Raw genomic sequence first — 47795 nt, 5'->3', positions numbered from 1 at the left:
GGCCTCATCAACAATCAAATCAGCGACATCAAACCACTAGCATCCTTGACTAACCTGACGGAGCTCAACCTTCAAAAAAATCAAATCGGGGACATCAAACCGCTAGCATCCTTGACTAACCTGACTGTACTTGACCTCGACAGCAATCAGATCGGGGACATCAAACCGCTAGCATCCTTGACTAACCTGACTGTACTCGACCTCGACAGCAATCAGATCGGGGACATCAAACCGCTAGCATCCTTGACTAACCTGACTGTACTCTTCCTCAGCGACAATCGAATCAGCGATATCAAACCGCTAGCATCCTTGACTAACCTGACTGTACTCTTCCTCAGCGGAAATCAGATCGGGGACATCAAACCGCTAGCATCCTTGACTAACCTGACTATGCTCTTTTTCAACGGAAATCGAATCAGCGATATCAAACCGCTAGCATCCTTGACTAATCTGACGGAGCTCTTCCTCTACAACAATCGAATCGGCGATATCAAACCGCTAGCATCCTTGACTAACCTGACTGAACTCGACCTCAGCGACAATCGAATCGGCGATATCAAACCGCTAGCATCCTTGACTAACCTGACTGAACTCGACCTCAGCGACAATCAAATCGGCGATATCAAACCGCTAGCATCCTTGACTAACCTGACTAAACTCGACCTCAGCAGAAATCCGATCGCACCCAAGACTTGTCCTCTTTCGCCAGACTCTATCTGTAAGTGGGAACCACCAAACACTTAGGCGATTTGTTACAATCGAGATACCCAGAAATCTCAAATACAATTGTTTACTTATCATGCCCACTGTTAAAATTGAAGCCCAAATCTCAGCCTTAGATTTACTTCAAGCCGTTCAGCAATTAAGTCAACATGAATTAGAGCAATTTATCGAGCAAGTCCTTCAATTACGTGCTAAAAGTATTGCTCCTAGTTTGCCAACACAAGAGTCTGAATTATTGCTAAAAATTAATCAAGGTTTGCCTGAAGAATTGCAACATTTATATCAAGCATTAATTGACAAGCGCGATCGAGAAACTTTAACAGAATCAGAGTATCAACAACTCTTAGAATCAACTGAGCAAGTAGAAAAATATCAAGCTCAACGCTTAGAATATTTAACTCAGTTAGCTCAAACACGTCAAGTTTCTCTTGCCAATTTAATTACACAAATGGGGCTCAAACCAATTAATAATGACTGATAGCAAACTTACTCTTCAACTCAAACAAGAAGTTAGATCAAGAGCAAAAAATTGCTGTGAATATTGCTATTCTCAGGAAAAATTTGCTACCCACAGTTTTTCTATCGAGCATATTCAACCTTTAAGTAAAGGTGGTGACAGCAAGCTTGATAATTTAGCATTATCCTGTCAAGGATGTAACAACTATAAATATAACAAAACTGAAGGTAAAGATCCCATGACTGGATCTACGGTCGATATTTATCATCCCCGACAACAAAATTGGCAAGAACATTTGAGTTGGAATCAAGATTATACTCTAATTATTGGTTTGACAACCATAGGAAGGGTTACTGTTGAAATTTTACGCTTAAATCGAGCAGGTTTAGTTAATCTACGACGTATTCTCTATGCAATGGGAGAACATCCTCCTGTATGAACTTGTCAGTCATTTATGCCATCCCAGAGTTCAGAAATAGGATGAACTTTGCCTTCTTTAACTTGCTGCATGGAGTTGCGGAGGCTGGCTAGTATGAGTTCGGCAGGTTCGTCATCGGGATCTGCTGGCCGGGTGACGATATGGCGGCTAATTAATAGTTGGTAGAAGTCGTCCACTGAAACTTTAGCGAGTTGAGCGGCTTTATCTAAACTGAGGCTGTGTTGTTGATAAAGTACGATCGCGAGTTCGAGTCGCACATCGGCTTCAGTCAGGGGCAGATTGTCGGGAAGGTCGATCGTAATTTGCATGATTTAAGGTACTTTTTAATTTCTAGTTTATCTTTAAGTTTCACAATTTGACAATCCTACCAGAGCGCAATTATTAGCTAAATCTGCCAAATCTTGCCAAGTGTGAAAGGAAAAGTAGCGTTTGTTTGCTGCCTGATTCCATTCACCCTTTGGAACACTCCTCTCATGGCCGATCTGGCGGTTAAAGTGGCGCTACTGGATCGCGTTCAACCTCCTCGCGAGGAGCCGTTTTCCCGTCCAAATTTGTGTCATCATGGGGCGGATTTTGCGGGCGATCGCGTTTCGTAAAGCGATCGCGAGCCGAGACAACCACCACATACAGCACCGGCACCATAAACAAACTCAAGAACGTAGAAACAACCATCCCGCCCGCGATCGCATTCCCCAGCGATCGGCGACTTGCCGCCCCCGCACCTTCCGGGTTAATTAGGGGAGCAATCCCCAAAATAAATGATAAAGAAGTCATCAAAATCGGTCGCAAACGCTCTTGAGCCGCCTCAACTGCCGCCTTAGCAATTGGATATCCCCGCTCCCGCAACTGATTAGCAAACTCCACGATTAAAATCGCGTTTTTACTAGCCAACCCAATCAACATCACCAAACCAATCTGGCAATAAACATCATTCGCCAAACCCCGCAACGACTGAGCTAAAAGTGCACCTAAAATCGCCAGAGGAACCGCCAGCAAAATAATGAAAGGATCGACATAATTCTCGTACTGAGCCGCCAAAACCAAGAACACAAAAACCAGCCCCAAACCAAAAATAATCGGCGCTTGACCCCCAGACTCAATTTCTTCTAAAGAACTCCCCGACCATTCATACCCAAAACCCGACGGCAAAACTTGAGCCGACACCTTTTCCATCGATTTTAGCGCCTGTCCAGAACTCGATCCCGGAGCCGGAGAGCCACTAATTTCAATTGACCTATATAAATTGTAGTGGTTAACAGTTTGCGCTCCCACCACCGGAGTTATCTTCACCAAATTGCTCAAAGAAATCATTTCATTCTTTCCAGAGCGGACATACAACTTACTAATATCTTCAGGGTTATCACGAAACTGTTTATCCGCCTGAACATACACCCGATAATTGCGCTGCTGTAGATTAAAATCATTCACATACTGAGAGCCCAGAGCCGTTTGTAACGTACTGAAAACATCATTAATGGGAATATCTAGAGCCTTAGCTCGATTGCGGTCAACTTCCACAATTAACTGAGGCGTATTCGCAGCAAACGTACTAAATACCGCTTGCAATCCCGGCGTCTGATTCGCCTGCTTTAAAATTCCACCCATCGCCTCAACCAGAGAATCTAAACCGCTGTTACCTTTGCGGTCTTGCAATTGAAATTGGAAACCTCCAAATTGACCTAAACCTTGAATAGCCGGCGGATTCACAGGGAAAATTCTAGCTTCTGGAATCGCGAAAAACTTACCCCGCAATTGACCAATAATCGCCTGTACAGTTTGCTCTTCTCCGTGACGTTCTTTCCAGGGTTTAAGGGTAGTAAATATAATCCCCTGATTGGAACTGTTACCACTAAAACCAAAGCCACCTACAGAAAAAGTCCCCACAACTTCAGGAACTTTGAGGATTTCTTTTTCAACTTCGTCCATCACCTGCTGAGTGTATTGCAGCGAAACGCCTTGAGGCCCTTGAATAATTGTCAGAAAATAGCCCTGGTCTTCCTCTGGGATAAATGCAGTCGGTACTGATAAATAAAGCCAAGCTGTGAATCCCAGAGAAGCAATAAACAACAGGGTGACAACGGTTTTAAATCGTGTTAAGAATATTAAGGAATCTCTATATTTCTTTTGCATCCAATCCAGAAAAATATTAATCCGGTTAAACACCCAACCCAACGGGCCGCCAAACTTCTTACCTGGGCGCAGTAATATAGCGGCAAGTGAGGGAGTAAGAGTAACCGCCATAAAGGTAGAAAGCAGAACGGAAAAAGCAATTGTTAAGGCAAATTGTTTATAGAGTGCTCCCGTTGTCCCAGGGAAAAATGCCACGGGTACAAACACGGCCATCAATACTAAGGAAGTGGCAATTACAGCACTAAAAAGTTCCCGCATTGACTCGGAAGCTGCTTGGCGGGCATTCATACCTTGGCGGACTAGGCGGTCAATATTTTCGACTACGATGATCGCGTCATCAACCACTAAACCTGTTGCTAAGGTAAGACCAAATAGAGACAAACTGTTAATCGTAAAGCCGAATGCTTTGATAAAGGCAAATGTCCCAATCAAGGAAATGGGAATTGTGATGGTGGGAATAATCGTAGTGCGCCAATCTTGCAGGAAAACAAAAATTACTATTACCACTAGCAAGACTGCTTCAAACAGAGTTTTGATTACTTCTGCCATTGACTCTTGGACAAATTGAGTCGTATCTAGTGCGGTTCTATGTATCACCCCTGGAGGGAAGTTTTTAGCTAATCTTGCCATTTCTGTTTTGACGGAATTGGCAACATTTAGAGCATTACTTCCGGGCAATTGGTAAATTCCTAAACCCACCGCGTCCTTACCTCGAAATCGCAGAAAAGAGTTATAATTTTCTGCTCCTAATTCGGCTCTACCAACATCTTTTAACTTAACTAAAGTTCCATTTGTTTCGTTTTTAATAACAATTTCTTCAAATTCTGTGGGGCTTTTGAGACGGCTTTCTGCACTTAAATCAATCTGATACATTTGCCCTTCTGGGGCGGGTTCTTGACCAATTCTTCCTACACCAACTTGCAAGTTTTGTTCGTTAATTGCTCTTGTTACATCTTGCATTGTTAGATTACGAGCCGCTAATTTATTGGGGTCGATCCACAGGCGCATAGCATAGCGTCTTTCCCCAAAAATTCGCACGTCGCCCACGCCTTTTACTCTTTTTAAAGTATCTGCTAAATAGAGGTCGGCGTAGTTGCTTAAAAATATGGTGTCGTATTCTTTGTTTTCGGTGAATAATCCTATAGCCAGCAGCAGGCTGTTAGATTGTTTTGTAACTGTAACTCCTGTGCGTTGTACGGCATCTGGCAGTTGTGGTTGAGCGACTGCAACTCGATTTTGCACATCGACGGCGGCGATATCTTTGTCGCGGGAACTATCAAAGGTGGCTGTAATGGTGCTAGTTCCACTGTTGGTGCTACTGGAAGTTAGATATTTCAGTCCTTCAATGCCGTTGATTTGCCTTTCTAGGATGTTTGTTACCGCATTTTCGACAACTTCAGCATTGGCACCGCTATAGTTGGCTGTGACGTTGATTTGGGTGGGGCTAATGTCGGGGAAGCGCTCGATCGGCAATGTGGGAATGCTGATTGCGCCTACCAAAACAATAATTAAGGCGCATACGCTAGCAAAGACTGGTCGTTTAATAAAGAAATCTGCAAACATTATTTGGGTAATTGGTAATTGGTAATTGGTAATTGGTAATTGGTAATTGGTAATTGGTAAGTAGGTGGGTACAAATAAACATTAAATGGGTCGGGCGGGTTTTGCCTTCATCTTCGGGCTGATCTCATATATCCTACGCTAAACCCGCCCCTACGAGCGATCGGAATTTAAGGATTAAAGGATGAACAGGATTAATTTTAGTCATCTTCAATTCAATCCTATTAATCTTCAAAATTCTGTAAATCCTGATGCAGAAATTAATTTTTCCCTCCCACTGGTAATTTTTCCCCTTCCCCAACAGCTTGCTCTTGAGCAGTAACTGGAGCGCCGTCAGTCAAGTTGAGAATGCCTGCGACAATCACTTTTTCTCCGGCTTGCAAACCTTCAATAACTTGATAATTATTTCCCTGAATGGTTCCCAATTTCACTGGCTTTTGCCGCGCGATTAAAGGTGGCATTCCAGGTTTTGGCTGTTCCGGTTTTTGAGCTGTGAAGACAAACGTTTGCCCGCCCAAGCGAGTGACTGCGATGACGGGAACTAAAATTCCCGGCTTTTCTTGCCAAATGACTTTGGCTTTGACAAATTGCAGGTTGAGCAGTTCGCCGCTGGGATTGGGAAAGGTGGCTTTAGCTAAGATTGTTTGGGAATTGGCGCTGACGTTTGGGGAGATGAAACTGATTTGACCGCTCGCGATCGCCTTGCCTTGATTATCCAGCATTTCTACGGGCAGCCCCAAGCGTAATTGAGGCTGACGCTCTAAAGGAATTGATAACCGCAAGTCGAGCAATTTGTTCTCTGTCAAAGTGGCGATCGGGTCACCTGTTTTCAAGTAATCACCCACTTTCACAGGTATGTCGCCGATGACTCCGGCGAAGGGCGCGGTGACAGCAGTTTCTTGCAGTTGTATTTCAAAGCCGCGCACTTGGGCTTGAGCTTGGGCAACTTGCGCTTCGGCTTGATCTATCTGCTCTTGGCGAGTGCCGTTGGCTAACTGGGCTAATTTGCTCTTGGCTTGTGCGACTTCGGCTTCGGCTTTGGCTATTTCTTCTGGGCGCGCACCGTTTTGCAATTGCCGCAAGGCTTGCTGCTGCTGTTGCAAGGCTGCTGTGCGCTGCTGGATCTGGGTTTGCCTGTTTTTTTGGCGCTGATCCAACCGCCTTTGAGCTTCTCGGAGGTTGGCTTGGGCGCTGGTTTGTTTTTGGATGTATTGCTGGAGGGTGTTTTGTGACTCTGCGCCTTCTTTTGCCAATGCTTGATATCTGGCCAACTGCTGGCTGGCTAACTGTGCTTCGGCTTTGCTTGCCTCTATTTGGGCTCTGGCTTGGGCGATGTCTTCTAACAGAGTTCCGCTTTGGGCATCGGCTAGGTTGGCTTGGGCTTGGGCGACGCGGGCTTGGCCTTGGCCAACTTCTTCTGGGCGATTGCCCGATCGCAGTTGAGCTAGGTTGGCTTGGGCTTGGGCTACCTGGGCTTGAGCTTGGGCGATTTCTTCTGGCCTGGTTCCGGCTTGCAATTCGGCTAAGCGTGATCGAGCGGCGAGCAGGCTGGCTTGGGATTGTCTTAATTGAGCTTGGGCGCTGTCGCTTTTGATCCGGGCGATGGCTTGTCCTGTTTCGATCGAGTCCCCGGATTTGACAAAAATCTGCGTGACTAGCCCTTCTGTTTGGGGTTTGATTTGTACAGAACGCTTGGCTTCTAGGCTGCTGACAAATTCCGAAGCATCTTGGACTGAGCTGGTTTTAACGGCTGCCAGCTTGACTGGTATGCCTTTGGGTTGATTTGCTGCTGCCTGTGGTGGGCGATTATGGCTAGATTGCCATGAGTACAAGCCGTAACCTGCGCCTGCTGTGCCGATCGCGAGCGCGGCAATTAGGGGCCAGCGCGATCGCGGTTTAGCAACAGGGAGGGGGCGATCGTCAACAATTTCAAAATCCTGCGGTTGATAGCTGTCTGCATCGATTGGGTGCAGTTCCGGTGTAGTAGATTTTTGGTCTTCAGTTTCAACGACGGATTCAGGGGATTTAGGATAACTCATTATCAACACCACTAATTTTTTTTATCAGAAAGAATTGGTTTAAAGCCCCTCTCTTGTAGGGAGAAATTAAAAGAAGACTATTCATTACTCCAATCCTCTTGCTTCCAGGTAGAGGTAGCTGTCAACTGTCAACTGTCAACTGTCAACTGTCAACTGACTTACCTAGAGTTTGGCGGCATCTTTGCTCCACCTAGCTTAGGGAATAAGGACAAGCCATCTTAAACAGAATGGAATAAGGACAAGTCGTCTTTTTAATCGGGGGATGTGCTTGGCTTTAGTCCGATCGCAGTTAGCCAAGCCGGGCCGCGATTATTTTTAGGAAAGTTGTTTGTTATCTCTCAAAAGTTATGATGTGCCACTGAGATTAGACATCCTCCTTATGACTCACTTGAGTGGGTGAGTGGGAGGGATTTTCTCACTTGAGTCGCCGGATTCAGGGGAGGTTGGGGAGTCAGTCACGCACAAGCCGAGATCGCGCGTTGTTCTTGGGCTAGTTGCTCTGTCAACCACTCGATTTCTAACTGGAGGGTAGCCGTACACCTTTCCCAGGATGCTGCTTGATACGAGTCAACGGGATTGTCATGTTCAGTTTGTTGGCCCTCTAGGTCGTCTTGGCGCAGGTAGCAAACTCTCAAGCGGTGTTCGAGCAACTTGATTCTTTCTGGGCTTTCTAAGTCACCAAAAAAGAAAAATTTGATTTGGAAGCGCGATCGACTGTTGACCCAGCTTTCTTGATGGTGTTCGAGCATTTTTTGTCGCCAGAGATCGCGCCCTTGGGCTGTAATGCCGTAGATTTTGCGCGGATTGCCGCCGTCTCCGGCGACTTCGGAAACTACCGAAATCTCGCCTCGCTCTTCCAACCGCTTCAGCAGCGGGTAAATCGCTCCGTAGTTGACGCTGATGCAACTGCTCATAAATAGCTCCAGTTGTTGCTTTAGCCGATAGCCGTGCAGGGGTTCCCGCTGTAGCAGACCAAGGGCTGATAATTCAAGCATTTATATCACTTTGATATTATAGTCTGGACTGTACAACTCTACCTGATTGAATGGCGATCGGCAAATAGCTAGTTTCACAAAAATTTGAGAGTTAAATACACATTTTATAAAGTTTGTCAATATCCTGAAGATGTATTGTTTGATAGTCAAGAGAGGGCGATCGCTCGATCGACTAGCAAGGGGTTTGTGGGCGATCGGTGCGATCGCGTGACATTTTAGTAAAAAACCCGGTTTTGCGTCGGCGCTGAGCAAAATTGAGGATTTAGATTATATTGAGTTCTACATATAGAGGTTCTGCCTAAGTCCTGTAATTGTTGCCGTTTAATCTTACAATCTGGATTTAACTATATTGCAAAAATCGACAAAATCACGAAAAGTAGTCAATTGCCCTGGCTTCTCTTCAATTCTTTTCAATAGCTGTTCCAAATAAAATGGCTTTAGCACATCTCCAGGTCTTTTTTTAGAATATGTGGTGTTTTTAGCTTCAAATAACACTTTCAAATAAGCTCCATGAAACTGAGCATGGGTATTAAAATCTAAATATTTTCCCATTTTTTCAGGACAGTCAACTGAAACATTATAATATTTAGTATAATCTAATAAAAGTTTGGTTTTAGGATGTATTAACTTTTGAGAATGTGTTGCATAAATATTGCGATTGCCCAGCAGCCAAGTTTCCAAGCAGCGATTCTGAACAATTAGCACAAGTTCTGCATTTTTTAATTCTAGTTTTTCCTGATTGAAAAAATCATAAATTTCTGCGTGTCGTTCCGCAACAGTATTTTCCTCGGCATCAAGGCATACTACAAAATAGTTGTATTTTCCGCTTAAATTGATTTCCTCAATCGAAGGAGGAATGAAATCATATAATGATGGATATCCTTCGCCACTAATCAGGTAATAATTTTTGTCTTTCACCTCATCGTAACTCTGAACTTGTGTGAATTCAGGCAATAGATGACTTAACCAAGCTGGATAAACTTTTCTCTCCGATTGCATCCCTTCGACTAAAAAATATAGATTCATTCAACAAAGATTCCTTCGCTATATTCTTCAAGATTAATCAGTTGCGTAAACGCCTGATGCCTAGATTTTCCCAAGTTCAAATCTTTCGCATCCTTGACGGTGACAACGCCTCCTGTGCGGGTTACTATTTTCCAGTATTCCATGCTGATATTATTGATAATGTACGGGTGATGACTGGTGAGGATAAATTGAATATTTCTATTTTCCATGAGCAAATCGGTAACAAAATCGATACAGTTAATCCCTAAAGCATTTTCAAATTCATCTATCAGAATTACAGTTCCTTCTGGCGACAAGTAGATTTCGCTAATCAGAATTAGCGTTTTCAGCATTCCAGAGGAAATGTTATTTTGAGAAATCCAATTATTGACACCTTTTTCTCTGATTTTCACGGGATAACCTGAAAATGATAGACTATCATTTTCTTTTACTGCTTCTATTTTAACATCTTCAACTTGAGGAAATACCTCTCTAAATATGCGTTTAATGTTATCAAACACATCTGGATAATCGGTGGCTATTAAAGCCATTTTTAGAAGTATTGGTAAATTACTTCCTTTAATACTATCCAATGAAATGTTAATTTTTAATGAAACTTTACTTGATGTAAATATTGACATTAACCTGTGATGTATCGCTAATCCTCCATTGAAAGAGCTATAGTTATCACTGTAAATAACTTTATTAAAACCCTGCTGAACAGGGAAGATATCTTCTTCTTGATTTAAAATTTGCACTGCGCTTTGAAACGGTGATAATTTTGGCGTTGTCTTTCCTTTAAACTTGATTTCGGTAGAGTTTCTTTCGATAATTGTATCCCCATTTCTAGATAAATGCTCGCGAAGAATCCTAAAGTTACTGGCTTCGTCTTCCTCATCTGGAATTAGGACAGGAACTTTTTTTGTTTCAAACTCGCCTTGCCATTGGTACTCCACATCGTTGATTGTCGAAAATGTGATATCCCACGCTAAACCGTTTGACGAAGCACCATTCGCTATCTCTTTTAAACGCAAAATTCCTTTAAGTATTTGAGTTTTGCCAACCCCAGATACCCCAACTAGCAATGCAAGATTAGAAAAATAGATGGGTTCAAAACGCCACTCTAATACATGATCCCAAAAAGCTACTTGTTTAATTCTCATTTCCCCTTCCTATCTATCAATAATCTGCGTCCATCAGCGTTTATCCGCTGACATCTGCGGTTAAAAACTAACATAATTTTGCCGCCACCAAGCGCGGACAAACTTAATCTCATCAAACGTATAACGTTCTTGCAAAAACTCATAAATTGCTCTCAATCTTTCATCTCCAATAACTTCAATTGCGTTGACGATAGCCTGCTGGCTTTCCGATTCCACCAACAAATTTATATCAACTTCCCGGCCCATATCCATCAATTCTACCAAATGCCCAGAAATAGTATTAGGACTCATCCCCCGCGCATTTGCTATGGCTTGAACTGTCAAACCTTTTCGGTATAATTCCCAGGTTTGCATCTGGGAATAAGATGGAGAATTTGCTAGATTAACGACATCAGGAGATACAGGGCTAGTTGGCAATCCTTGTTCTTTGCAAAAAGTACGAATTGCTTCTAAGAAAACTTTGCCGTACTTATCGCGCTTGTTGCTGCCAACGCCGTAAACTTCCTCGAATTCGGTGAGAGTTTGCGGACGTTTTTCTGCCATGTCTCGCAAGCTTCTATCAGCAAAAACTACGTAAGGTGGCACAAATTGTTCGTCGGCAATTTGTTTGCGGAGACTTCGTAATATGGAAAATAAGCCTTCTACTTCTACGGCTAAAGACCGCACTCTTCCCTGTACTTCCCGCGGCGCTTCGATGGCGATTTCAACTGTGCGCTGGCGTTTCATGATTTCCCAACTTTTTTCGTTGAGTTTCAAAATGGGAAAGCCGTCTGTTTTTTCGTCTAAGAAGCCTTGATTTATCAGCGAACGACTTAACCTTTTCCACTCGTCTGGACTTCTATCTTTGCCAATGCCGTAAGTAGAAAGTTGGTTGTGCTGGTATTGCAATATTTTTTGATTTTTTGAGCCGCGTAGCACGTCAATAATATGATTCATGCCGAATTTTTCTTGGCATCTGGCGATGCAGGAAAGAAATTTCATGGCTTCAAGTGTCCAGTCTTCTACTGGTTTTTTGTTGCAACAGTTGTCGCAATTTCCGCAATTTCCGGGAAATGAATCGCCGAAATAACTTAACTGGACTGTGCGGCGGCAATCGCTGGATTCTGCATAGTTGATTACTCGCCGTAATTGTTGGCGGGCTATTCTTTGTTCTTGTTCGTCGGGTTTTTGTTCGATGATGTATTCGATGGTTTTGACATCGCCGAATCCGAAAAATAAGGTGCAGTGAGATGGTTCGTTGTCTCTGCCGGCGCGACCTGATTCTTGATAGTATCCTTCTAGGTTTTTGGGTAAGTCGTGGTGAATTACAAATCGCACGTCTGGTTTGTTGATTCCCATGCCGAAGGCGACTGTTGCTACCATTACTTGTACGTCGTCGCGGATGAATCGGGTTTGATTCGTCGATCGATCTACATCGTTCATTCCGGCATGGTATGGTAGGGCTTGGATGCCGCTTTGCTGCAATTTGTAGGCAACTTCGTCAACTTTTTTGCGGCTGAGACAGTAAATGATTCCTGAACCGCCTTTTTTTTGGATGATTTGCACAACTTCGGCAAAACTGTGCTTGGTTTTGGGGCGGACTTCGTAGTATAAATTTGGCCGGTTGAAGCTGGCGACGTGGATGTAGGGATTTCGCAGGGTTAACTGCTGGATGATGTCTTGGCGGACGCGCTCGGTGGCGGTGGCGGTTAGTCCCATAATTGGTATGTCGGGATATCGATCGCGCACTCGCTCCATTTGTCTGTATTCTGGTCGAAAGTCGTGTCCCCATTCCGAAACGCAGTGGGCTTCGTCGATCGCAAATGCCGAAATTCCTAACTTAGAAGCTACTATATCTAAAAACGGTAAAAATCTCTCACCCAGTAAGCGTTCGGGCGCAACGTACAGCAGTTTAATTTTACCTTCGAGAATTGCTGTTTCGCGCGATCGGGTTTCCATCGCGCTCAAAGTGCTGTTGAGAAAAGTCGCCCCAATGCCATTATCCTGCAAAGCTTCCACCTGGTCTTGCATTAGAGCAATCAGCGGCGAAACCACCACCGTCAATCCCGGTTTCAACAGCGCCGGTAATTGAAAGCACAAAGACTTGCCACCGCCAGTCGGCATGACAATCATCATATCCCGTTGTTGTAAAGCAGCTTCGACAATTTCCCGCTGCCCCGGGCGGAAAGAGTCATAGCCAAAGAAATGTTTGAGGGATTGTTCGAGGGATGAGGGCGCGAGAGATGTTGGCGGATTCGACCCTGACATTTGCAGTAGTTGGTTGTTGACTTCTACCCTATTCTAGGTCTTTTGAGCACAAATACAGTTACAATATTTGAGAATCTCAATTTAAGCAGAGAAACCGATGCCGAAAGCAATTTGGAATGGTGCCGTTTTGGCCGAGAGCGACAAGTGCGAAATGGTAGACAATAACTATTATTTCCCGGCGGATGCAATCAACCGCGAGTATTTCAAGGACAGCAGCACTCACACTACTTGCGGTTGGAAAGGTGTTGCTAGTTATTACAGTGTTGAAGTTGGCGGACAAGTTAATAAGGATGCTGCTTGGTACTATCCTACTCCAAAAGATGCTGCTAAAAATATTGCAGGATATATTGCTTTTTGGAAAGGAGTTAAGGTAGAGGCTTAGGTTTTGTCCGCAGGTTTGTTGTTTGCGATTCTGACAGATCATCGTGGAAAATAGAGGACACAACAATGTTCATTTGTGTCCAATTTAGCTGCGAACGTACTCATAAACTTCTGTTTACCGCCGAGGCCAGATCCCCCCTAGCCCCCCTTAAGAATGGGGGGACAAGAGTATTCTCAAAGTCCCCCTTTTTAAGGGGGATTTAGGGGGATCTAGACTTGGATACTAACCAGAGATACAAAGGTTTGAGGCAATTGTTGACATGAATGAACATTGTTGTGTCCCTACAGTTTATCGCAATAGCCTACAAATTTTAATCTTGTTCCCAAGCAGCGGCGGCTTCCCATCCCAAACCGCGACGAACCACAATCGGCTCGCTTTCTGTCAAATCAAGAATGGTAGAAACTTGATATCCCGGATCGGAATCATCATCGACAATGATATCTACTAACTTTAAAAAAGAGTCAAATAATTCAGCTTTGCCAAAGCTTTCTTCTTGTTCAGACGGCACGGGTGCTGCACCTTCATCATCAGTGGTAATATGAGCAGATGTGGAAATAATCGGATTGCCCAAAGCTTCCACAAGTGTAAAACAAAGTGGGTGGTCGGGAACGCGAATACCGGTGGTTTTGCGTTTTGGACTCATTACCAATTTGGGCACTAACTTGGTAGCTGGTAGCACAAATGTGTAGGGCCCGGGGATTAACCGCTTGATAATTCTGTATGCTTGATCGCTGACGGCAGCATATTCGGTGATATTTGACAATGAGGAACACAGGAATGTTAAAGGCTTATCATTGGATAGTTGCTTGATCCGCCTGACTCGTTCTACGGCAGACTTGGAGTTTAGATCGCAGCCGATCGCGTAAACTGTATCTGTGGGATAAAGCATCACTGCCCCATCTTTGAGAGCTTTTGCAATCTTCTCGATTCTGTCTTTTTGGGGTGCAACTGGATGCAGTCCGTAAATAATTGCCATGTTAAGATTTTGTAGGCTAAGTGGGCGATCGAGAAATGTGCTAAAACAATCAATGTTGAAAATTAATTGCTAATAATGAATAAAATAGCGTATTTTGACTGTCCAACCGGCATTGCTGGCGATATGTGTATCGGATCTCTCCTCCACGCTGGTGTTCCTTTAGACTACCTAATTGACAAACTAAATTTACTAGGCATTTCGACTGAGTACCAATTGCGGGAGGAATTAGTCCACCGCAATACTCAACAAGCAACTAAATTTTATGTCGATTTAGCAGCCGATTTGCCTTTAAAGTCAAACAATCCGGCTGCTGACTCCGCCCTCGATCCCTCGGAAACGGAATCCCCGACTTTCGACAATCGGCACCACCACCACCACCATCATCACGGGGAAGAACATTCTCACAGTCACGGCGAAGAAAAGGCAGAAATTAGCCACACTCATCATCGCAACTTGCCAGAAATTGAGCAAATTATTGTCTCTGCAAAGTTGCCTCCGCGGGTGGAAGCGTGGAGTTTGGAGATATTTCGCAAATTAGCAGATGCAGAAGGTTCTGTGCATGGTATTCCAGCAAATGAGGTTCATTTTCATGAGGTGGGGGCTACGGATGCACTTGTTGATATTGTCGGTACTTGTTTGGGTTTGGATTGGTTGGATATTGATGAGTTTTACTTTTCGCCGATGCCGACTGGTGGGGGTACGGTGAAGGCTGCACATGGTAGGTTGGCGGTGCCCACGCCTGCGGTGATGCGGTTGTGGGAAACTCACCGAGTGCCTGTTTATAGCAATGGGATCGATCGCGAATTGTGCACTCCTACGGGTACTGCGATCGCTTGTACTCTCGCCTCTGCTTTTGGCCCGCCGCCGCTGATGCAGGTTCTGACTATTGGTTTGGGTGCAGGTTCTCGTAATCTGGCAATTCCTAATATTTTGCGCCTCTGGATTGGTAGGAAGGAAGAAGGAAGAGGGAAGAAGGAAGAAGGAAGAGGGAAGAAGGAAGAAGGAAGAGAGGAGAATTCAACTAATGATCAATTAGCCATTACCAATTTGCAAGAAACAGTCTGTGTTTTGGAAACGCAAATTGATGATTTGAGTCCGCAGGCGATCGGCTATGTTTTTGATGCTTTGTTTGCGGCCGGATCTCTGGATGTTTTTACTACGCCTATTGTGATGAAAAAATCGCGGTTGGGTGTGCTGTTAACTGTGATTTGTCATCCCGAATTTCAGGATGCTTGCGAAGCTGTGATGTTTCGGGAGACTACTACTTTGGGTATTAGGCGATCGACTCAACAACGAACTATTTTACATCGAGAATTCGAGACTGTTCAAACTGAATACGGCGAAGTACAAATAAAAGTTGCGAAGTCTGGAGAAACGATTGTTAATGTGCAGCCGGAATATGAAGATTGTGCGGAAATTGCCCGACTTAAAAATGTTAGTTGGCGCGAGGTTCATCGGTTGGCGCTGCAAAGTTGGTACGATCGCACTTAATACACTATTCTGAAGAACAGGCAAGATGCCTGTTCCACAAAAAATTAATTTTCTTGTGGGGTGGGCATCCTGCCCGCCAATGAAGGCTAAATCCAGAAGAAGCGGCGGTTGAAACCGCGTCTATACAGACAAAACCTGCCTCCGCAGGTTGAAGATTAAAGTCGTCGGCGCGTGTCTAAAATTTGTTGTTGCAATTCCTCGAAAGCGGGCATTTTTGAGTTATCATTTTTCTCAAATATCGCCTTTATTTGGTCGATTAGCTCGATCGCCAGCGGTACGCCAAGCTGCAATTGTTCCAAGACATCCCGCTGAGCAAAAACGGTTTCCGGTGTTCCTTCTAGAATCAATTTTCCGCGATCCATCACAAACACCCAATCAGCCCAGCGGTAGATGAAATCGAGGTCGTGACTTGCTAAAAGGATGGTAGTTCCGGCTGCGTGGATTTGTTGCAGCAAACCGATGAGTTGTTTGGTGTGGCGCGGATCGAGATAGGCGGTAGGTTCGTCTAACAGCAGGAGTTTGGGTTTGAGAATCATGATATCTGCGATGGAAACGCGCTTTTTTTGTCCTAAACTGAGGTTATGGATTGGTTCGCGGGCGAGTTCGCTTAAGTTGAATTGCTCGATCGCCTTTTCCACTTTTTCAGCAATATCAGATTCCGGCAATCCTAGATTGTACAATCCGTAGGAGATATCTTCTTCTACTGTGGAAGCGACTAATTGATGTTCGGGATTTTGAAAGACGAGTCCGATTTGTTGGCGCAGTTGCGTGAGATATTTGCGATCGTAGCGGAAGGGTTCGCCTTCCCAGCTAATCATGCCATGTTGCGGTTGGTACAAGCCATTTGCTAGCAGAAACAAGGTGGTTTTGCCGCAGCCGTTTTGACCGATGAGTCCGCAGCGCTTCCCAGCGGGGATTTTGAGGCTTAAATCTTGAATTGCTACTCGCGAACCGCAGGGATATGAGTAGGAAGTGCGATCGAATTCGAGAATTGATTGAGACATATAGCCTTTCTCAGAAAGATGAGGTACAACTGGGCATAGGGCATAGGGCATAGGGCATAGGGCATAGGGCATAGGGCATAGGGCATACCTCACTTTTTTGAGAACCGCTATATATTGATAATTAGATAAGACGGCGGTTGAAACCGCGTCTAGACAAAGCAAGTCTGCCTCCGCGGACTGAAGAAGATAACGTAATTTTAAGGGCTTTTCTTCAACCCGCGGAGGCGGGTTTTGTCTGTATAGACGCGGTTTCAACCGCCGATTCTTCTATTAACCGCGTTTATCTTTTTCTATCAACTGCCAAAGTTGAATCTCATAACAAAGATGCTGTTCAAAAAGTTGACTCGCCTCCAATCCTTCAACCACCAATTTTTTAAACCAGCGACGAAATATCCAACGCAGGAATTTATGAATTGGCGGAACTGCGATCGAAATTAAATCCGCAACATAAATCATTGTGTTCAGTCCATACCTGCGGAAAGTATCGACATATAGGTCAATTGTTGGTAAAATATGAGTGGAAATATCCTCAGCTTTTACTAAATTAAACCCCGCTTGCATTAATGCAGTTTCCAGCTCTTTGACAACATGACAATTAGAAAACATTCCTTCTGTATAATTAGGATTAGATCGCATCATATCCGCAAGCAGTACGTAGCCTCCAGGATTGAGTACAGTCGCCGCACCTTTAGCTATATCGACAGCAGACATATATTGGCTACTTTCGCTAAAGAGAACCAAATCGTAGGAGTGGGTGGCTTGGAAGTCTTCAAATTTGGTGAGGTGGAAGATGGCGCGATCGCCTGTACACTTGAGAAAGCGCTGTTGTTGGAACGGATCGGGCGCGAGTCCTTCCACTGCAAAAGCGCGATCGAGCAAATAAGCCGCATTTCCACCAATCCCGCATCCTACATCCAGCACAGTCTTGACTTCTTTGGGGATAAAATCTAACAATTTATCTGTGTAAGCTTGCTGAGCGTTGCGCAGGCGTGCGATCGTGAGTTCATCAGCAGGAACCGGCAGAGTCTTCCAATAGCCGTAATGAAGATAGGGCGAATCTGTCAGCCCCAAATAGTAATTCAGCGCTGCATTTTGGTAGCGAGTTACTTTGGAAATAGAAATTGATGTTTGCTTCGACATGGAGAGAATCGGGTAAATTTTAAGATTTCCGGGAGGGTTGAAATTCTTCCCAGCGCTTGCATATATGTTAATAGCACTGAATGGCAGAAATTTCCAACTTTTGCCACAAAATCCAAAATTCCCTTGTCATTCGCGATCGACAAACCGACAACAACAGCAGATTAATTCTAAAAATACTGAACTAACCATCATCTATACCTCGCAGATGAAAACAACAGGTAAACAAATCGGCGGGCATCCTGACTCGGAGATTTAACTATCCTAGTATCATCTCATTACAGTTGCGGGACAGCGCCGGATTTTCACCGAACTTTCCCCCTTGCGTCTGATGGCTGTTCTCCATCAGAGCCGATCGATCTGCCGAGATATTAGCACTATTTTAGATATTTCACAAAATACTGATTCTGTTGGGCGATCGCCCATTTACCACATTTTTCATAATTCTTTCATTTTTAGGGGTTCTGTGATAAATTCAAAAAATGAAAAGATTATGAAAATCAGCGATCGTCGATCGGGCTGTCTGCCGTAATCTGTGGCAAATTTAGCTAGCATTTTGAAATATATGCCCAAAAATCCTCAAATTTTCACTCCATCTCGCCCTTTCCCCCTATCCCTCCTCTCCTCTCCCGTTTGGAAACAGTATCAGATAATTGGGTTGGGGCTGCTGCTGGGAGTGTGCGTCAGCGGGTGCAACACTCAGACGACGGTTGAGCCTCCAACCAATCAAAATCGAGCTTCTAGCCCAACCGCCACCGATTCGACCCGAAAAGACAAAAAAGTTATTCTCACCACCTTCACGGTGCTAGCAGACATGGCGGAGAACGTCGCCGGTGACAAGGCAACTGTTCAATCCATTACCAAGCCAGGGGCGGAAATTCACGGCTATGAAGTCACTCCCAGCGACTTAACACGAGGGCAAAAAGCCGATTTAATTTTAGACAATGGCTTGAGCTTAGAACGCTGGGCAACTCGATTTTATAACAGTTTTCCCAAGGTTCCTCACATTACTTTGAGCGAGGGAGTCCAACCCGTTAATATTGCTGGCGATGCCTATCAAGGTAAACCAAATCCCCATGCTTGGATGTCGCCCAAAAATGCTTTGATTTATGTTGATAATATTCGCAAGGCTTTAGGAAATATCGATCCGGCTAATGCTGCAACCTATGACGCAAATGCCGCCAAATACAGTGAACAAATTCGGGCGATCGACGAAAAACTCAAACAAGCTATTTCAGCCATTCCCCCGGACAAACGCTACATAGTAAGTTGTGAAGGCGCTTTTTCTTACCTTGCCAACGATTACGGTTTGAAAGAAGTTTATATTTGGCCTGTCAACGCCGAACAGCAATCCACACCGAAACAAGTCGAACGGGTGATTAATACAGTCAAAGCAAACCAAATACCTGCTGTATTCTGCGAGAGTACCGTCAGCAACCAAGGACAGCTTCAGGTAGCCAAGGAAACAGGCGCAAAATTTGCCGGGGTGTTTTATGTCGATTCCCTCTCTCCAGCGGAAGGCCCAGCATCAACCTATCTTAAGTTACTTGAATACAATGTCAATACTTTGATAAAAGGGTTACAGGATAGTTGACAGTTGACAGTTGACAGTTGACAGTTGACAGTTGACAGCGCAGCTAAAAAAATGACGGTTGATGGTTGACGGCGAGGCTGAACAAACGGGGATTTAAACCTGGTTTATAACACCGCGTGCAAGTTCTGTAGGTAATTCATAATATGGAGAAAATTAGATGGATGAAATCAGTATCGATATTGAAAATGTCACTGTTGCTTATCACGGTAAAGTAGCCTTGCACAGCGCCTCGCTGCAACTCAAAGCAGGGACAATTTGCGGTTTGGTGGGGATGAATGGTGCGGGCAAATCCACGTTGTTTAAAGCCATTATGGGGTTTGTGAAACCAAACACTGGACGAGTTTTAATTAATGGGTTGCCCATTCGTCAAGTACAAAAACGCAATTTGGTTGCCTATGTGCCTCAGTCGGAAGAGGTAGATTGGAATTTTCCGGTGAATGTTCGCGATGTGGTGATGATGGGGCGCTATGGGTACATGAATCTGTTGCGGATTCCTAGATCGATCGACAAACAAGTGGTGCGAGAAAGCTTGGAAAGGGTGGAAATGTGGCAAATGCGCGATCGGCAAATCGGAGAGTTATCCGGCGGACAAAAGAAACGTACCTTTTTTGCGCGGGCGCTGGCGCAACAGGCAACGGTTTTGCTGCTGGATGAACCCTTCGCCGGAGTTGATATCAAAACTGAGAAAATGATGATTGATTTGTTGATGGATCTGCGTCAAACAGGACATACAATTCTCGTTTCTACCCATGATTTAGAGTCTATTACTACTTTTTGCGACCAAGTAGTGTTAATTAATCGCAGCATTCTGGCCTATGGGAATACTTCTGATGTGTTTACAGAGGAAAATCTTTCGCTAACTTTTGGCGGTTCCGTTGGCGATTTTTCGTCTGCCAAAAGTCGGTCAACCTGAGATATTGCAGCAATGTCAACAAAGGGTTATTGGGTGGGTTTGCACGTTTAATACCCGATCGCGAACCCGCCCCTATAGGATTATTGATTGTGGTGTCCGATCTCAGTTAACTAAAGTCGATTTGGAGAAAAAATAATGGATTTAATTCAGTGGTTTGCCGCACCGTTGCAGCATGAATTTATGCTAAAAGCGATTTTAATCAGCGCTTTAGTCGGGCTTGTTTGTTCGGCGCTTTCGTGCTACATGACTTTGAAAGGATGGGCATTGATGGGTGACGCGGTTTCCCATGCGGTGATGCCGGGGGTTGTGATTGCTTATGTGCTGAATATTCCTTTGGCGGTGGGGGCGTTTGTGTTTGGTGTGGGCTCCGTAATTGCGATCGGCTTTATCAAAGCGAAAACTCGCATCAAAGAAGACACGGTAATCGGTTTAGTGTTTACTGGATTTTTTGCCTTTGGTTTGGTGTTAATTTCTAAAGTCAGAAGTTCGATTGACTTGACGCATATCTTATTTGGCAATGTCTTAGGCATTTCTGATTCAGATATTGTTCAAACTGTAATTATTAGTGTCATAACCTTAGTGACGCTGGCAGTTTTACGCAAAGATTTAATTTTGTTTTGTTTTGATTCTACTCACGCGCGATCGATCGGTTTAAATATCACCTTTCTTTATTACGTTTTGCTGTCTTTGCTATCACTGACAGCAGTAGCCGGACTTCAGACAGTCGGCATTATTTTAGTAGTAGCAATGTTAGTAACTCCGGGAGCAACCGCCTATTTATTGAGCGATAATTTTGACCAGATGATGCTAATTGCGATGGCTTCGGGCGTATTTTCTAGCGTCATGGGAACTTATATCAGCTATCACATTGATGGTTCGACGGGCGGATGTATTGTTGTGCTGCAAACGCTGCTGTTTGTGTTGGCGATGGTTTTTGCCCCGAAATATGGTTTGTTGGTGAGAACTAGGGAATCAGGGGCGATCGATTAGCAAATAAATAAGGTATGCTTTTTTTGACAAGATTTACGGACTCCCGAAAAAGAAACCAGGTTTTTTAGTTAATCTGTCGGTGACAACGAAGGATTTTTGTGAAAAAACCCGGTTTCTGGCCACCCGTGCGTAAGTCCTATTTGAACCTCAAATCTCAAATCTCAAATCTCAACTTTTGAGCTTTCTCAAGAAATCTGCAAGCAAAGCTTTGTTCTGAAAAGTTGCTCGAATTGTATCCTTGTTATTGTAATCAACAATAACTTCAAACCTTTCAAAATCACCACTTGAACGATCGATGTCAAGTGTGTCTAGCTCTATTAGTGCATCATCAATGCTCTTAAACTCGTATTTTGTACCAAAAAGCGGGATAAGAATTATTTTGGCAATGTAACGCTCAAGGCTATTTTTCAGCGTATCCATAAATTTATCAACCTCTTGTTTTGAAGCTTTGAGCAAAGCCTCTGCAAGCTTTTTTCTATCTGAACTACTGAGAACAGCTAACTGTTTTGAAGCTGTAGTATAGGCTTGGTCTGGGGTCTTTTCATCAAATGCAATATCCAAATGAATTGCTTTAAATGCCGCTACCACATCTTGATAAGGGATATAAATAATGGCAAATCCATTATTTATAAGTTGATTCAAAGCTGGTTTTGTGAATTCTCCAGCCAATACCGCACCATAAAAGGGCGCTGACAAATTATGAAGCTCAATGATAGGTAGTATAGCGCCTTGGATTTCTTGAGCTTTATTTTTTGAGTGTTTTGTATATCTACGCCATGCACACTCGATAAATGCAACAGGTGTACCAAGCTGATGATCATTACCATCGATTTCAATTACAAAATCTAGATCGTGTTTGTTCTTATATTTGTCCTCCCAAGTAACTTTTTGACCACTTCTAGCTGGACGAGTCCGCTGCCAATCGAGGTAATATTTTTTGGTTTGTACAAACTGTTGTAGCCTGGGTTTGAGAATATCGTTAAGTACGATATCTTCAATAAGTTTGCCTAGTTCCTGCCCAAATTTGTGTGATGAGGATGCCGCCATAAATTCACCTTCTACCCTAACCTTCTATCCAAAGTCTTCCTTCATGTAGTGGAACACTATGTTTTCTATTTTTCCACTTGATATTTCGCTGTCTAATATGCTCAAAAGACCAGGAATTAAATCCTGCTGAAATAGCCAGTTTTCCCAGCCATTGCTCAACGGGAACATACACTCCATAGGGAGCAGAATCTCCGATTACAACGCAAATTTTGGCATCTGATGTCGCAACTCGGCGAAGCGCATTGAATACAAATCCCATATCTGTAAAATAAGCAGCAATCATTGTGTGATATGCCTTATTGCCACTCTTGGTTCCGCGAATCGTTTCTATTTCTTGACAAATAGGGAGCAACTCATCTCGAATGGGAGAAATAATCGATTCAGCCATCAAAGTATCCAAGCTAAGTCGTTCTTTGGAAACGTGCTGTGAACTTGAACGGATTAGAAATTTACGAACTGTCTCATGTAAGTCACTCCAAGAATTCACCTCGCCCCAGAATGTCATTTCAAGACGTGTAGCATCTGCATAGTCATAGTTGTTTGCATAAGGGGGAGAAGTAATCACTAAATCAATTGAATTATCGGGAATACTTGTTAAATGTCTGGCATCTTCTTTAATAAAAATGGCTTGACTGGATCTACTAACAAATTGCATTTGATACATATCTTCTTGCATCATAGCAACCTGATTTTCTAAGGCAATGAATGGTTCACAAGTCTTAGCTTTGCGTTTGTTAGGGAGAATATATTGCCACTGTGCAGTACCTACATGACTTGATGGACGTAGAATTGCACAAATGGCGAGAAAAATGATAGACTGCAATTCTTCAGATAGAGAAGGTGCTATTTCAAGATAAGCTTGTTTAATTTTGAAAAGGTCTACTAAAGCTTCATTTGTGTAGCATTTAGTTAGCAATACTGGAATGTTGTCTGGAATTTCTTGCTGAAGACTTACAGCCAAAGATTTAATTTCATTAACGGCTGCCAAAAATTCATGAATCTGTACACTCCATGCAAATTTTCCTTGGGCTAGCCTATAAACGAAAGGATGCGCTTCAATACCGTAAGAATTTATCCCAAGCTTATCTGCTGCGACACAAACAGTACCAGATCCTGCAAAGGGATCGAGGATAGTTTGAGGTTTTAACTCTGTAATAACTTTTTCTACCCAAGCTGCTGAGAATCCCGCAGAATAGCGAAACCACCGATGGATAGGCAATTTCATATTGTCGGTAAAGGTTCCTGCCCTCTCCTCAATCGTCTTTGATTGAGTATTTTGGATGGATTCAGGTATTGAATTGAAAAGATGAAGTTGAACCGGCTTATTCATTGAAATTCATGAGTCTAATACTCTCGTAGATAACTACTATATCTTACCGCGATCGCACTGTTCGCCTATTCACTAAACTCAATATTTTCATACAAATCTCCCACCGAAAATTCCACAGAAATAGAAGTTAATGAAACTAGATCGCCCGCGCAGCTATATTCTGAAAAAATCCACTTATTCGCTTCAGTTTTAGAATATTGCTGCACTTGTAGCCGATATTGGTCGATTAATAAATACTCCTGAAAACTCGGAATACTGCGATAAGCCGCAAACTTTTCATCGCGATCATAAGCTTTGGTACTTTTAGAAAGCACTTCCGCAATCAGCACAGGATTAGTAATTGTGTCCGTCCGTCCAGATTGCAATTCGATCGGGCGTGGTACTGCCATCACATCAGGGTAAGTATAGTTGTTAAACTGCGGAACCCAAAGCCGTTGATCTGATGCAAAAATACTGTAAGGTTTACCCTTGAGACTTACTCTCAATACAGAATTTAAGATGCTCGTAATTTCGCTATGATTTGGTGTGCCACCAGCTATCAGAATTATCTCCCCATTGATAAATTCATGTCGCTCTTCAGAATTGATTTCCAATTCTAGATATTCCTCAGCCTGGTAGGTTTTCGTTTGAACTTGCGCGATCATACACAACTCTCTCCTTTAATCGACTGATTCCAGTTTATCATATTCTTCTATGAGGACTGTCAAGGAAACATCAGCTAATTTTGACGACGGTTTTAGTAATATTTGAGTATTCATAAGAATAAATTCAACTAACAATTATGCCCTTAATTATAACGGGCTTGCTCGCTCTTTAGGGCGATCGCACTTCCACACCTAGAAACCGGGTTTTTACCAATTCTATGGGCTACAACCAAGGATTTTCGTGAAAAAACCCGGTTTCTGGCCACCCGTGCGTCCAAGATCGGGACGATCGCACGCGCGATCGCCCTCCTCACACAAACTACGAATCGCGATCGAGCTTCAGCACAGCCATAAAAGCCTCCTGCGGCACATCCACAGTACCAACAGACTTCATCCGCTTCTTACCCTTCGCCTGCTTTTGCAGCAACTTCTTCTTCCGCGAAATATCACCACCGTAACACTTTGCCAACACATCCTTCCGCAAAGCCGGAATATGTTCCGAAGCAATCACTTTCGCGCCAATAGTCGCTTGAATCGGCACCTTAAACTGATGGCGAGGAATCAACTCCTTGAGTTTCTCCGTCAAGCCCCGGCCAACATTGTAAGCCTTATCCCGGTGTACGATCATCGCCAAAGCATCAACCGGATCGCCATTAATTAAAATGTCCAATTTCACCAACGGATTTTCGCGATAACCGATCAGGTGATACTCCATACTCGCATAACCGCGCGATCGCGATTTCATCTGATCGAAAAAGTCCGTCACCACCTCCGCCAAAGGCAACTCATAAACCAGCGTAGTCCGCCCCTGACTCAGATACTTCATATCCATAAAAATGCCCCGCCGATTTTGAGACAATTCCATCAGCGCGCCCACATAACTTTCCGGCGACAGCATTTCTACCCGCACATAAGGTTCCTCAATCTTCTCCCGATACTGAGGATCTGGCAAGTGACTCGGATTGTCAATTGTTAACACTTCTCCCTTAATTGTTGTGACTTGATAAACCACAGAAGGAGCCGTAACAATCAAATCCAAATTGTATTCTCTCTCAAGTCTTTCTTGCACAATTTCCATGTGCAGCAAACCCAAGAAACCGCAGCGGAAACCAAATCCCATTGCGCTCGAAGTTTCCGGTTCGTAGGAAAGCGCCGCATCGTTGAGTTCCAGTTTTTCTAGAGCTTCCCGCAAGTCTGGAAATTGGTCAGCATCGATCGGGAACAAGCCACAAAAAACCATCGGTTTAGCCTCTGTATAACCCGGCCAAGGCTCAGATGCAGGCTTTTTGACCAAAGTAATCGTATCGCCGACGCGAGCATCAGCTACCGCCTTAATTGCCGCGCCCAGATAACCAACTTCCCCCGCGTGCAGTTCATCTACTTGCACTTGCGTCGGTGAAAGGATGCCCAATTCATCGATGACATATTCCTTCCCCGAAACCATCAACAACACCCGATCGCCCTTTTTGACACTTCCGTCCATCACCCGGAAGTACACAATTACCCCACGGTAAGCATCATAATAACTATCAAAAATTAGCGCCCTTAGCGGTTTATCAACAGTATCCTGCGGCGGCGGCACCAATTCGACGATCGCCTCCAAAATCTCATCAATACCAATTCCTTCCTTAGCAGAAGCCTCAATCGCCCCGCTACAGTCCAGACCGATAATCTCTTCAATTTCCCCTTTAACCCGTTCCGGTTCCGCCCCCGGTAGGTCAATTTTATTTAGAACCGGAATAATTTCCAAATTATTTCCCAAGGCAAGGTAGACATTTGCCAAGGTTTGTGCTTCCACGCCTTGAGATGCGTCTACCACCAGCAGCGCCCCTTCGCAAGCGGCCAGCGATCGCGAAACCTCGTAGGAGAAGTCAACGTGTCCGGGAGTGTCGATCAGGTTCAGCACGTAATCCTGACCGTCCTTGGCAGTGTAATTCATCCGAGCCGCTTGCAGCTTGATCGTAATGCCACGTTCACGTTCGATATCCATATTGTCTAAAAACTGCTCCTTCATCTCCCGTGCTTGGACAGTCCCAGTTTGCTGCAACAGGCGATCGGCCAAGGTGGATTTTCCGTGGTCGATGTGAGCAATAATCGAAAAATTACGAATGCGAGATACAGGAACGTTTGTCATAAAACCTATCGGCAAAAGATTGACTTTTGTTGTATTATAAAACTTCATTCAATCTACAGTCATTTATAGTCATTTAGAGACTTAGATCCAATTTAATTTTTTATCGGCGGTGGGTTGACAGATCCATTATATTTATGCTATGTTCATCAACCACACTTCAGTCAAAACGCCCTGCTGAGAAAAAAAATTGATCTCTGTGATTGTACAAAAAGCTGTTGAACGGTTGGGAATATCGCCGATCGCCAACATTCGCCCTCAAACCTCCAGTCCAGTCAGGTTATTCTATAAAAGGCGATCGTCAACTTAAAAATATTACTGAGAAGTTGCTGGCGCTTGACAATAAGCAAATAATTTGGTCAAATAACGGAAGCGGGACGGTAAGGATCTAAAAAGTATAGGTTTTGATCCGCTGTGCATCTCTACCAGGGATCGGGCATCACTTCCTTCACAACAAAAAAGCGTAAATTCCTAGAAGGAATTGAAACTTAAGAATTAAAACTAGGACTTTTTAACTATGAGCGAGTCAAGGATACCATCCCACAGTTCGTCAGAAAAAGTGGAACTATCTATCCATATAGATTCTGAACTGCTAGACCAAATTAAGCACCTGACGAATGACCCCAGCAAAGTCATTGAAACAGCAATCAAGCAGTGGCTCAGAGGCGAGCGCCGCGAAGACGATCAGGCTATGAGCTTGCGTCGCAACCCTCCAGTCCCGCCCCGTGGCGAGTGGAACGACTGAGGTTCTGTCCTCTCTCGCCCGATACAGCGCGTGCAAATCTGCTGGGTGCAAATCTGCTGGGTGTGAAATTCGCCCGCGCGAACTCTGGCTGCGATCTCCGGCAGATTTCAGGGCGAAATACAGGTTGTTCGGAGCAATCTGGGGCAAACTCACAACCTGGGAACTTTTCTCTTGTGACGGCAAAAAAACGCCAGCCAGTCCCCGACTTGAGTTACCCGCAGCCTAAAATTTTGGTGGAATTTTCAAACTAGATCGTTAATCAGTGCAGACTACTAATTCCTAAATCTTAATTTGTATTTTTTGATTCCCCAAAATAGCTGACAATAAATAGTTGTGAGTTTTGAGTTGAGTTCTGAATTAAATAATTAATATTGTTTGAGTTCATTAATAACTCAAAACTCAATGGTATCAGTCTAAAATAGTTGTGAAGTGTGAGTGTTGAGCTGTGAATTATCAATTAAAAAGCCAACAACTTTTTAATTAATTAATATAGCAACCGCGCCAGACGGTGAGGAAGTTCTTAATTGCTGAAACATAAACGGTCAATTCCTTCTATCCGTGACATCCGTTAAATCCGTTAAAAAATCCGTTGCCGAACTTCCTCCTATCCGTTAAATCCCGTACATTGCTCGTTGCCGAACTTTCTTCTGCCATAACTCACAACTTAACCGTCGAAGCCCAAAACAATTTTGAGTATTGATTTTTGCATTTAAATTTCAAAACTCAAAAATCTGAACTACTTTCATCCCCAACTCTGATGGACTCTAACACCGATTTCCGGCGATCGAGCCTCGCCTCTACAGCATTTTTTCAAGAGTTAGGGGCAGAATTAGTATTTACCCAAGACGCAAGGGGTCGATATCTATCTTTTTACTGGGAAAAAGCCGATCAGTACAACCTCATAGCAGACCAAATTGTCGATCGCCCCCTCAGCGAAACCCTACAACCCATCGCCCCTGTACCTTATCTAGATCGCCTGCGCAGGGTGCTAGAAACCCTCGTCCCGCAAAGGTTCAGCTATCCATTTTGCCACGCCGGACAATATTTTCTGTTAGATTTGACAGTCACTCCCGCGATCGACTCCAACGGCAAAGCTACAAAAGTCTTAGTTATGGGAAGACTGCTGTCTGACAAACCCACAGACAGGCCACCAGATTCCGCAGAATTCATGCTCTATCGAGCTGTGCCATCCCCCTCCGACGCGCGCCAACAAATGCTGCTTCCCGCAAGCCGCAACCGCAGTCGATCGCTCCCTCCCTACTCAAAAATCGATCGCACAATCATCTCCCAAATTGCTCAAAACCTGCACAGAACCCTCGATCTAGAGACAATTTGGCAACAAACAGCTAACAGTTTGGGTCAAGTCTTGAACGCGAGCCGCTGCATCATCTGTTCCTCCAAAAAAGACAGCGAAAACCTCGAATATTCCGACTTTCTTCCCTCAGAAAATCCCCAAAATTATCCAGTCCCAACAGCCGAATTACAACAATCAATTACCAGCGATCGATCGCCCCCGCTGTCTGCCGATCAAATCGAAAATCTCCAATCCAAAACCTTTAAAATAGTAGCTGAGTACCGCCAAGAATCTTACTCTTCGATGCTGGGACTAGAACTGCGCGCAGCCGAACAGGCGGGATGGATTCAAACTTTAGCCACCTTAAAACCCGTAGCAGTCGATTACGCATCCCCCATTGTCGATCGCTTCGATCGCCATTCCGTGCTCGTAGCAGCTACCTCCTATGAAGGCCAACCCAATGCCCTCATCTGCTTGCACCGCTGCGGCAGTTCCCCAAAATGGAGTCCAGTCGAACTCGAATTTGCCCGCGAATTAGTCGCCCAAGTCGGCAGCGCGATCGCCCACGCTACACTTTACCAAGAATTAGAACAAGCCCGCGCCGAAGCCGTAGCTCTTTCCCAACTGAAAAGTCAATTTCTTGCCAATACTTCCCACGAACTCCGCACCCCCCTCAACGGCATTCTCGGCTTCCTGAAACTGGTGATGGATGGCATGGCAGATGACCCCGAAGAAGCGCACCAATTTATCACAGAAGCTTATCAATCGGCATTACACTTGTTCAATGTGATTAACGATATTTTGGATATCGCTAAAATCGAAGCTGGCAAAATGGAGTTAGATCTCGCTCCAGTCAAACTAGGCGAACTGTTGCAGCAAGTAGAGAATTTTACAATGGTTCAAGTGCAGCAAAAGCGATTGCAATTTCAAATCCAAACATCTACCGCCGAGGACGAGATTATTTTGTACGCCAACTACCAACGCCTGCTTCAGGTAATCTTGAACCTCACTGGAAACGCGATTAAATTTACCAAGGAAGGGGGAATTCGCATCAGTGCCGAAGTTATTCAGAAAAAAGTGACTGTTAACAACCAGGAGTTCCCCGGAATCGTGAAAATCCGAGTCGCTGATACTGGCATTGGGGTTTCTCTGGACAAGCAATATAAATTATTTGAGTCGTTTTTTCAGGTGGACGGCGATCGTACCAGGCAATATGGCGGCACCGGTTTGGGATTGGCTATTTCTCAAAAGCTGGTAGAAGCAATGGGCGGTACAGTAAATTTTTACAGTATGGGGGAAGGACTCGGATCAACTGTTACTTTTACCGTCCCGCTTTATCAAGAACCGCTCTTTAAAAATTAATCATCGGTAATCTGGACGTTGCAAGAAGAAGAAGCAAGAAGCAACAAGGGAGTTAGCTGCTATCAGGAGCAAGGAGGAATCTGGGCACCAGTAAAGATTTAAGTCCCGTATTCAAAAAGTCGAATATTTACCGTGCAGACAAGTCTTCTGCCTGGAAAATATGACACTTGCATCTATATATTCCTTAACAGTTGACAGTTAACAGTTGACAGTTGACAGCGAAGTTTTCAGGCAGGGGATTTAAGCCCCAGCCTAAAAACAATCCACCTAAAGGTGGGGGCTTAAATCCCCTGTGCTTTGGTTAATAAATTCGGTGGCTGGTTACTCAATTATTTTTAGGTAATGAGGGTTTTGTGCAGCACAGCATACCAACTACCAAACGTAGCATCTGGTATACTTATCCTATAGCGGTTCTCAAAAAAGTGAGGTAGGCTCTATGCCCTATGCCCTATGCCCCATGCCCTATGCCCGAAGCGTACCTGATCTTTCTGAGAAAGGCTATATGATGTGCGATCGAATTAACCCCATCAAATAGGTTATTTTATCGGAAATGATATTTGCCAGCATAAGATGGCAGTTTCGCACTTTTAATGTTTTTAACTTGTGCTTGACGAAATTACCGATCGCCCTATTTTTTCTTGGTTGGTGGAGGGCTGACATAGCGCGCCCAAAAAGGTTCTTCCATATTTTTCACTGCTGCTAGTTTTTGGCGTTCCTCCTGTATGCGCTGGCGTTCTGAAAGGTTAGAAAATATGTTGATACTGCCGAAAATCTCGCCAACCGCATCTTGCACGGGTGCAGCCCAAACCCAAATATCGATCGAACTACCGTCCTTTTTCAACAAAGACACTTCCAAACCGCTTTCCGCTTTTCCATTACCCGCAGACTTCAGCAGCGCGTAAAAATCTTGCTTTTGCCCTTCAGGAATATTCGGCAATGGTTGCCCTAAAACCTCAGCCGCAGTCCAGCCAAAAAGTTGTTCGGCGGCGCGGTTCCAGACAAGAGTACGGCCGTCATTGCTGGTACAATTAATCGCTAGTGGCGCTGATCCAATTTGTGCTTGCAAAACTCCGCCCGCGAGTTGCAGTTTCAATTCTACTTGCTTGCGATCGGTAATTTCCTGACAAGCACCCCACAAACGAACAACCCGCCCTTCAGTTTTGTCCCACACCGCTTGCCAGCAGTCCCGCACCCAGCGCACACCACCATTTTTGTTAACAATGCGATACTCATTGACCCCCATACTTCTAGAAATACAGCCTTCTAATTGTTTAATTAACATTTCCCTGTCATCAGGGTGAACGATATTTGAACTCCACCAGCCCGACGCAATTAATTCTTCAGGAAGATGACCACTCACGCGCGCCAAAGCTTCCGTTACCCACTCACAAACAAAGTTACCGTTGGGAAGTGCCTGAAAAGAATAGGCAAAATCCGAAGTAATTTGTGACATAATTTTGTAGTGCCGTTGCGAATCTTGGATGGCAATTTCTGCTTGCTTGCGTTCCCCAATTTCGCGATAATTAATCAAAATTCCCTGCACACTAGAATCGTAAAGCAAATTGTTGCCGATCGCCTCCATGTACCTCCAAGAACCGTCAGCGTGGCGTTTCCGATATTCGATCGGCCCCGCAATTCCTGGCTTTTCTAGCAACTTGCCAAAATATGCCTGCCAAGTCAGCAAATCGTCTGGATGAATCAACTCGCCATGAAACTTGCCAATTCTCTCTTCGGGCTTGTAACCAAAAATTCGCTCTAGGGCTCCGCTGTGGTATCGGACTCGCCCGTCGGAGGCGATAATACTAATTAGATCAGGAGAACTACGCAGTATAGTTTGCAGTTTTGCTTCACTTTTAGTTAATGCTTGATTGTGCCGGCGCTGCTGACTGATTTCTTTGTCCAATTTCTCCTGTAGCTGTCTGATTTGCGCTCTTTGCTGCGCGATTGTGCGTTCCAAAAGTCGATTTAAATTTTCTGCCTCAACTAACTTTGCTGCATTATTAGTCACGCTTTCAAACTGGGGAATGGTTGCCATTTCCTGCAAAGAATTTGACAGATTTTCCACGGTTTTTATTAAAATCGCCTGTTGCGGAGTTGGCAAATGGTTAACTTGTTCCTGCAACGTTTCTAAGTATTTGTAAAGTGTTTCTAGCATTTTATTAATTAGGGAACCGAATAGTTGCCACAGGTGGAAAATCTTAAAAGCGGACAGAATTTTTTTTTAAGATAACCCATAACTAAGACTGCTGTCAGGCGATCGAATGTGATTTTAATCCCACCTTCGGCACCCTCAACTGTCACAATCGGTTTTTACTTACTTTTATTGATATATTAAGTTATAAATTATACTTATACTATACATTTTAAATGATAAATATTTTAGCAAAGGCATAATTTATCACTTGAAAAATCGATTTTTCCGAATAATTATACCGTGTGACACCCTAAATGCGGAAGGCTGTCCTGATTTTGTGGTGATAAGAAAACCGCATATCCTTACTCCGAGGGCATCATAGAATCACAAACAGTTGTGCTTGATACCGTATACATCATAAACCCAGGAGAGCCATGCGCGGAATGTGATTTTAATTACTAGCCATATTATGACTTTATTTTTCAAATTATAGCAACCGAGACAGAAAGTAAATTTTTGTTGCGCTAAGATCAACATCGCAGCAGCAGCCTCAAGAAGTGCTCGTGCCAGAGTCGGGAACCCGCCTATGCACTGAATGTGGGGGCAGCCAGCGGTTAAGCTAAACTAGATGGGTGTCAACACAAAGAGGAATTTATGTCAGAGCAAGCCAACGGTCGCGATTTGTTTCGCGCTGCTTACGAACACCGTTATACCTGGGATGCCAACTTTCCCGGTTACAGCGCCGATATTGAACTCAAACAAGGCAACGAAGTATATACGGGTCATGTTTCCATCAAACCAGACATGACAGTGGAAGTCAGCGGGATTGCAGATGAGGAAGTAAAGCAGAGCGTTTACACCCAAATGCGGGATATTGTGACTCACCGCAAGCGCTCCACCTTTGAAAAATCCCACGGCAAAAATAGCTTCACCCTGGGCGAGAAGGACAGCACCGACGCTGTGGATATTTTAGTGCAAGGCGACTCAATGGGCTCGAATTATAAAATCCGAGGTCTGTCAATTTGTCAAGTCAGCCGGGTGATGGGCCGCATGGCTTTCGTCATTGACACGCACAAAAGCTTAGAGACTCCTGAAGGTTCTTTGGCCAGCCATTACGATGCCGTTTTCCGCAACCCCGAAACCAACGAAATCACTAGAGAACTGGAATTTGAAGATACTTTTGACAAGATAGGCGACTATTATGTCATGACTAAGCAAGTAGTGCGATCGAAAGAAAAAGGTCAAGAAACGACAACCGAGTTTAACTACTCCAACGTCAAAATGCTAGAACCAGCAGTAGTCTAGGGTTACAGGTAAGGTGCGCAGTGCGCACCCTACATGAATCGAAGTTGTGCGTCAGTCCTGCTGGATTTAGCAGCAAGTAACGGTACGATCGAACTAAGTCAATTGTACGAATAATTTTTGAGGTAAAATATGACGACACTAGCACTAACCAGAGATAACGTCGAAACAGTTCTCGATGAAATGCGCCCCTACCTGATATCCGACGGCGGCAACGTGGAACTCGTAGAAATCGACGGCCCAGTCGTACACCTGAGACTGCAAGGAGCTTGCGGTTCTTGCCCAAGTTCCACAATGACTCTGAGAATGGGCATTGAACGTCGCCTGCGCGAGGCCATCCCAGAAATTTCTGAAGTCGAACAGGTAATGTAATTAGTCAGTTGACAGTTGACAGTTGACAGTTGACAGTTGACAGTTGACAGTTGACAGTTGACAGTTGACAGTTGACAGTTGACGGCTGACTGTTGACTGTTAACAATTACTAATTACTAATTCCCGAAGATAGCGGTTCTCAAAAAAGTGAGGAGAGCCTCATGCCCTATGCCCTATGCTCTATGCCCTATGCCGGATAGTACCTCATCTTTCTGAAAAAGGCTATATCAATCACTAATTATCAATTACCAGTTACCAATTATCAATTCCCTAATATCAATCACAAATTACCAATTACCAATTACCAATTACCAAAATCAATGTCTCATCCCCTTTACGTAGCCTTCATTTGGCACCAACACCAACCGCTCTACAAATCCAGAGTATTAGCTAGCGCAGGAGCATCCGAGTATCGACTGCCTTGGGTGCGCTTGCACGGAGTTAAAGACTACTTGGATTTAGTGCTGCTTCTGGCAAAATATCCCAAACTGCATCAAACCGTAAACCTGGTTCCTTCCTTGATTTTGCAGATAGAAGACTGTATCGCAGACCAAGCGTTAGACCCTTACTTGGCGGTAACTCTCAAGCCAGCAGAAACTTTAAACATCGAAGAACAAGAGTTTATTTTAGAACACTTCTTTGATGCCAATTACCACACCCTGATTCAGCCACATCCCCGGTACGCTCAACTCTACACTCAGCGACAAGAAAAAGGCATTCAGTGGTGCTTGGCAAACTGGAAAGTGCAGGATTTTGCCGACTTGCTGGCGTGGCACAATTTAGCTTGGATTGACCCAATGTTTTGGGATGACCCGGAGATTGCAGGGTGGCTGAAACAAGGACAAAATTTCAATCTGGCAGACCGAAAAAATATCTATTCAAAACAAAAAGAAATCCTCGCCAGAATCATTCCACAGCACCGTAAAATGCAAGCTGAGGGACAGTTGGAAGTCTCCACAACCCCCTACACTCACCCGATTTTACCGCTACTTGCTGATACCAATGGCGGCCGCATAGCGATTCCTAACATGACGCTGCCAGAACACAGGTTCCAGTGGGCGGAAGATATTCCCAGACATTTGAGAAAATCTTGGGATATGTATCAAGATAGGTTCCATTGCGAACCGCGGGGTTTGTGGCCGTCGGAACAGGCAGTTAGCCCGGAAATTTTGCCCTATATTGCTAAACAAGGCTTTAAATGGATAGTCTCGGATGAGGCAGTATTGGGGTGGACAATTAAACACTTTTTTAACCGGGATGGGGCGGGGAATGTTTGCGAACCAGAATTGTTGTATCGCCCTTATCGTTTAGAAACTCCTGATGGCGATTTGGCGATCGTATTTCGAGACCACAGATTGTCTGATTTGATTGGTTTTACCTATGGTTCTATGGAACCGGAAAAAGCAGCATCGGATTTGGTGGGACATTTAGAGGCGATCGGCAGAACTCTCAAACACCGACAACCCGACGGCCAAACAGCTTTAGAAAATCCGTGGTTGGTGACGATCGCCCTAGACGGCGAAAATTGCTGGGAATTCTATCCCCAAGACGGCAAACCGTTCTTAGAATCACTCTATCAAACTCTCAGCGACAATCCAGATATCAAATTAGTCACAGTCTCGGAATTTCTCGACAAATTCCCGGCCACCGAAACCATACCCGCCGCCCAACTACACACCGGTTCCTGGGTTGACGGTTCCCTGACAACTTGGATCGGCGATCCCGCAAAAAATCGCGCTTGGGACTTGTTAGGGGCGGCGAGACAGGTATTGGCAAACCATCCAGAAGCCACAGAAGAGAGCAATCCAGAAGCTTGGGAAGCGCTGTTCGCGGCGGAAGGTTCCGACTGGTTCTGGTGGTTTGGCGAGGGCCACACGTCGAATCAAGATGCTATGTTCGATCGGCTATTTCGCGAACACGTAGCTGCAATCTACGAAGCTCTGGGCGAGCCTGTACCCCTGGAAGTGTGGCGGGAAGTAGAGGTGCACGAGGTTCAAGGTGACCACCAGCCGCTGAGCTTTATTCACCCGATTATCGACGGTATCGGCAACGAACAGGATTGGGACAAAGCCGGCCGGATTGAAGTTGGGGGAGCAAGGGGCACGATGCACCGGAGTTCGGCAATTCAGCGGCTTTGGTACGGGGTTGATCACTTGAATTTTTACCTTCGCGCCGACTTCAAGACTGGGGTGCGGCCGGGTATTGATTGCCCGCCGGAGTTAAATTTGTTGTGGTTTTATCCCGATCGCACAATGCACAATAGTCTGATGCCACTGTCTGGTTTGCCCGACGAAGCACCGCTAAACTATCGATTCCACCATCATTTAGAGATTAATTTGCTGACGAAATCGATTTGGTTTCAGGAAGCAGGAGAGGGCGATGAGTGGCATTCCCGCATCAGCCGCGCCCAAGTGGGATTGGATAAATGTTTGGAGGTAGCAGTGCCCTGGGCGGATTTGAATATTACGCCGGACTGGCAAATGAGGCTGATTGCGGTTTTATCGGAAGGGGAGCGTTACTCTACCTGTATGCCGGAAGATGCTTTGATTGCGATCGGAATGCCTTAAAGTGTCAGTTGACAGTTGACAGTTGTCAGTTGTCAGTAGTGCGAACTTAAGAGATCGCGAACGTTATTAGTTATCATCGGGTTTGCGTTTGCACGGGCATTATAATTTTCGCCGGTTCGTAGTGAGGACTTCAGTCCTCATTACAAACCCGATAGTGAGTAAATTTATTGGAAATCAGATCATTAGTCATTGGGAAATTATCAAGCTAATGAGCCGCATTTTGCTATTGGTCGATCGCCTCGAACAACATTTGCCGATCGCACACCTCAACACCGAGCATGAGGTGATCGTACTCGATCGCACTTCCGAACCAAGCTCCGAATTTTCGATTGCCAAAATCGCTTTTGACTTGTGCATTATCGACGAGGCAAATTTCGATCGCATTGGGCCGGTGGTAGAAGCATTAAAAGCTGCCACCGAGCCGATATTTTTACCGTTTTTGCTCCTGAGAAAATCCCAAATATCGGCTGTTTCTGAACCACCGTTTTCTCTAACAGCAAAACAACTCCAAGGCAAAATTGACGATTTAATCACAACTCCCGTAGATGCCACCCAACTGCACTTACGGGCAGAAAATTTGTTGGCGCGCAGGCGATTGTCCCTAGAAATCCATAGACTTCAGGAAGTAATTAAAGAACGCACTTTTACCGAAAGTTTGTTAATCGATTCGCTGCAAACGGCAAACGAAAACCTGCAACAGGAAATCCCTAAGCGGGCCCAGGTTGAAGCTGCACTGCGATCAAACTCCTACCTCGATTTGCTGATGAATGCCATGCCAGATATTGTCTGCTTTAAAGATGGCGAGGGCAGGTGGCAGGAGGCAAATCAAGCGATATTGGAATTGTTTGAGCTATCAGCAGATGAATACCGCGGACTCACAGATTCTCAGCTAGGAGAACTCAGCAGTTTTTACCGGGAGGCTCTACAGGGGTGCGAGGTGAGCGATGGAGAAGCGTGGGCAAAAGGTAAGCTTTTTAGAACAGAAGAAGTGGTTCTGCGATCGAATGGTACTGTAAAAATCTATGATGTGATTAAAGTACCGGTATTTTACCCCGACGGCAGACGCAAAAGTATCGTGATTTTGGGTCGCGACATTACCGAATACAAACAAGCACAAGACGAACTCGTGCGCTTAGCGTCCATTGTCGAGTCTTCCGATGACGGTATCATAGGAAAAACCATCGCCGGGACGATTCAAAGCTGGAACGCCGGGGCAGAGAATATTTACGGCTACTGTGCGCAGGAAATTAAAGGAAAGTCGATCGAGATTTTAGCAATTCCCGAACGCCCCAAGGAAATTCCCCAAATTCTGGAAAATATTCGGGCTGGAACCACCATTGACCATTACGAAACCGTACACTTGCGCAAAGACGGCCAACAGATAGATGTGTCCCTAACGATTTCTCCGATTAAAGACGCGACAGGAACACTAACGGGCATTTCGACAATCGCTCGCGACATCAGCGACCGTAAGCGCATCGAAAAAGCGCTCGAACAACTCCGCCACCAAACAGAAATGATTTTGTTCTCCGCAGGAGAAGGAATTTGCGGGTTGAACAAACAAGGAAAAGTAACTTTTGTGAATCCGGCGGCGGTAAGAATGACCGGCTGCGAATCTAAGGAATTGATCGATCGACCACTTTATGAAAGCTTACACCGTTCACAGGCAGAATGCTCGCGGGCGATCGAGCAAATCTCATCTTTAACAGACATCAATTCCGCATCTCAACTTCCCCCAGACAGCGCCGCACCTGCGATGGGCCAACTGTCGAACCCAGTAAGTTCTCAAATTTTAGCCACCTTGGCAGACGGAGAGGCGCGGCGCGTCACCGATGAGGTTTTTTGGCGGCGAGATGGCAGCAGTTTTCCGGTTGAGTACGTTGTCGCTCCGATGCGAGAACAAGGCGAAATTATTGGCGCTGTGGTGACTTTTAAAGATATCACCGATCGGCTGGCGATCGATCGCATGAAAGATGAATTCATCTCCGTTGTCAGCCACGAACTGCGGACGCCCATGACCTCGATTCACGGCGCTCTCGGCCTGCTCAACAGTGGCATCCTTGAGGCTTACCCCCAGAAAGCCAAGCGGATGCTGGAAATTGCTGTCACTAATACTGGCCGCTTGGTGCGATTGATCAACGACATCCTGGATTTAGAGCGCATGGATTCTAATTACAGCACTGCAATCAAACAAACTTGCAATGTCGCTGAGCTGATGTTGCAGGCGGCAGAAGAGATGCAGGGCATGGCTCAGCAGGCGGGAGTTACTCTGGAGGTTCGGCCTGTGGGAGCGCAATTACTGGCTATTCCCGATCGGCTAATTCAGACCTTGACAAATCTGCTCAGTAATGCTATCAAATTTTCGCCTCCGGGTGCTACGATTTGGCTAAGCGGGGAGTTGACGCACGAGCGAGATTTGGCAGAAAGATCTGGGTTGAAGTCAGTGTCGTCTCCTGAATCTACCGGCATCAATCCGCACGTAGCAATGAGTTCGGAAATCCTGATTACTGTGAAAGACCAAGGGCGGGGCATTCCGGCGGACAAGCTAGAGATGGTGTTTGAACGCTTCCAACAGGTTGATGCTTCTGATTCTCGCCAAAAGGAAGGTACTGGTTTGGGGCTGGCTATTTGTCGCAGTATCGTGCAGCAGCACGGAGGCCGGATTTGGGTGGAGAGCGTTTTGGGGGAGGGCAGCACTTTTTTCTTAAGTCTGCCAGTGATTAGGGAAGGGCTGGCGAGTGAAAGTTAATTTCTACCCATGTTTAGCCAGAGTTAGTCATTTTGTGCAGATTCTTGGCTGAAGTCATCGACAAACAATCTCAGCCTTTTCTGCCATCATGGACGGGCAAAAATTGCGATTTGAAGTCGAAAAGCGGATTTTTGGGGACTCGGTTGTATAGCAACGCCCAAGGCGGTTACGACGTTCTTAATTGCTGAAACCCTTGCGGTTGATTGCTGCTCTCGCGACGATAACTAAAGCCTTCCTTCTTCCCTCTTCCTTCTTCCCTCTTCCTTCTTCCTTCTTCCTTCGGAAGCCTTCTGCTATACAGTTTTGAAAATTTACTGTAAAGTTCGATCGGGTAAAACAGTTGGCTTTACAAAATATTCACATTTAGCCTCTAGTCTGTGATCAGTTCTGATTGTTAAAAAAAATGTTAATTTTGACTGCCAAGCGCATCTTGGTGATTGATGATGCGGAAGATATTCGGGAAGTGGCTCAAGTCAGTCTTGAGGTGGTGGGTGGCTGGGAAGTCCTGACCGCGAGTTCTGGCCGCGAGGGTGTGGCTAAGGCTCTTGCTGAACAGCCTGATGCTATTCTCTTGGACGTGATGATGCCCGACCAAGATGGGCCTACTACTTTTAAACAGTTACAAGCTAATCATGCTACCCAGCATATTCCGGTAATTTTACTGACGGCTAAGGCTCTCGCTAGCGACAGGCGGATGTTCGCGGATTTGGGGGTGGTGAGTGTGATTGCTAAGCCTTTTGAACCGATGTCTTTGGCTACTCAGGTGGCTGAAGCTTTGGGCTGGGATCAAGCATAGGTCGTTAGCGCAGCCCTCGAAGAGGATCGTACACCTTGAATTCTATAATCAAAAAAAAATAAATTCTGCCTGCTCGGTTTTTATGCTGAATATAATTGGGCAGGATGATATTTTCTTTTGTAACAACTTGCCGATCTTCATCAGTTCTTCAGGTTTGGGCTTTAATTTAAGCATAGTGTCAGGGATCGATCCTGACTGTTGGCAGACACCTTGGGACAAGACGATTATGCCTTCAGCTTACATTTTGCTACTGATAGTTTCTCTGGCAGCAGTCTGGATTTACTGGCAAACCTCTCAAGATATTTTTGTTCTGGTTGGTTTGGCTGGACTGGGTTGCTTTGTTTGGGGTTTCTCTTTAGCCCCTTGGATTGTTCAGCTTCTGATTATGGTGTTGCTTTTTGGCGTGCAAAAGTGCTACTTGCGAGATGCTCAAAGTTTTGAGTGAAAAGAGATTTTTTTTGTCATGTCTGAATTTTAGATGCCCCGGCATTCGTCAATCCCTGTAATGAATTCGTTATCGATCCATATCTTAAAGAAGGTTTAAAATACCATGAATAGTTGCCCTTGTTGCTCATCTACACTGCTCCGACACGCTCGCCACAATCGCGTTTATTGGTTCTGTTCGCGCTGCTGGCAGGAAATGCCGGATCTGTCGGAGATGATTTTAGGTAATAGCCTGCGGACTCACAAACGGGATGGTTTGGTGAAGGTTCCGGCTTTGATTCCTCAAGTCAGGATTTTAAATTCAGTAGGAATTGCTTAGGAAAGCTGGAGTTAGTCTCGATATAAATATTGAGACGGAAAAGATTTTTGATTGTGCCATCGGTTTGAGTTTTTAATAAAAAGGCAAAAGCCCCTTCACTATCAATGAAGGGGGCTTATTGGTGAGCGATCGCACTTGTAAGGGGGTCGATCGCCTACCACATATTACAGCTATTGTATGGAGTTAAGCTGATTACATCAAACCGATTTGAGAGAGAATGCCTTGACCGGTGAGGAACTCGGTAGCTAAGCCAATAACGAAGCCCAGCATTGCCAAACGGCCGTTCCAGGTTTCAGCGAACTCGGTGAAGCCTACTTTTGCGTCTTTGTTTTCCATGACCAGAAACCTCGTTTAATTTCAACCTTATGTAACTAAACTTAACATAACAACAGAAACATTGCAACATATTTTTACATTTATTTTTCAAATGCTGGCGATAAGTGGGATGAATCTATGGGTCGAGGGGCTTGTGGTCGAGGGGCTTGTGGGCGAGAAACCGGGTTTCTTGCGTGATTTCTCGTGACTCATCGCCAAAACTCGTAGAAACCCGGTTTCTGAGGGTGCGTAACTGGCGATCGCACGGGGGGCGAAAATCTCAAGATCGGGAAGGGCGACAAACCCGGTTTCTTTTGCCGGATCGCATAAGTCCGGTTCATAAAATTAAAGCTCAAAAAATAAATCAGATTACCTCTTGACATCTGAGAATTAACGTGCAACCATCAAAGAATAGCTGAGATAAACACCCTCATTCAAAAGCAAAGAGTGTTGGTTAAGTCGTCTCAGCGGTAGGATGCGTAAATTTCGGGCAAGGATACTAAAAACCCGTTGATATAGACATTTAAGTTAATGTCGTTTCAACTGGATAAAGGAATTCAATTGGCACGATATTTGTTTAAATGTCTGTATCAACGGGTTTTTACTACCGTTGCCCGAAATTTACGCATCCTATCGCTGAGACGCTAACCAAGCAAGGACAAACTAAATTCATAGTTTGTTGTTAGAGGAATATGTTCAATGGGAAATTTCTTTTTTGAGCGAACCCAAAAACAATGCTTCGTGCTAGATGGGTAATTTATTGATGCTGTCTGCTCACCCTTTTTTAGGAATGATCCAATGACAGACAATCATCGAACAACAAGCCAACAAAAAAGCCAGTCTCAGCGAGTTGCTATGCTTTGGGATGGTCAGAACGTCTACTTAAAGCAAAAGGAAGCTGAATTATTGGTCGATTTTGCCAAATCAAAAGGGCGTTTAGATTGCCAAAATTTTTACTATAACTCGCAGTACGAAAATCAAGTTAACGACAAAAATCGGGCAGAAAAGCTTGGTTTTAAAGGCATTGATGTCCCCGATGGTAAAAATAGTGCAGATAAACAATTGGTGTTTGACTGTATTAAACGAGTTGCAATTAAGCCTTCTCCTGACATAGTTATCTTAGTCTCAGGAGATCGGGACTTTGCAGGTTTAATCGCCGTTTTGATGGCTTTGGGTAAAACAGTTATCGTTTTTGCACGGCGCGAAAGTAAAACAGTCATCGTTTTTGCACGGCGCGAAAGTGCAAGGAAAAAACTGATTAAGCTCGTTGGTGAGGATAACTTTCATTATGTAGACGAATTGTCTAGTTTGTGTGCAGGATGGAAACCCAACTTAAAAATCAGAAACAGTTATCAATAGAAGCAGATAAATTATCTGCTTGAAGCAACACAGCCCGCCAGGGAATTAATTCCCTGGCTAATAGCGAAAGTCGGTTGAAACCGACTGAAAACAACTTAAAAAATATAATCTTCAGTCCTCTTTAGAGGACTTTAGCTATTAGCCAGGGGTTTAAACCCCTGGCGGACTAACGGCAAAAACGCGAAATATATGTTAAAATTAACCCCGCCGCCGATAGCAAAAATCCAGTTTATTTGATAAACTAGATTCTCCAAGCCAACCGCTATCTGCGGCTCCTTCATGTCCGCCAACATAACAACACGAAACTTCAAAATCAATCACAATTATCCAACTCCCATGCTATTAACTAACCAAACACAAGAACTCCAAATAATCATTCCCCAATTCAACAATGAAAAACTGCTGCGCCAAGCACTAACTCACCGTTCCTACGTCAACGAAAACCCCACATTCCGCGAAGCAGACAACGAACGCTTAGAATTTCTCGGCGATGCTTTGCTGACATTTCTCAGCGGCGAATATCTCTATCAGCGTCACCCAGAAATGGGAGAAGATCAAATGACTCGCCGCCGTTCTGCATTAGTAGATGAAAAACAATTAGCCAGATTTGCTACTGAAATCAGTTTAGACTTAAAAATGCGACTCGGCAAAGGAGCTTATCGAGAAGGTGGAATTACTAATCCAAATTTGCTCAGCAGTACCTTTGAAGCATTCATTGGCGCTTACTATCTGGACACGGAAGATATGGACAAAGTTCGCGAGTTTGTGTGGCAAATGTTTGATTCTGTTCCCGAAAATGTTGTGGAAACGCGATCGACTGTAGACTCGAAAAACCGCTTTCAGGAGTGGGTACAAGCCAACGGTGACACGACTCCGCCCAAATACGTCACAGTCCAAGAAGGAGGTACGCCCCACCAGCCCCAATTTCTCGCTAAAGTTTATGTCGCAGACAAATCTTACGGAGAAGGTAAAGGTAAAAGCAAAAAAGATGCTGAAAAAAATGCCGCCGAAGATGCGCTAGCAAAGCTGAAAAAACGCGGACTGATCTAAACTAGAAAATATCGCTAAAAACTACTAGCTTTTTTGCCAGATGACACAAAAAAAACTGCCTCCCCGACTCTGGGGACAAATAAACTCGCCCAATCAAGGAGATAGAAAAACCCCAAATACTGCCTAAAGCGACTCTTTTTTTGTCAGAGTAGAAGCTCTTTTCGCTATGCGAATTAAAGCTCTAGGCGACATATCTTTATCGACAGTGATGCGAGAAATGCGGTAGTTATTTTTCAGTCGGTTTACTCTGAATAAATGGTCATCGTACAAAAAGCCTGTTAAATGATATTTAGGCAAAAGCTTTTCCACTTCCCTGTCTGATGCGCCGTAGGGATAGGCGATGTGAGCGCCAATAACTTTATTTTTGTCCAAATCTCCCATACATTTTCTCAATTCAGACTTAGATTTAGCAATTTCAAATTCTAATTCTTTTCCGCTAATCTGAGTAAAATTTTTGTGAGTAAAACCGTGAGACTGAACGTCATAAAAACCTTTTTGATATCCGTCTCTTAAATCGTTGCAAGTAGTGTGGGCTATAAAATTTTTGCCCATATTCACACCTAAAAAGTGAGGATTTACAAATAACACAAATTTGCCTTGTTTGTTGTGAACTACTGAAAGTTTTTCTAAGATGGGAAGTGCATTTTCATGAACGCCTTTATACCCGTCATCAAAGGATATCATAATCGGTTTTTGACCCAATCTTTGAGCTGGTATTGGCTGGGACTTGTCGATAAAGTATACGTACAAGTCTTGAGATGATAATAACCAATAGTTTTCTTTCATTATATATTCTAAAAATACTGACAAATCTTGTTTGCTGTAGTCTATGGAAAAAGCAAGCCGCTTCGGTGGCAATTGGGCGGGATTTTGAGTGTCTACAATGTCGTGAAAGCCGATTAAAGGGATTTTGATGAAATTAGATTCTACTGTCCAGCCAGAAACACCTATACTGATAGCAAATATCAGCAATAAGTAAATCAGTTTGGCTTTGTGTAGGAGCCGAAACAGAAAACTTCTCAAAAATTTTATGTTTTCTAGCAATTGATCGAGCCTCATACTTTTTTTACCAATTTGTGTGCTTTTCATCTCTACCATTAATAGATGCAAATTCAGCTAACTTGACATTTTTTTGATATTTATTTGGAATTTAGGTAGAGTGTGCGGTGCAGTAGCCCGATCGCCCAAACTGATTCCCAGAACCCACAATGCGCTATAATCGGGGCTGGCGCGAGTGTTACGGCTGTCATCGAGGGTTGCAATGGCAGAAATCCGTTGACGAGTACCCAAGTGTCGATCGTACTTTTGGAAATATCAGAGCAATTGATGTCTACTCAAAACCCGACTACCCTGACTGTTGAAGCGGCACAGCAAATCCTCAAAGATTTTACTTGTCTGGATATGCAATCTGTAGCATCGCCGCTGGAAAAACAGGCGCTGCGTGAAGCGATTTTGCTGGTAGCAAGTTTGTCGGATTACCAAATGCTGGGAGTTTGCGCTACTTCGACGGATGAGGGCTTTTCAGCTTTAGCAACTTATTTGAAGGCTTTGGGATATCAAGCTGTTTTAGATCCAAGTGCTTTTGCTTCATTTACTGGTTCGGTTTATATTAAGTTTAATACTTTGAAGGGTTCGTATTATGTTGATGGCTATCCGGGAACTTATCGGGGCGTGTTAGTATCGTGCCAATTTTCCTCGGAAGATGGAGTTAGCGGGACTTACGGTCATTTACCTCTTGATTTATTTGTTGATTAATTGGGAAGAAGGAAGAAGGAAGAAGGAAGAAGGAAGAAGGAAGAAGGAAGAAGGAAGAAGGAAGAAGGAAGAAGGAAGAAGGAAGAAGGAAGAAGGAAGAATGCGAATTTAGATTATGTCATTGCGAGGAACGAAGCAATCTCTCTTACCCTGGGATTGCTTCGTTCCTCGCAATGACACGTTTTCGGGTGCGTCAGGAAATATGCGATCGCCTAAATCGACAATAACGCCTGACGCACCCTACAAAGAAAGAGATTAACCTTTACCAATGATTAATTGTGGCTCAGGTTCTGGTGATGTTTCTTCTGGTGAAATGCCGAGAATTTCGCTGTACAAGTTGACGTATTTCTGGGCAGAAAGATCCCAGCTAAAGTTTTCTCTCATGCCGCGTTGTTGCAGTTCTTTCCACTTATCTTTGTAGCGGAAACCTTCCCATGTTCGGATCATACAGGTGAACAAGTCGAGGGGCTCGTAGCGATCGAAACAGTAACCGGTACCGGTATTATTAATTGGGTCGTTGTGGGAAACGGTATCGACTAAACCGCCTGTACGACGCACCATTGGGACGCAGCCGTAGCGGAGGGCGAGCATTTGGCTGATGCCGCAGGGCTCGAAACGGCTGGGCATCAGGAAGGTGTCGCAGCCTGCGTAAATGCGCCGGGAGAGGGCGTCGTTGTAGAGTAATTGGGTGGACATCCGACCGGGATAGCGGGCGGTCATTTGCCACAGTTGGGTTTCGTAGTAGCGATCGCCCGTTCCGAGTACAATAAACTGAGCGTCGGTATAGGCCATGAAGCGATCGAGCATTTGAATGATCAAATCCAACCCCTTCTGTTCTACCAGCCGCGTCACCATGCCGATTAAAAAGGCATTTTTATTCACTTCCAAACCGACTTCTTCTTGCAGCGCAATTTTGTTAGCTGGGCGCTTTTCTAGCGTATCAACACTAAATTGTTGGTGGAGGTACTTGTCAGTTGCTGGGTTGTAAGATTCTGTATCAATTCCGTTCAAAATTCCCGAAACCTTGCCGCCTAGAAAAGATAGCAAACCTTCCAAAGTTTCCCCGTAAGCTGGGGTTTTGATTTGTTCGGCGTAAGTGGGTGAAACTGTATTTACGCGATCGGCAAACTGTACTGCCGCAGCCATTGTATTGTGACCTTGCATATACCAGGGGCACCAAGTCATCTGATCCAAACGCCAGCGCCACGGCCCTTGATAAGCTAAATTGTGAATAGTAAAAACTGTGCTGATATCGGGGTCTTGCTTCATCCAAACAGGTATCATCCCCGTATGCCAGTCGTGACAGTGCATAATTTGTGGTTTCCAGTGATTCCAGGCAAATTCAGCAGCAGCATTGGCAAAGAAAGTGAACCTCCAATCTTCATCTACGCCGCCGTAAACGCGGCGCGGCAAGAAAGATGGATGTTGCAATAAGTATAAAGGTACATCGGTTCCCGCCAAAACACTTTCAAAGACGGAGAAGCTTTGGAACATGGCCGCCCCCTGGAAAACGGGTTTTTTGGGAACGTCCATTTTGTCGGGGACGAAGCCGTAGTAGGGCATGAAGATGCGGACATCGTGACCCATGCGGCGCAGAAATTTAGGCAAAGCGCCGACGACATCGCCCATACCGCCTACTTTGGCTAGGGGTGCTGCTTCGGCGGATACAAATAAAATGCGCATTATTTTTTTGTGTTCCTTGAGATACTTAGTCTAGATTAAGTTTAAATGGCGATCGGCACAATAGACCTCTTGCAAAAAAAATCTATGCTATAATAGACCTCGGTAGTGCCATGAAGGAAAGGATAGAGTAAACTTAAGCTACTATTAGAGAGAAGTGTTTGCCATTAGTGATATGACAGTAGAAATTAATTCTTGCCCCAATTGTGGCTCAGAAAAAATTAGTCGTAACGGTCAGACTCGGCATGGTAAACAAAACTACAAATGTCGAGAATGTGGTCGTCAATTTGTTCAGAATCCCGCGTGGAAACCTATTACGAAAGAACAACAGGAGTTAATGCAGCGGATGCTACTTGAACGTATTTCTCAGGCCGGGATTGCCCGGGTATTACAAGTGTCAGAAGATACAGTACAGCGCTACGTAAATGCCCAAGCTCTTGTTATTGAGAAGCAAGTTGAGGTGAGTGCCAAGCCAAAAAAGCGCCTGCATGTTCAGATGGATGAGCTATGGTCGTTTGTTGATAATAAAGGAAATGAGCAATGGGTATGGCTTGCATTGGATGCCGAGACTAGGGAAATTGTTGGTGTACATATTGGGGATCGTAGTGCGGTATCAACTCAGGCGTTATGGAATTCAATGCCACCAGTTTACCGTCAATGTGCAGTAATTTATACTGATCATTGGAGTGCTTATGATTCTGTATTGTAAGCGTAAACGTCATTATAGTGTAGACAAAGATAGTGGTTTTACTAGCTATATCGAGCGCTTTAACTGCACTATTCGACAACGAGTATCTCGGTTAGTAAGAAAGAGCTTAGCCTTCTCTAAAAAATTAGAAAATCATATTGCTGCTATTTGGCGCTTTGTGCATCATTATAATGCTAATTTACAACTCTAGATGCCTGTTTTAATTTGAATCCGGTTTTATTCTCCGATCCTTTCCTTCAGGGCACTACCTAGACCTCTTGCAAAAAAAATCTATGCTATAATAGAAAGTTTTCAATTTAATCCCCTAGAGCTAACTCATAATTATAAATTGCTGATAACAAATTACAACGCTTTGCATAACGGCGGCGACGATTCCGATAACGACTCGACAAGATTTTAAAAATTTTTAGACTCCGGTTAACGTGTTCAATAACAATTCTTTCTTG

At 44.5% G+C, this 47795-nt stretch carries 42 protein-coding genes, 1 pseudogene and 1 riboswitch; of the genes and pseudogenes, 24 read left to right on the top strand and 19 right to left on the bottom strand.

The window, feature by feature from the left end; genetic code table 11:
* From K4039_RS18780 to K4039_RS18770, 3 genes are all read left to right on the top strand, one after another.
* A partial coding sequence (locus K4039_RS18780; RefSeq protein ID WP_265237392.1) for a leucine-rich repeat domain-containing protein occupies positions 1-744 on the top strand: 744 nt, incomplete at its 5' end.
* A 55-nt stretch (positions 745-799) separates the two neighbouring features.
* Positions 800-1201 carry an STAS/SEC14 domain-containing protein gene (locus K4039_RS18775; protein WP_265237390.1) on the top strand — a complete coding sequence of 134 codons (402 nt, stop codon included), beginning with the start codon at positions 800-802 and terminating at the stop codon, positions 1199-1201.
* The gene (locus tag K4039_RS18770) at positions 1194-1619 is read left to right on the top strand and encodes an HNH endonuclease (RefSeq protein WP_265237388.1); all 426 of its coding nucleotides are present in this window, start codon (positions 1194-1196) and stop codon (positions 1617-1619) included. Before K4039_RS18775 ends, K4039_RS18770 begins: the two co-directional genes overlap by 8 nt.
* Positions 1620-1624: 5 nt before the next feature.
* Here K4039_RS18770 and K4039_RS18765 read toward each other — a convergent pair whose 3' ends face one another.
* From K4039_RS18765 to K4039_RS18750, 4 genes are all read right to left on the bottom strand, one after another.
* Positions 1625-1927, bottom strand: a complete 303-nt coding sequence (locus K4039_RS18765; protein ID WP_265237386.1) for a UPF0175 family protein — start codon at positions 1925-1927, stop codon at positions 1625-1627.
* Positions 1928-2108: 181 nt separating this feature from the next.
* A complete protein-coding gene (locus K4039_RS18760) occupies positions 2109-5312 on the bottom strand; it encodes an efflux RND transporter permease subunit (RefSeq protein WP_265237384.1) in 3204 nt (1067 codons plus the stop codon).
* 257 nt (positions 5313-5569) lie between these two features.
* Entirely contained in the window at positions 5570-7348 is a 1779-nt protein-coding gene (locus K4039_RS18755; protein ID WP_265237382.1) for an efflux RND transporter periplasmic adaptor subunit, read from the bottom strand.
* 455 nt (positions 7349-7803) lie between these two features.
* A complete protein-coding gene (locus tag K4039_RS18750; RefSeq protein ID WP_265237381.1) occupies positions 7804-8343 on the bottom strand; it encodes a PadR family transcriptional regulator in 540 nt (179 codons plus the stop codon).
* Positions 8344-8427: 84 nt separating this feature from the next.
* On the opposite strand from K4039_RS18750, the gene K4039_RS18745 reads away from it, so the two are divergent.
* A complete protein-coding gene (locus K4039_RS18745; protein ID WP_265237380.1) occupies positions 8428-8562 on the top strand; it encodes a hypothetical protein in 135 nt (44 codons plus the stop codon).
* A 108-nt stretch (positions 8563-8670) separates the two neighbouring features.
* On the opposite strand, the gene K4039_RS18740 is transcribed toward K4039_RS18745, so the two are convergent.
* From K4039_RS18740 to recQ, 3 genes are read right to left on the bottom strand one after another with little or no spacing between them, the layout of a single operon-like run.
* The gene (locus tag K4039_RS18740) at positions 8671-9369 is read right to left on the bottom strand and encodes a hypothetical protein (RefSeq protein WP_265237378.1); all 699 of its coding nucleotides are present in this window, start codon (positions 9367-9369) and stop codon (positions 8671-8673) included.
* The gene (locus K4039_RS18735; RefSeq protein ID WP_265237376.1) at positions 9366-10511 is read right to left on the bottom strand and encodes an AAA family ATPase; all 1146 of its coding nucleotides are present in this window, start codon (positions 10509-10511) and stop codon (positions 9366-9368) included. The genes K4039_RS18740 and K4039_RS18735 overlap by 4 nt, the downstream gene beginning before the upstream one ends.
* Before the next feature lie 60 nt (positions 10512-10571).
* Positions 10572-12758: a DNA helicase RecQ gene (gene recQ, locus K4039_RS18730; RefSeq protein ID WP_265237374.1), complete on the bottom strand. Its 2187-nt coding sequence runs from the start codon at positions 12756-12758 to the stop codon at positions 10572-10574.
* Between the two features lie 97 nt (positions 12759-12855).
* Between recQ and K4039_RS18725 the strand changes: the two genes are divergently transcribed.
* Positions 12856-13140: a DUF427 domain-containing protein gene (locus K4039_RS18725; RefSeq protein WP_190656114.1), complete on the top strand. Its 285-nt coding sequence runs from the start codon at positions 12856-12858 to the stop codon at positions 13138-13140.
* Positions 13141-13450: 310 nt separating this feature from the next.
* On the opposite strand, the gene K4039_RS18720 is transcribed toward K4039_RS18725, so the two are convergent.
* Complete coding sequence (locus K4039_RS18720) at positions 13451-14116, bottom strand: L-threonylcarbamoyladenylate synthase (RefSeq protein ID WP_265237369.1); 666 nt, start codon at positions 14114-14116, stop codon at positions 13451-13453.
* Positions 14117-14191: 75 nt separating this feature from the next.
* On the opposite strand from K4039_RS18720, the gene larC reads away from it, so the two are divergent.
* Positions 14192-15607, top strand: a complete 1416-nt coding sequence (larC, locus tag K4039_RS18715; protein ID WP_265237367.1) for a nickel pincer cofactor biosynthesis protein LarC — start codon at positions 14192-14194, stop codon at positions 15605-15607.
* Positions 15608-15762: 155 nt separating this feature from the next.
* Here the strand turns inward: larC and K4039_RS18710 are convergent, their stop codons facing one another.
* Both K4039_RS18710 and K4039_RS18705 read right to left on the bottom strand, forming a co-directional pair.
* Entirely contained in the window at positions 15763-16611 is an 849-nt protein-coding gene (locus K4039_RS18710; RefSeq protein WP_265237366.1) for an energy-coupling factor ABC transporter ATP-binding protein, read from the bottom strand.
* A 270-nt stretch (positions 16612-16881) separates the two neighbouring features.
* Positions 16882-17751 carry a bifunctional 2-polyprenyl-6-hydroxyphenol methylase/3-demethylubiquinol 3-O-methyltransferase UbiG gene (locus tag K4039_RS18705; protein ID WP_265237364.1) on the bottom strand — a complete coding sequence of 290 codons (870 nt, stop codon included), beginning with the start codon at positions 17749-17751 and terminating at the stop codon, positions 16882-16884.
* Positions 17752-17815: 64 nt separating this feature from the next.
* On the opposite strand from K4039_RS18705, the gene K4039_RS18700 reads away from it, so the two are divergent.
* The 4 genes from K4039_RS18700 to K4039_RS18685 all read left to right on the top strand — a co-directional run bounded on the left by K4039_RS18700 (position 17816) and on the right by K4039_RS18685 (position 21245).
* Complete coding sequence (locus tag K4039_RS18700; protein ID WP_265237362.1) at positions 17816-18007, top strand: hypothetical protein; 192 nt, start codon at positions 17816-17818, stop codon at positions 18005-18007.
* Positions 17963-18119, bottom strand: a riboswitch (cobalamin riboswitch). It overlaps the preceding gene by 45 nt.
* 164 nt (positions 18120-18283) lie before the next feature.
* Entirely contained in the window at positions 18284-19342 is a 1059-nt protein-coding gene (locus K4039_RS18695) for a metal ABC transporter substrate-binding protein (protein ID WP_265237360.1), read from the top strand.
* Positions 19343-19499: 157 nt separating this feature from the next.
* Positions 19500-20255: a metal ABC transporter ATP-binding protein gene (locus K4039_RS18690; RefSeq protein WP_265237359.1), complete on the top strand. Its 756-nt coding sequence runs from the start codon at positions 19500-19502 to the stop codon at positions 20253-20255.
* Positions 20256-20390: 135 nt separating this feature from the next.
* Positions 20391-21245, top strand: coding sequence for a metal ABC transporter permease (locus K4039_RS18685; RefSeq protein WP_265237357.1), 855 nt, complete (start codon positions 20391-20393; stop codon positions 21243-21245).
* A 168-nt stretch (positions 21246-21413) separates the two neighbouring features.
* On the opposite strand, the gene K4039_RS18680 is transcribed toward K4039_RS18685, so the two are convergent.
* From K4039_RS18680 to lepA, 4 genes are all read right to left on the bottom strand, one after another.
* Positions 21414-22292: a hypothetical protein gene (locus tag K4039_RS18680; RefSeq protein ID WP_265237355.1), complete on the bottom strand. Its 879-nt coding sequence runs from the start codon at positions 22290-22292 to the stop codon at positions 21414-21416.
* Between the two features lie 16 nt (positions 22293-22308).
* Entirely contained in the window at positions 22309-23622 is a 1314-nt protein-coding gene (locus K4039_RS18675; RefSeq protein WP_265237353.1) for a site-specific DNA-methyltransferase, read from the bottom strand.
* Positions 23623-23687: 65 nt separating this feature from the next.
* Positions 23688-24266 (bottom strand): Uma2 family endonuclease, encoded by a 579-nt coding sequence (locus tag K4039_RS18670; RefSeq protein WP_265237351.1) that lies wholly within the window; start codon positions 24264-24266, stop codon positions 23688-23690.
* 319 nt (positions 24267-24585) lie between these two features.
* The gene (gene lepA / locus K4039_RS18665; protein WP_265237349.1) at positions 24586-26400 is read right to left on the bottom strand and encodes a translation elongation factor 4; all 1815 of its coding nucleotides are present in this window, start codon (positions 26398-26400) and stop codon (positions 24586-24588) included.
* Positions 26401-26914: 514 nt separating this feature from the next.
* Here lepA and K4039_RS18660 point away from each other — a divergent pair.
* Complete coding sequence (locus tag K4039_RS18660) at positions 26915-27142, top strand: type II toxin-antitoxin system CcdA family antitoxin (protein WP_265237347.1); 228 nt, start codon at positions 26915-26917, stop codon at positions 27140-27142.
* Positions 27143-27899: 757 nt separating this feature from the next.
* A complete protein-coding gene (locus K4039_RS18655) occupies positions 27900-29798 on the top strand; it encodes an ATP-binding protein (RefSeq protein ID WP_265237345.1) in 1899 nt (632 codons plus the stop codon).
* Positions 29799-30426: 628 nt separating this feature from the next.
* Here K4039_RS18655 and K4039_RS18650 read toward each other — a convergent pair.
* Entirely contained in the window at positions 30427-31953 is a 1527-nt protein-coding gene (locus K4039_RS18650) for a PAS domain S-box protein (RefSeq protein WP_265237343.1), read from the bottom strand.
* Positions 31954-32586: 633 nt separating this feature from the next.
* On the opposite strand from K4039_RS18650, the gene K4039_RS18645 reads away from it, so the two are divergent.
* The 7 genes from K4039_RS18645 to K4039_RS18615 all read left to right on the top strand — a co-directional run bounded on the left by K4039_RS18645 (position 32587) and on the right by K4039_RS18615 (position 40481).
* Positions 32587-33237: a DUF3386 domain-containing protein gene (locus K4039_RS18645; protein WP_265237341.1), complete on the top strand. Its 651-nt coding sequence runs from the start codon at positions 32587-32589 to the stop codon at positions 33235-33237.
* A gap of 129 nt (positions 33238-33366) precedes the next feature.
* The gene (locus tag K4039_RS18640) at positions 33367-33606 is read left to right on the top strand and encodes a NifU family protein (protein ID WP_193975189.1); all 240 of its coding nucleotides are present in this window, start codon (positions 33367-33369) and stop codon (positions 33604-33606) included.
* Between the two features lie 320 nt (positions 33607-33926).
* Positions 33927-36173 carry a glycoside hydrolase gene (locus K4039_RS18635; RefSeq protein ID WP_265237326.1) on the top strand — a complete coding sequence of 749 codons (2247 nt, stop codon included), beginning with the start codon at positions 33927-33929 and terminating at the stop codon, positions 36171-36173.
* A 154-nt stretch (positions 36174-36327) separates the two neighbouring features.
* Positions 36328-38922 (top strand): PAS domain S-box protein, encoded by a 2595-nt coding sequence (locus tag K4039_RS18630; RefSeq protein WP_321161627.1) that lies wholly within the window; start codon positions 36328-36330, stop codon positions 38920-38922.
* A gap of 403 nt (positions 38923-39325) precedes the next feature.
* Positions 39326-39718: a response regulator gene (locus K4039_RS18625; protein WP_265237324.1), complete on the top strand. Its 393-nt coding sequence runs from the start codon at positions 39326-39328 to the stop codon at positions 39716-39718.
* 82 nt (positions 39719-39800) lie between these two features.
* Complete coding sequence (locus K4039_RS18620; RefSeq protein ID WP_265237322.1) at positions 39801-40163, top strand: hypothetical protein; 363 nt, start codon at positions 39801-39803, stop codon at positions 40161-40163.
* Positions 40164-40268: 105 nt separating this feature from the next.
* On the top strand, positions 40269-40481 hold the full coding sequence (locus K4039_RS18615) for a hypothetical protein (RefSeq protein ID WP_265237320.1): 213 nt from the start codon (positions 40269-40271) through the stop codon (positions 40479-40481).
* 192 nt (positions 40482-40673) lie between these two features.
* Here the strand turns inward: K4039_RS18615 and K4039_RS18610 are convergent, their stop codons facing one another.
* On the bottom strand, positions 40674-40817 hold the full coding sequence (locus tag K4039_RS18610) for a chlorophyll a/b-binding protein (protein ID WP_015176459.1): 144 nt from the start codon (positions 40815-40817) through the stop codon (positions 40674-40676).
* Between the two features lie 777 nt (positions 40818-41594).
* On the opposite strand from K4039_RS18610, the gene K4039_RS18605 reads away from it, so the two are divergent.
* Together K4039_RS18605 and rnc are read left to right on the top strand one after the other, a co-directional pair.
* Positions 41595-42155: an NYN domain-containing protein gene (locus K4039_RS18605; protein ID WP_265237315.1), complete on the top strand. Its 561-nt coding sequence runs from the start codon at positions 41595-41597 to the stop codon at positions 42153-42155.
* Between the two features lie 336 nt (positions 42156-42491).
* Positions 42492-43205, top strand: coding sequence for a ribonuclease III (gene rnc / locus K4039_RS18600; protein ID WP_265237314.1), 714 nt, complete (start codon positions 42492-42494; stop codon positions 43203-43205).
* Positions 43206-43328: 123 nt separating this feature from the next.
* On the opposite strand, the gene K4039_RS18595 is transcribed toward rnc, so the two are convergent.
* Complete coding sequence (locus tag K4039_RS18595; RefSeq protein ID WP_265237312.1) at positions 43329-44264, bottom strand: polysaccharide deacetylase family protein; 936 nt, start codon at positions 44262-44264, stop codon at positions 43329-43331.
* A gap of 102 nt (positions 44265-44366) precedes the next feature.
* On the opposite strand from K4039_RS18595, the gene K4039_RS18590 reads away from it, so the two are divergent.
* The gene (locus tag K4039_RS18590; RefSeq protein ID WP_265237310.1) at positions 44367-44960 is read left to right on the top strand and encodes a DUF1824 family protein; all 594 of its coding nucleotides are present in this window, start codon (positions 44367-44369) and stop codon (positions 44958-44960) included.
* Positions 44961-45137: a hypothetical protein gene (locus K4039_RS18585; RefSeq protein ID WP_265237308.1), complete on the top strand. Its 177-nt coding sequence runs from the start codon at positions 44961-44963 to the stop codon at positions 45135-45137.
* A gap of 78 nt (positions 45138-45215) precedes the next feature.
* Here the strand turns inward: K4039_RS18585 and glgA are convergent, their stop codons facing one another.
* Positions 45216-46643: a glycogen synthase GlgA gene (glgA, locus tag K4039_RS18580; RefSeq protein WP_265237306.1), complete on the bottom strand. Its 1428-nt coding sequence runs from the start codon at positions 46641-46643 to the stop codon at positions 45216-45218.
* A gap of 172 nt (positions 46644-46815) precedes the next feature.
* On the opposite strand from glgA, the gene K4039_RS18575 reads away from it, so the two are divergent.
* Positions 46816-47539, top strand: a protein-coding gene (locus K4039_RS18575; RefSeq protein WP_265237304.1) for an IS1 family transposase whose coding sequence is annotated in 2 segments (ribosomal slippage) — positions 46816-47346 and positions 47348-47539 — 723 coding nt in all. Because the reading frame shifts where the segments join, the coding sequence is not laid out codon by codon here.
* A 106-nt stretch (positions 47540-47645) separates the two neighbouring features.
* Here K4039_RS18575 and K4039_RS18570 read toward each other — a convergent pair.
* A pseudogene (locus K4039_RS18570) lies at positions 47646-47795 on the bottom strand (IS5/IS1182 family transposase); the annotation flags it as partial.

It is taken from the genome of Lyngbya sp. CCAP 1446/10 (assembly GCF_026130175.1).
Taxonomy (GTDB): Bacteria; Cyanobacteriota; Cyanobacteriia; order Cyanobacteriales; family Microcoleaceae; genus Microcoleus.
Note: the sequence above shows the minus strand (reverse complement) of the source record. Positions and strands in the feature narration are given on the sequence as shown.

Bases quoted from the DNA above. Each gene is read 5' to 3' on its own strand.
- rnc (WP_265237314.1), top strand. From the start codon at position 42,492: ATGCTATTAACTAACCAAACACAAGAACTCCAAATAATCATTCCCCAA.
- K4039_RS18620 (WP_265237322.1), top strand. From the start codon at position 39,801: ATGCTGAATATAATTGGGCAGGATGATATTTTCTTTTGTAACAACTTG.
- K4039_RS18700 (WP_265237362.1), top strand. From the start codon at position 17,816: ATGTTAATAGCACTGAATGGCAGAAATTTCCAACTTTTGCCACAAAAT.
- lepA (WP_265237349.1), bottom strand. From the start codon at position 26,400: ATGACAAACGTTCCTGTATCTCGCATTCGTAATTTTTCGATTATTGCT.
- K4039_RS18635 (WP_265237326.1), top strand. From the start codon at position 33,927: ATGTCTCATCCCCTTTACGTAGCCTTCATTTGGCACCAACACCAACCG.
- K4039_RS18760 (WP_265237384.1), bottom strand. From the start codon at position 5,312: ATGTTTGCAGATTTCTTTATTAAACGACCAGTCTTTGCTAGCGTATGC.
- K4039_RS18640 (WP_193975189.1), top strand. From the start codon at position 33,367: ATGACGACACTAGCACTAACCAGAGATAACGTCGAAACAGTTCTCGAT.
- K4039_RS18650 (WP_265237343.1), bottom strand. From the start codon at position 31,953: ATGCTAGAAACACTTTACAAATACTTAGAAACGTTGCAGGAACAAGTT.
- K4039_RS18765 (WP_265237386.1), bottom strand. From the start codon at position 1,927: ATGCAAATTACGATCGACCTTCCCGACAATCTGCCCCTGACTGAAGCC.
- K4039_RS18720 (WP_265237369.1), bottom strand. From the start codon at position 14,116: ATGGCAATTATTTACGGACTGCATCCAGTTGCACCCCAAAAAGACAGA.
- K4039_RS18755 (WP_265237382.1), bottom strand. From the start codon at position 7,348: ATGAGTTATCCTAAATCCCCTGAATCCGTCGTTGAAACTGAAGACCAA.
- K4039_RS18735 (WP_265237376.1), bottom strand. From the start codon at position 10,511: ATGAGAATTAAACAAGTAGCTTTTTGGGATCATGTATTAGAGTGGCGT.
- K4039_RS18680 (WP_265237355.1), bottom strand. From the start codon at position 22,292: ATGGCGGCATCCTCATCACACAAATTTGGGCAGGAACTAGGCAAACTT.
- K4039_RS18670 (WP_265237351.1), bottom strand. From the start codon at position 24,266: ATGATCGCGCAAGTTCAAACGAAAACCTACCAGGCTGAGGAATATCTA.
- K4039_RS18595 (WP_265237312.1), bottom strand. From the start codon at position 44,264: ATGAGGCTCGATCAATTGCTAGAAAACATAAAATTTTTGAGAAGTTTT.
- K4039_RS18660 (WP_265237347.1), top strand. From the start codon at position 26,915: ATGAGCGAGTCAAGGATACCATCCCACAGTTCGTCAGAAAAAGTGGAA.
- glgA (WP_265237306.1), bottom strand. From the start codon at position 46,643: ATGCGCATTTTATTTGTATCCGCCGAAGCAGCACCCCTAGCCAAAGTA.
- K4039_RS18655 (WP_265237345.1), top strand. From the start codon at position 27,900: ATGGACTCTAACACCGATTTCCGGCGATCGAGCCTCGCCTCTACAGCA.
- K4039_RS18690 (WP_265237359.1), top strand. From the start codon at position 19,500: ATGGATGAAATCAGTATCGATATTGAAAATGTCACTGTTGCTTATCAC.
- K4039_RS18615 (WP_265237320.1), top strand. From the start codon at position 40,269: ATGAATAGTTGCCCTTGTTGCTCATCTACACTGCTCCGACACGCTCGC.
- larC (WP_265237367.1), top strand. From the start codon at position 14,192: ATGAATAAAATAGCGTATTTTGACTGTCCAACCGGCATTGCTGGCGAT.
- K4039_RS18750 (WP_265237381.1), bottom strand. From the start codon at position 8,343: ATGCTTGAATTATCAGCCCTTGGTCTGCTACAGCGGGAACCCCTGCAC.
- K4039_RS18685 (WP_265237357.1), top strand. From the start codon at position 20,391: ATGGATTTAATTCAGTGGTTTGCCGCACCGTTGCAGCATGAATTTATG.
- K4039_RS18710 (WP_265237366.1), bottom strand. From the start codon at position 16,611: ATGTCTCAATCAATTCTCGAATTCGATCGCACTTCCTACTCATATCCC.
- K4039_RS18705 (WP_265237364.1), bottom strand. From the start codon at position 17,751: ATGTCGAAGCAAACATCAATTTCTATTTCCAAAGTAACTCGCTACCAA.
- K4039_RS18725 (WP_190656114.1), top strand. From the start codon at position 12,856: ATGCCGAAAGCAATTTGGAATGGTGCCGTTTTGGCCGAGAGCGACAAG.
- K4039_RS18675 (WP_265237353.1), bottom strand. From the start codon at position 23,622: ATGAATAAGCCGGTTCAACTTCATCTTTTCAATTCAATACCTGAATCC.
- K4039_RS18770 (WP_265237388.1), top strand. From the start codon at position 1,194: ATGACTGATAGCAAACTTACTCTTCAACTCAAACAAGAAGTTAGATCA.
- K4039_RS18645 (WP_265237341.1), top strand. From the start codon at position 32,587: ATGTCAGAGCAAGCCAACGGTCGCGATTTGTTTCGCGCTGCTTACGAA.
- K4039_RS18740 (WP_265237378.1), bottom strand. From the start codon at position 9,369: ATGAATCTATATTTTTTAGTCGAAGGGATGCAATCGGAGAGAAAAGTT.
- K4039_RS18625 (WP_265237324.1), top strand. From the start codon at position 39,326: ATGTTAATTTTGACTGCCAAGCGCATCTTGGTGATTGATGATGCGGAA.
- recQ (WP_265237374.1), bottom strand. From the start codon at position 12,758: ATGTCAGGGTCGAATCCGCCAACATCTCTCGCGCCCTCATCCCTCGAA.
- K4039_RS18610 (WP_015176459.1), bottom strand. From the start codon at position 40,817: ATGGAAAACAAAGACGCAAAAGTAGGCTTCACCGAGTTCGCTGAAACC.
- K4039_RS18775 (WP_265237390.1), top strand. From the start codon at position 800: ATGCCCACTGTTAAAATTGAAGCCCAAATCTCAGCCTTAGATTTACTT.
- K4039_RS18605 (WP_265237315.1), top strand. From the start codon at position 41,595: ATGACAGACAATCATCGAACAACAAGCCAACAAAAAAGCCAGTCTCAG.